Here is a 57,671-nt window from a genome sequence, read left to right as displayed (position 1 = left end):
CGGTGTGGGGTCCGTCCCGAGCTGGCCGGCCCGTTCGCCCGCGAGGAGCGGCTCGCCGCAGGCGCACTGCGTCGGCCGTGCGACGTGGATCATCTCCACGGGTTCGTCGGTCCCCACTGCCCCTGCCCCCACATCCCTGCCGAACTCGTCGCCAGATCGTAGGTCGACGAAGGTGGGCCGCGCCGGGAATCGGGACAAGTCGAACCGGTGGTTCACAGTGCCCCCTACGAGGACCGCCGGGATCACCATGAAACCCCACCTTTCGGTTGAACTTGAACCGAAGGACGCACACCGAGCTCGACGAGGCGGCACCATCGCGGCCGTGGGAAGTCCAGGGGGCAGTGCCGACGAGCACGCGAAGCAGCTGATCGACGAAGCCGGCAAGTGGGCGGCCGGCGCCGAAGGTGAGCGGAGAGTCGCCGCTGCCCTGGAGTCCTTGCCGTCCGGCTGGACGGTCGTTCACGACCGGCTGCTGCGGCCGGGCCGCTCGGAGGCCAACCTCGACCACATCGCAGTGGGGCCGACCGGGATCTTCCTCATCGATGCCAAGAACCGCGCGGGGCGCGTGACGGAGCACGAGGGCGGTCTGTTCCAGCATCGGGTGCGTGAGGGACGCACCGAGACGGTGAGCCTCGCGGCAGAGCTGAAGAAGGTCCACGGCATGGCGGCCTACATGGCTGCCGAGGCGGACCGGCCGGTGACGCCCGTCCTCTGCCTGGCAGGATCACGTGCCGCGGAGTTCGGCGAACCTCGCATGGTGCGTGGTGTCTGGGTGGTGCCCGTCACGGCGTTGGCCGGGTGGCTGAGGGCTCGCCCCGCGGTCATGACGTCGGAGGATGTGCCCTCGGTGGCGACCCGGGTCATCACCGACTTCCCTTCGACCACGACTGATCCCACCCTTCTTGCCGCGATGGCTGCCGCAGCCACGAGTGGAAAGGCCCAGGCCCGTCACTCGACCCGCACACCGCGGCCTGTGCGTCCTGGACCAGCACGGTCGCTGCCGACACGACAGCCCCGCCGGGTCCCGAGGTTCGTGCGAAAGCTGGTCCGGTTGACCCTCGGCCTGCTGGTGCTTGCTGCGTCCGTCCTCTTCCTGGCCAAGCTTCCCGCCATCCTCACTGCGGGAGTGGAACGTCTGGCAGGCTCCGGCAACCCGCCTGCAGCAACAGCCGGGCCCGCAGGGACTGCCCCTGACGCATCCGTCGCCACTGCGAAGTCGAGTCAGCCCAAGGCCACCAAGCCAGGTGCAGCCACGCCCAAGCCCGCGAAGCCCAGCTCCTCCAAGCCCAAGGCCGCACCGAAGCCGCTCGGGCCTCCGGACTGCGCCAACGCGTCGGCCGCCGAGGTCAAGGCCGTCATCCACCGGACGGTTCATCCAGTGGTGACGAGCCAGGGATGTGCATGGGGAACGCGGCTTGACGACCCCTCGACGGTGCTGGTCACCATCAATGTCTTCTCGTCGCATGAGGCCTGGGACACCAACCTGGCAACATCAGCAAAGCAGAAGAGGGTCGTGTTCTCTGGTGGCTACGACGCGGCCTACCGGCCCGCCACGACCGTTACGGTCGCTGCTGGGCAACCCATCCTCCAAGGATCGAAACCTGTCCGTGCGCGCTCTGACATCGTCGTGAAAGTGGCGACCGACAAGCTGGGTATCTCGGACGATCGGGCCCGAGCGATGGCCGTGGCCATCGCCGCCAGGGCGAACGGCTGACCTTGCCCGAGTGGCACCCGAGGGTGTGGCGCGGAGGTGGCTCCGCGGCATACCCGTGGATCGGGGACGGTCAGCGGGCGGAACGGATGATGGCGGCGACGTCGCCGACCGGACCGAGGTGGGCGAGCTTGTCCGGGTTGACGATCGAGCGGATCCCGACGATCTGACCGCCGCTGAACTCGAGGGACCAGACGCCCAGGACCCGCTGCTGGTCGTCGACGTAGATCGCGCCGGGTTCTCCGTTGACCTCGACCGGACGCATCGACACCTGCGGGAAACGGGCGAGCGCGTGCAGCCAGTTCGTCAGGGTGTGGGCGACGCGGCTGCGACCGCGCTGCGACCTGGCCAGGGCGGGGACCTTCCCACCACCGTCACCGGTGAGCTCGACGTCGTGGGCGAGCAGGGCCTCCAGGCCGGCGAGGTCACCGCTCCCGGCCGCGGCGAAGAACCGGCGAGCCAGGTCGTCGTGCTGCCTGCGGGTCGTCCGGAAGCGAGGCCGAGCGTCCCGGACGTGTCGACGGGCCCGACTGGTGAGCTGGCGCACGTTGACCTCGGTCGTGCCCACGATGTCGGCGACCTCCGGGTACCCGTAGCCGAAGACGTCGTGCAGCAGCAGGGCTGCTCGTTGCTCGGGGGAGAGCGTCTCGAGCAGCACGAGCATCGCCAGCGACAGGGCGTCGGCGGTCTCCGCCACGACCGCCGGGTCGTCACGACCGCCCGTGACGAGCGGCTCGGGGAGCCACTCGCCGACGTACCGTTCGCGGCGCACCCGAGCCGACCGCAGCTCGTTGATCGCGAGCCTCGTGGTGACCGTGGCGACGAAGGCGCGCGGTGACGTGATCTCCTCGCCGGCCTCCAGCGACTGGTGCACCTTGAGCAGCGACTCCTGCACGACGTCCTCGGCCTCGGAGACGCTGCCGAGCATCCGGTAGGCGATGCCGAACGAGGTCGGCCGCAGCTCGTCGAGCAGAGCCTCCCGGGCGGCGGCATCGTCGGCGGACGTCATGCGCGCGTCCTCTCGAGACCCGCCACCTCGGCGAACCCCTCACGCCAGCTCGAGTGTGCCGGCTGCCAGCCGAGCTCGTTCCTGGCCTTGGCGTTCGAGGCTCCCCGCAGCTCGGTCATCATCGCCACCCCGAGCTCGCCGGTGACGAGCCGCCCGACGAAGCGCGGGACGCGCATCGGCGGTCGCGCCCCCAGGGTCCGCGCCAGCGCGGGCAACCACTCGCGCACCGGAGCCGGCTCGTCGTCGACGATGTTGTACACGCCGGCTCGACCGCGGACGATGGCGGCCACGGTCGCCTCCGCCGCGTCCGCGACGTGGATGAACGACCAGACCCCGCCTCCGTCACCGACCACCGGGAACTTGCGTCCGCGCACGGCCTGGGTCTGCTCGCCGCCGGGTCCGAGCGAGGTCCCGGGGCCGTAGAAACCGCCGTACCGCAACACGATCCCGGTCGTCCACGACGCCGCGAGCACGGCCTCCTCGACGTGTCTGATCGCCGCAACCGTCTCGCGCATCTCCGTGGCCGCGCCCACGCCGAACGAGTCCTCCTCGGTCTTGACCGGGCCACCGACGCGTTCGTAGGCCGCGAAGAAGCTCTGCGCGACGAACCGCTCCACGCCCACGGCCCGGCCTGCCGCCAGCAGGTGGTCGGTGCCCTCGGTACGCAGCCGGTTGGTCATCGAGAAGGCCCGGTCGAAGTGCCGCAGGTCCATCGCGCCGATCGAGGTCAGCTGGTGCACGATCACGTCGGGCTGGATCCGTCCGACGGCATCGGCGACCTGTTCGGCGTCGAGCGCGTCGGCAACCACCGGTTCGGCGCCCAGCCGACGGACCAGCTCCTGCTTCGACGTGCTGTGGGTCATGCCGTGGACCTCGTGGCCTGCTCCGACCAGCAGCGGCACCAGCTGCCGCCCGATCGCGCCGGTGGCCCCTGCGACGAACACCTTCATCCTGCTCACTCCCTCGTGGATCGCTTCCTGTACCCACTCAGACAGGACAGCAGGTGCCGTTGTGACAAGGCGGCCCGTCCCCGCCTCACTTGTGGGGGAGGGTCCGCGCGAACTCCACGGTCCGGTCGACCCACTCGCCCAGCTGCTCGTCGGTGGCGTACCCCGCCTCGGCCACCCGCAACCAGCCCCGCATCGGCGTGCCGCGCATCTCGAACGGGGTCACCACCACGCCGTCGAGGAGGGCGTCCGAGTCGTCGGGATCCAGCCGGGCCATGAGCCCACCGCTGCCACTCACGGCGACCGACATGTTGCCGTTCACCAGGAACGCCAACCCCCCGAACATCTTCTTCTCCGTCACGTCCAGCTCGCCCACCACCAGGTCGCGGATGCGCTGGGCGACGCCTTCGTCGTATGCCATGCCGACCATGGTGTCACCCGGGCCACGGTGGCAGCAGCACAGTTCCGACGTCCACGGGGGCCGAATGGTGCTGTTCTCCACCGTTCGACGGAGGCGGACCCCACGCCACGGGTCCACGATCGGTGCATGGCCCAGGTGAACCAGATCGCAGCGACACAGACGTGGGTGGTGGACGACGGTCCGTCCTGCGTCGATCCCCTCGAGGGGCACCCCGGCTCGTTCGTGCAGGCCTGTGCCGCGCTGACCGACGCCGAGCTCACCGAGCTCTGCCGGTACTGGGAGTCGCGGGCCGACCTTGCCGAGGAGGACATCGACCGCTGGTGGTGCTGGACGGTCGTGCGGTTCGGACGGCGGCTGCTCGCCAGCCGCGAGGAGGTGCGGCAGCGCCCGCGCCAGTGGTTCTGACCTGACCGTGCGGTCCCGGACCGGTGGGTGTCCTAGAGCTGCATCGCGGCCGCCACGACCCGGTCGACGGCGGACGACTCGCCGCCGAGCACCAACGGGGTGAGTCGGGCGACCACGTCCGCGGCCTCACGGTGGATGGCCCGGACCAGCTCGTTCGTGCCGGCGACCGCGGAGACCAGCACGACGCGTGAGTCGGGGACGCCGACGAGCGGGACGAACCGGTAGCCACCCTGCCCGTAGAGGCGGGCCACGGACGCAGGCGCCACGGCCAGGCCGAACCCGGACTCCACGCGGTCACGCGTCTGCAGCGGCCCGTCGGCTCCCGGGCCGCGACGCTCCACCTCGAGGTCGTTCGTCATGGACGTGAGGCTCCAGTGCCGCACGATCTGCGGGTGGACGGTCTCGGTCATCCGGACGTGGGCGCACGAGACGACGTCGTCGAGCGTGAGCTCAGGAGCCCGACTCTCCTCGAAGGTCGAGGGCACCCCCACCCCCATGGGCTCGGACAGCAGCTCGGTGACGACGGCCTCCGCGACGGGGAACGGCTCCCGGGTGATGAGCAGGTCGACTTCGGCGAGGATGCCGGGATGCCACTCCTGCATGCTCAGCGGCCGCAGGTGGAAGTCGACGCCGGGAAAGCGCCGACCGAGCTCGACGAGCAGGGGGCGGGTCAGCTCCAGCGCCCCTCCCGGCATGATCGCCAGCTCGACCTCACCGGAGAACGCGGCGAGCTGGGCAGAACGTCGCGCTGCGCGGGCCGCGTCGAGCATCCGCTGGGCCGGGCCGAGGAGTGCCTGGCCCGCGGGCGTGAGCTCGATCGACCGTTGCCCACGGGCGAAGACGGGGACACCGAGCGTCAGCTCGAGCTCGTGGATCCGGGCGGACACGGCGGGTTGGCTCAGGTACAGGTGGTCCGCCGCGCGCCGGAACCCCTTGTGCTCGACCACGGCGAGAAAGGCCTCGAGGTGCCTGAGCTCCATGACGTGACCCCCGCCCGTGACCGAGCCCGTGACCGAGCCCGTGACCGCGCCCGTGCTCGCGCCCACCCATGGTCACGCCGCCACCCGACCCTCGGCAAGGGAAATCGCGAAATGCGCCTTCGGCCCGCGGGTCGGCGCGAGGGACGAGGTCCGGACCACGCGGCCTTGCCGCCCGCCCCCCACCTTCGGGCCGCGACCCCTGGATCTCCGCACTGGTCCACCGTGACCGCGTCCCTCGACGCCGACAGCGACCAAGATACGACCGGTTCGGGCCGTCGTCCCGCCCCGACGGTGCCCGGGTGATCAGCGTTCCTGATCACCCGGGCACCCGGGTGGGGAACCTCCTCAGCGGCTGGTGACGACCAGGACGTGGCTCCCGGGCTTGGTGGGGACGGTGACCTCGAGGCCCCGGTGGGTGGCCCGGGTGGTCCACCTGTCCAGGCGGTGCCCGTCGAGCGTGACGGTCGCGACCCGGGCACCCTGCGGCAGGGTGTGGCCGACCCAGACCTTCGTCGCGCCGACCGAGCGCGGGACGTCGAGGGTGGTCGTGTAGCGGGAGCCGGTCACCGACGTCGCCACGTCGGCGAACCCACCACCGAGCCGCAGGTGCTTCACCGACGCCGAGGGCTGCCCGGTGGGCACCTGTGGCACGACGACGAGCCGGCCGCTGCCGAGGTCCGGCTGGACGCCCAGCCACTGGTGGACGACTGCCCACGCAGTGCCGTAGTTGCCCCAGGCCTGCATGAACATCGAGCGGCAGGTCCAGCAGCGGTCGATGTTGGCGCCCTGGTCCGGCGAGGGGAAGATCTCCGGCATGGCGCCGGGTTGCTCGTCCGGGGTGCCGCCCGTCGCTGGTTCGGCGAACATCGGGTCGGCCAACGCGTGCGTGTAGCGCTGCTGCTGACCCGCGCCGAGCCGACCGTAGTTGCCCTCACCGATCGACTGGATCGAGGTCGTGAGCCCGAAGACGATCTTCTCGCCGAGACCGTTCGCGCCACCACCGCACGCGGTGTGGAACAGGCCCGTCGAGAGGGGAGCGGTGCCGCTGTAGCAGTCGTTCTCCCGCCCGGCGAGGGCCGCGGTGCCGTGGGCGTATGGCGCCAGCCCGGCCACCGTGCGCCCGTTCACCGTGAGCTCGGCCTCCATCGGCGTCTGGCCGATCCAGTGCTTCTGGAAGGACTGCTGGTCGCCGGGGTCCACGAGGGAGTCGGCGTACTGGGACGCCGCGGCATACCACCACGTCGTGTCGAACCGGTCGTGGATCCGTCGGGCGAGCTTGCTGGCCCACGCGTAGGTCGTGCCGTCGTGCCTGGACTTCGCGAGGTCCGCGAGGTCGTAGAGCCCGCGGATGTAGTAGACGGTGTTGTCGAGCTTCTCCGGCCCCATGCCGCCGCGCTCGACGTTGCCGAGCCCCTCGGGCCAGCCGTCGTGGTCGGCGTCGAGCTGGTTGGTGACGTACTTGAGGTTGCGGACCGAGAAGTCGTACATCTCGTCGCGGAAGGCGTTGTCGCCGGTCCAGCGCCACAGCAGCGCGACGGTGCTGGGGAACTTCACGGTCTCGTCCGTGTTGAAGTTGTAGGCCGTGGTGCCGTCCGGGTTGGTCGAGCGTGAGTCCTGCCCGAACCAGATCGACCCGTCCGAGACGACCTCGTGGGTCACGACGCCGGACCTCTTGTTGAGCAGGTCGGAGATGTCGCGCAGGGCCCTCAGGTGGCCCTTGATGGCCTCGAACTGGCCCACCGAGACCGAGGCGAAGGCGGTGTACTCCGCGTCGGTGCCGAAGATCCACGGGTAGTCCGGGAAGCCGGCTCCGATCCAGGTCGCCTTGGGGACGGTGCCTGCCGGGGCGGGGAACTGCTTGCCCTGGTTGGTCCACCGCACCTGCAGGTTGGTCGCGTTCTGGGTGAGGTCGGCGATGTTCTGCTTGCCCCACTCGACGGCGTCCTGGACGAGCGGGTCGCCGGGGAGCGAGAGCTGGGTCATCTGCGACAGGGCTGCCCTGCTCGCCTGCTTCTTCGCCAGAGCTGCTGCCGGGTCGGTGAGGGCCTTGGCGAGCTCGCCGCGCGCGGTGGCCAACCCCTGGTCGGAGCCGGCGACGGCGAGCCAGACGGTCGTCGAGCCGCCCGCCGGGAGCTTCAGCGAGTAGGTGAGACGACCACCGGTGCCGCGGCCGAAGGGACCGTCGTCGCAGGCCGAGGGCTTGGGGTCGGCCGGGGCGCCGGGCTCGGTGCCGGTGCAGCGGTGCCCGGCCTGGGCGCCGTGGAACTGGTCACCCACCTGTCCTGTGGTGGGCGTGACGGCGGTCCCGACGAGGGCGGCGTAGTGGTGGGTGGGCGCGCCGGGGAGGGCGCCGTCGTCGGTGAAGACGAGGTTCTTGCCGTCGTAGGACCCCTTGTCGGGGAGGTTGTCGCTGGCGTTCGGCGTCACCCCGTCGAAGCCCCACGGGTACTGGCCCATCAGCTCGGAGTGGGCGTCGACCGACAGGGTGGTCGAGCGGGCCGCGCCGGGGTTGGTGACGGTGAGGCCGAAGAGCGCTCCGCGGACTCCGTCCGGGACGAAGTCGGTGCGCCGGACCTGGAGCCCCGCGGTGTCGGGGAGGTCGTAGCGGGTGTAGCCGCGGCCGCTGGTGAACTTCGTGGCCTGGCCGACCCACTGGCCGTCCAGCCCGAACCACACGCCGTCGACGAGCTTGAGCGGTGGCGTCCAGACGCCGCCCATCTCGCCGGTGATGTGCCAGCCGTTGGCATAGAACCGGCCGTCCTCGAAACCGATCGAGTAGGCGCGGGTGCCGGCCGAGACCTCCCGCCGGTCGGCCAGCCTGGTGCTGACCGACAGCTCGGTGGGGGAGCCCGTTGCCGGGCCGGCCGTGCCGGTGGTGGAGCCGGCTCCCGCCGCGGTGGCGGCGGCCGTGCGTCCGGGTGCTGCGACCGCGGGCAGCGACGCCGCCACGACGGTCGTTCCGAGGGCCACCGTGCACGCGGCGGCCATGAGTGATCGAGACATCGTCGTCCTCCGACCCAGTGGGGGAGCGGCGCCGGTCGGCGTCCTCTGGGTGGTCTGGACCGAGTCGTCCACGGGTCTTTCGGACGGCTTTGTCCGGACCGTCGGAACGTACACCCGGGTCACACCGGCGGCAACGCGGACGACAGGCGCCAAGGCGCCCGGGCGTCCGCTCAGCCGCGCGGGGTGACGCTGACCCGGGGGAGACGCACCGAGATCGTGGACAGGCTGACCCGCAGCGACCCGAGGTGGGCCAGGTGACGGCACACGATGATCGTCACGAGGGCGGGCACCACGCCGGACACGAGCAGGGCCACGCGGGCGCCATACGTCTCGGCCATCCAGCCCACGACGGGACCACCCACGGCACCGGAACCGATGAAGACGAGCATGTAGAGGCCGACGACGCGCCCCCGCAGGTGGGGAACGGTCGCGAGCTGGACCAGGGACTGGGCCTTCGTGAGGAACCCGAGGTTCGCGGCGCCCACCAGCACGAGCAGCAGGGTGAAGAGCAGCTGCTGGGGGGCGGCCGCGGCGAGGAGCATGGCGCAGGCGAGGGCCCACGCGGCATACCCGACGGTGCGCAGCCGGAGCGGTCGCTGCCGCCGGGCCGTCGTGAGGGCGCCACCCATGGCACCGAGCGCCACCATGGCGTTGAGCAGGCCGAGTCCGCTTGCGCCGGTGTGGAACTCGTTCTTGGCGAAGGCGGCGAGGGTGACGGGCAGGCTGATCGTGAAGAAGCCGAACGCGCCGGCCATGACGATCGGCCACAGCACCGTCGACGTCTGCAGGGCGTAGGTGAGGCCGGCACGCGCCTGCGGAGCCGGCGCGACGGGGCCGTCGGTGTTCGTCGCGGGGGAGAAGGACCTGCGGGCGGGCGTCCCGCGCATCAGGGAGAGCGCGACGACGGGCGCGACGAAGGTCAGGGCGTTCACGGCGAACGCGTAGCCCGCCCCCAGGGTGCTCATCAGGACCCCGCCGATCACCGGGCCGGTCATCGCGCCGATCTGGAACGTGCACGACACGAGGCTGATCGCGTTGGGCAGCTGCGGTCCCTGGACGACCTCGCTCACGAACGACTGCCGGGTCGGGTTGTCCACGGCCGCGATGACGCCGAGCACGAACGCCAGGGCGAAGACGTGCCACACCTGCACGACGCCCGTCAGCGTGAGCACCGCGAGGACCGCAGCCGTCAGCGACATCGACACCTGGGTGGCGAGCAGGAGGGTGCGCTTGGGCAGCCGGTCGGCGAGGAGCCCGCCGTGCAGGCCGAGCAGGATCGTCGGCGCGAACTGGAACGCGGTCACGATGCCGACGGCGGTCGGGCTGTCCGTGATGGTCAGGACCAGCCAGTCCTGGGCGATGCGCTGGATCCAGCCACCCGTGCCGGAGACGAGGAGTCCGGAGAGCAGGAGGCGGAAGTTGCGGTTCTCCAACGATGGGAAGGTTCGCGAAAAGCCCTGCGGGAGAGTGAGTTTGGGGAAGTGGACTGGGGCGGAGGCGGCGGAGCTCATGTCGTCCTGGCGGGAGTTGCGTTCGGGTGGCGTCGTGGGTGGGCGAAGTGGCTGTTCAAGTGTGCTCCCTGCGACGGGGCCCCCGCGATATTCTGGGACAGAATCAGTCGTATAAGTGCCATTGCGAATCGCAATGACAGATCGATTGCCCCGAGGAGTGCTGACCCGTGTACGACCCAGAACAGCTGCGCACCTTCCTCGCCGTGGCCCAGCACCTCAGCTTCACCCGCGCCGCCGAGTCCCTGGGGATCCGGCAGCCGACCGTCAGCCAGCACGTCCGTCGCCTCGAGGAGGCGGTGGGTCGACCGTTGTTCCTGCGTGACACCCGCAGCGTCACCCTGACCTCCGACGGCGAGGCGATGGCCGGTTTCGCGCGCGAGATCCTGGCCGCCCAGCAGCGCGCCGTCGGCTACTTCACGGGGTCCCACCTCGCCGGTCGCCTGCGGTTCGGCGTGACCGACGACCTCGCGCTGACGCCGTTGCCGAGGATCCTGCGCGACTTCCGCCAGCTCTACCCGCGCATCGACCTCGAGCTCGCCGTCCTGCAGAACGACAGCCTGATCCGGCGCATCGAGTCCGGCCACCTCGACGTCGCGTTCGTCAAGCGCAGCCCGGGTACCCCGACCCCCACGCGCGGCCAGGTGGTGCGCCGCGACCACCTGGTGTGGGTCGGCACCGACGGCACCCGCCTGGACCCGGAGCAGCCGGTGCCGCTCGTCGTCTACCAGGCCCCGAGCCTGTCCCGTGCGGTCAGCGTCCAGGCGCTCGAGAAGGCCGGGCGCCGGAGCCGGATCACCTGCACGGTCCGCGGGGTCAACGGGGTCCTCGCCGCGGTCCGTGCCGGCCTCGGCATCGCCGTGATGGCCCGCACGCTCACGCCCGCCGACCTCGTCGAGCTGCCGCCGAGCCTGGGGCTGCCCAAGCTTCCCCACCTCGACCTCGTCCTGCTCACCACCAGGACGGCCCCGGCCGAGCCGGCCAAGGCGCTGACCTCCGCGATCCTCGCCAGCGGCGCTCCGCTGGGGCCGGTCACCGGCCCCTGACGGTCACCGTCGCTGCGACGCCCACGCCAACCGGATGGCCTCGCGTATGGCGCCGGCGTCGCCGTCCAGCTGTGCCTGCACCTTGCGGTGCGCCTCCCACCTCGGCGGGACGCCGAACGTGGTCGGGTGCGCCTCGAGGAGCTGTTCACGGTCCCCCGGGTCCACGCGGACGAGCAGGGTCCCGGGCTCGTCCTGGCGCACGACGAGGCGGTCGTCGACGTACCAGGCGACCCTGCCGGGGTGACCTTTGCGCTTGCACCCGGCCAGCGAGGTCGCGTAGTCGTCCACCTCGTCCAGGGTCATCGCCATCGATCCCTCCTCACGCGGCCGACGCTAGCCCGACGCCTCGCCCGTGTCATAGGGGCATCCACCCGACCCGAGCCTGGCGAGCCCGGCGCGGTCGCCGGCGGCGAACTCGTAGACGCCGTGGTGGGCGCTCGGGGCCATCACCTGGGAGGTGTTGTCCACGTGGTTCAGGCCGACGAGGTGTCCCACCTCGTGCATGACGATCGCCCGAGCCAGCGCGTGGCCGTCAGGACCGCGCAGCACCTGGGCCATGGCGGGGGAGTCGAACGTGACGACACCGCCGATGTACTTCGCCCGGTCCATCGAGTCGCCGTACCAGTAGATGGGGCCGCCCAGGCCGATGGTCGAACCCTTGAGTTTCGGCATCACGTCCGGTGTCGTCCACGCCACGAGCACGGGTGCGCGTGAGCCCCCGGGGCGACCGAGGGCCAGCTCTCGCTGGGTCTGTTGCGGGTCCGGCTCCTCAGTGGTGGGACCGACGACCTCGAGGGTCAGTCCCGAGGCAGCGTTGACGCGCTCGACGGCCTCGGCGAGGAGGACGTCGGCTCCCTGTGGGGCGAAGCGGCTGTTGACCACCAACCGGATGTGCAGGCACGGGTCCCACGTGACCGGGACACCGCCGGCGGTCTCGCGCATGAACGCATAGGCCCGGGGGTCGTCCGCGGCTGGCCGCGGGCCCTGGCCGATCAGCCTGGCAAGGGGCGACCCGCCGCCGGTCACCGAGGCGATCCCGACGATGATCGACAGGGCGAAGCCGCAGGCCACCGCCACGGCCTTGAGAGGGCTGGCATCGCTGCGCCGGGCAGGTCGACGTGGCCCGTGGGGGTCGAGGTAGATGACGCTCACGCCGGACAGTGTCGGTGACCAGATGGTGCGGTGTGGGCGGATTCGGGGTGATCCGACCGACCGGACCGGTCAGCGCACCCCGAACAGCCGGGTGGTCGCGGCCCAGGTCGTGGCCAGCGTGCGACCCGGGAGCAGGCCGCCGCGGCCGTTGCCCGCGTAGACCAGCGTGCCGTTGGTGCCTGTGCGGGCCAGCAGGTCGGGGACGCCGTCGCCCGTGAGGTCGCCGGTCGACAGGATCGCCGCGTGCCCGCCCCAGCCACGGCTGACGACCTGCCCGGGACGGTAACCCGTGCCGGTCGTGCCGGCCCCGGTCCCGAGGTACAGGTAGAGCAGCCCGGTGTTGGAGCGGCCGATGAGGTCGGGCTTCCCGTCCTTGTTCACGTCACCCGGGGTGGCGATGTCGGTGAAGATCTGCCAGCCGGTGCCGATCTTCCGGGCCGTGCTCGCGAAGCCTCCGACGCCGTTGCCCGTGAGCAGCCAGAGCTCGCCGTTGGTCTTGCGGGCCAACAGGTCCGGCCTGCCGTCGCCGGTCCAGTCGCCGGGGGCGACGAGGAGGGTGCTCGGCTTGAACCCGCTGCCGACGAGGACCCTTCCGGCCAACATGCCGCCGCGACCGTTGCCGCGGTAGAGCCACAGGTCGCCGGTCCCGGTCAACGCCAGGACGTCGGAGAACCGGTCGCCGTTCCAGTCGCCGGGGGACAGCACCTGGGCGAAACCGCCCCACCCCGCGCCGATCTTCACGGCCTTGCCGACGGTGCTGCCGAGGACGGGGTAGAGCATGAGGTCGCCGGCCCTGGTCCGGCCGAGGACGTCGCCCCGGCCGTCGGCGTTGAAGCCGCCGCGCGCGGGGACCGAGAGCGCCAGCGCCTTGGTGTAGCTCAGGCCCGACAGGGCCCGCCAGTCGTTGGCCGACACCACGCCGGTCACCTTGACCTGGGCGGCCTTCTGGAACGAGGACACCCCGGTGGTGGTCTTGGCGCCGAAGGCGCCGTCCGCCGTCCCCACCGCGTAGCCCCGACGGTTGAGCTCGAGCTGCAGGTCGCGGACCGGCCAGCCGGTGGCGCCGGCGGCGAGCGTGAGCTTGCCGTACGCGTCATACAGCTTGCTCGTCTGGACCGGGGCCGGGGTGGGGTTGGAGACGGGCGCCGAGGCCGAGGCGTAGCTCGTGGCCTTGCTGCGGATCGTGTCCATCTTGGGGTAGAGGTACTTGCCGGGGCACAGCGTGTAGGACGTGTTCTGGTGGGCGTGGACCGTCGGCAGGGTGACGGTGACACCGGCGGCGTACTTCGCCCCGGTGCCACCCTGGGAGGTCAGCTGCGTGGTGGCGCTGGGGCTCACGCCGTACTGGGAGAGTTTCCACCCGGCGACCTTGGCGAGCGAGTCGACCATCGCCGAGGGTGCGCTCGTGGTCTCGTAGTTGCCGATCGCCGCGATGCCCATGGTGTTGGTGTTGAAGCCCATCGAGTGGGCGCCGCGGACCGGTTCGGTGATCGACCCGGCGCGCCCCTCGTAGACCCGACCCCACTTGTCGACGAGGAAGTTGTAGGCGATGTCGGCCCACCCCAGGCCCTGCGTGTCGTACGCGTAGATGCCACGCACCTGCGCGGCGGCCGTCTCGGGCGTGTAGTCGTTGGTGCCCGCCGTGTGGTGGATGGTGATCGCCTTGATGGTGCTGCTCAACGTCTTGCTGCCGCGCAGTCGCTCGTCGGCCCCCCACTGGGCGCGGGTGATGATCGTCGGCTGGGCCGCGGCGGCGGACGCCGAGGCGGCAGGGGCCTTCGGCGTGAGGTCGTCGTCCGCGGGGGAGGAGCCCGGGTCGATGGTCGTGACCTCGAGGTCGGGCAGCGACCGGCCCCGCGGGGTGTCGACGCGGACCTGGATGCCGTTGCCGCCCTCGCTGACGATGGGGGTGGTGCCCAGCCTGGCCCCGACCGCCTCGGCGGTGCCGGGCTCCGGGCCGTCGTCGGGGACGGGGAGGACGTCCCAGGCCGTCCAGCCCGAGGCCTCCCTGACGCGCACCTGGACGGTGACGTCGTCAGCGGTCAGGTCGGTGCCGGCCGCCCACGAGATCCCGGCCACCGTGAAGTGCGGCCGGGCCTGCTCGGCGGTGAGGACGGTGGTGACCCGTGCGGCCTGGCTGGTGGCGACCGACCGGGCCGCGTCCGAGGTGACGGTCCGTGCGGACGCCTGGCCGGTGGCCAGGGCACGGCCCGCCTTCGCCTCGCGGCGGGCGGCCCCGGCGTCGATGCCGGAGATGGGGGTGCTCACGACCTTGGGGGCCACGGGGTGGGGGGTGTCGGCGGCGGCGAACGAGACGGTCGGGAGAGCGACGAAGGCGGGGGTGAGGGCAACGGCGAGGGCAGCAGAGATCAGTCGCATCAGGGAAGTCCGGGGGGTCAGCAGGGGCGGGTGTGACGACAGTGAAGAGTGGCACCGCGGCTCCGTGCGACAGGGACTAGAACAAAAAGATGAGCCATTCGGACGACCCGTGACCGGCGTGTCCGGTGCCTCGCCCGGCGTGGCGCGTATGCCGCGGGTCAGGTTCCGCTGGGTCCGCTGCTCCGGGTGCGACCCCCCGGGGTCCGACCTAGGGTCGAGTGGTGAGTGGCAGCGCGGTTCCCTCGACGCACCCGGCACGAGCGGTCCGCGAGGCCCTCGACGCGGTGCGCTCTGCACCGACCATCCTGGAAGGCCTGCGGCTGGCGGCCGACGTGGCCACGGCGTCCGCCGACGACCACGCGGGTTCGTCCCGGCAGGAGCTCCGGAGGGCGGCCGACGACGCCGGCGACGCCGTCGTCGCGCTCGCTGCCGTGCACGCGCTCGCTGCCCTCCCGGTGGCCGACGGGGCACACCTGGTGCGGATGCTGGGGTCGGGCGACCCGTTCCGCGTCGAGCACGCCGCCTGGGCGCTGCGCCGTGCTGCCCCGGTGCCGGCCGCCGTGCCCTCGCTGGTCGACCTCGTGTCCGCGGGTGGCGTCACCGGCATGCTGGCCCAGCGGACCCTGGAGGTGTGGGCCGCAGCGTCGCCCGGGCTCGTCCTGGCCTCCCTCGTGTCCGCCCTCGACCGCGCCCCGCTGGAGCCCGACCCGACCGTCCCGCCGCTCGACGACCGGGCTCGCACCTGGCTCGTCGAGACCATCGACCTGGTCCCCGGTGAGGCTGCGCGGTCGGTGCTGCTCCGTGTGGTGGACGACGAGAGCGAGTCCGCGTCGACGCGGGCAGCGGCGACCGCCGCGCTGGCCGACCGGTTCACGGCCCGCCCGAGGCGGGGGCCCGGGCCGCGTACCCATGGCTCCGCTCACGCGCTCCGCACCGGATCGCACCCGTCCGTGCCCTCGACCGTGACCGGGTTGACGGTGGCCCAGCTGTTCCTGCACGCCGACATCGACGGGGAGCTCAGCAGCGCCGGCAAGGGCGACACCGGAGGCATCGCCACCCTGCTCGTCCACCTCGGCAACGCCCTGCTCGAGTCCGACAGCGTCGAACGCGTCCTGACCATCTCGCGGGGGCGCCCGGACGGCGACCTCGTGCCGTCCGACCTCGCCGCACCGGGGCACCACTACGCCCAGGTGCCGTTGTGGGGCCCGCCGGTGGGGATGGGGCAGGCCTGGATGCACCGGGTCGCCGTGCGTCGCGGGGTCCGTCAGCTGCTGCTCGCGGCGGGTCGGGTCGACGTGATCCACCTGCGGATGGCCGACGTCGGGTCCCTGGCAGCGGCCGAGGCGGCGAACGAGCTCGGCGTACCGGTGGTCTTCACCGTGGCTCCCGACCCGCATGCCCTGCTGGCATCCCGGGAGGCCTCCGGTGAGCTGACGCGGGCGTCGTTCGGCGTCGCTGACGCCACCGAGCACCTCGCCTTCCGCGACCACCTCGTCCGTGGCCTCGCGCGGGCGGCTGCGCAGCTCGTGCTGTTCCCCCGACCCGAGCTCCGCCGCGACAGCCGTGCCCTGCTCGGACTCGACCTGGACGTCGAGGCGCACCGGGCCACGGTCGTGCCCGAAGGCATCGACTTCAGGGCCGTGGAGCATGCCGGTGCGGCACTCAAGCGGGGTGCCACGCCCACCCGCCCCGGCCCCACGGCCGGCTCCACCGGCCCCACGGGCGGCTCCATCGTCACCGCGGGAGGTGACGCCGGCGGTGGCCCCACCGGGGCGGCGCTCGCGGAGCTGGATGCGTTGCTCGTGCAGCTCCCTGCCGCCCGACGCGGGCTGCCCCTGCTCGTCACAGTCGGCCGGCTCAACCGCGTCAAGGGCATGGCCACGCTCGTCGAGACGTGGCACGCCGACCCTGCCCTCAGGGCCCGCAGCAACCTGCTGGTCGTGGGAGGAGACCTCGACGACCCCTCCGCGGAGGAGGCCGCGGAGCTGGCCCGGATCGAGGCCGTCGTCCCGCGTGCCGCAGCTGTGCGGCACGGCCTGCTCCTGCCTGGCCACCGCCCCCATGCCACCGTGGCTGCATGGCTCGCGGCGACCCGGCACGGACGGGGCTCGCTGGCGGCCCCCGCAGGGGTGTACGTGTCGGCGAGCCTCAAGGAGGAGTTCGGTCTGGCCATCCTCGAGGCGATGGCGGCCTCCCTCGTCGTGGTCGCCCCCGACGGGGGCGGCCCCGCGACCTACGTCGAGGACGGCGTCACAGGGTTCCTGACCGACACCGGGTCACCCGCCGCGCTCGCCGCGGCGATCGGCCGCGCCCTGGAGCTGGCCGCGTCCCCGGAGGCTGCCCTGCAGCAGCGCCGGGCCCTGACGACCCTGCGCGACCGGTTCAGCATCACCACCATGGCGGACGCCCTGGCCTGCGTGTACACCGGTGCGAGCGGCGTGGCCGAGCTCGCGCCGGACGACGCCCACCAGGTGCCCCCTACGGGGGAGGCATCGTGACCCTGCTGGTCATCAGCCCCGACTATGCCTCGCACCTCTACCCGCTCGCGACCCTCGCCACAGCCTGGGCGGAAGAGGGGGAGCGGGTGGTGGTCGCCACCGGACCCGCGACGGAGGCGATCGTCCGCGGGTTCGGCTTCGAGCGCGCCCACCTCCAGCTCGGACGCGGTTCGAACCCCGGCGTCATCCGTGCCGAGGAGCAGCCGTCCGGTGAGGACGACGCCCTGCGCGGGTTCTTCGACGCCACCCGTCGCGGGGCGTTGGAGACCCTGGAGTTCCAGGCCCGGGCCCGGGGCGACGACCTCCTCTGGTCGCCGGTCCCGGTCGGCCGCGCGGTGGTCGACGTCGTGGACCACGTGCGCCCGGACACCGTCCTCGTCGACCACCTCGCCTTCTCGGCCCGGCTGGCGCTCACGGCGGCCGGGGTGCCGCACGGCGACGTGGTGCTGGGGCATCCGACCGCCCTGCCCGTGGGCGACGAGGTGTACGGCTGCCCGACGGTGTTCCCGCAGGCCTTCGACGTCGACCCGGGCCGGCTCGGACTCCTGCGCACTCTCTGCGAGGACGTCCGCGACGCCTTCACCCGTGAGTGGAACACCGCCGTCCGTGCTCTCTCCGCCGACGGGTCGCCACCCGAGGTGGTGGATGCGTTCGCCGTCACCGGGGACGTTCTCCTCCTCAACTACCCGGCGGAGCTCCACGACCCCGCCCGCACCTCGCTCCTGCCTGCGCACGAGTTCCTGGGGTCGGCGGTCCGGGCCGAGCCCGAGGACGAGCAGGTGCGCGAGTGGCTCGCCTCCAGCCGACAGCCGGTGGTCTACGTCAGCCTCGGCAGCTTCCTGTCGGTGCGTGGCGACGTCCTCGCCCGGGTCGTCGAGGCCCTGCGTGGCCTCGACGTGCGGGTGGCCCTGGCCCACGGGTCGACCCCGGCGCAGGCGCTCGGGGAGCTCCCGGCGTCGTGGCTGGTCCGTGAGGTCCTGCCGCAGGTCACGCTCCTCGCCGAGGCGGCGCTCGCGGTCACCCACGGGGGCAACAACAGCGTCACCGAGTCACTGTCGGCGGGGGTGCCCATGCTCGTGCTGCCGTTGTCGACCGACCAGTTCTCTGGAGCAGCGGCGCTCGAATCGGCAGGCATGGCAACGGTGCTCGCACCGAACACCGCTACTCCGGCCGAGCTGCGGACTGCCGTGGAGCAGCTGCTCGGCTCGACGGAGACCACGCTGCGCGTCCGCTCGCTGGCGAGCAGGCTGCATACCTCCTCGGGGGCGCACCGCGCCCGCCAGGCGCTCACCGGGGTGGCCGGTGCGACCCGGTGACCCCCGTGGCAGGGTGGACACGACCCCGCCCCAGTCGGCCCGGACGCACGTGCCGGGCTGGCGCCGACCGTAGGAGGACCCTTGATCTTCATCACCGCGAAGTTCCCCGTGAAGCCCGAGCACGCCGACCAGTGGCCGGAGCTGAGCCGGGCGTTCACGCAGGCCTGCCGCGCCGAGGAGGGCTGCCTCTGGTTCGACTGGTCGCGCAGCCTCGACGACCCGAACGAGTACGTCCTCGTCGAGGCGTTCCGCGACGACGAGGCGGGCGCGGCGCACGTGCAGTCCGACCACTTCAAGGCTGCGACGAGCGAGCTCCCGGCCTACCTGTCGGCCACGCCGCGCATCGTCAACACGACGATCGAGGGGACCGGCTGGTCCGAGCTCGGTGAGATGGCCGTCACGGACTGACGACCCGGCGCCCGTCATGGGGTGCGCCCGCTGGACTCAGCTGGTGAGCCAGGACTCCTCGGTGCCCAGGCCCTGGAGCTCGGCGTCGAGCTGGCCGATGGCGCGGACGGCGAGCAGGCGGTTGACCAGCAGGTCGGCCGAGGCGGCCACGCGAGCGGTGTGCTCGGGGGTGCCGACGGCTGCACGGTGTGCCCGGGGCTGGAAGGTTGCGCTGTCGTTGTCCACGAGCGGGACGTTATTGATGCGTGACCTGTGCACGGACACCAACGCCCCGGGACTGGGCCGAACGGACGACCAACCTCCCCGGAAGGGACGAGTCGGACCGCCTTCCCGACCCCCGACCCTGTGGACAACTCGCCGGCCCCCTGTCCGTGGCGCGGCACCATCTCGTCATGAGCTACCACGACCTGCCCGACGACATCCGCACCCGGCCGCTGCATGAAGCCGGCCTCCAGGGCGACGTGATCGACCTCGTCCTCGGCATCGAGGAGCGCCGCAGCGGTGCGGTCGCCCTGATGGTGTGCGACGAGGACGACCGCGGCCTGCAGCCCCTCGTGCTCAGCGACCTCCCCGAGGACGCCTCGGTGGCGGACCTGGTCCGCCTGCTCGACCTCCTCCTGCCCCTGGTGGGGGAGGCGGGCGGGGCGATCCTCGTCGGGCGGGGGCGCCGGCGCGGGCTGCTGCCCAGCGACCTCGACCGCGCGTGGCACCAGGCCACGATCGACGCCTGCGCCCGGTATGGCGTCCGCCTCCTCGGCTTCCACCTCGCGTCCCCGTACGGCGTGGCCGCCCTCCCGCCGCCGCTGCGCGAGGCGTCCTGACCGGTCCTCTCCGGCCGAATCCACCCGGCCGGAGAAACCCCACCGCGGGGCGGGCGGTCCGAACTAGTCTGGCGCCATGTACGAGTACAAGGTGGTCCAGGTCCGCGAAGGCCTCATCGGCGGGAAGATGTCGGCCGACAAGCTGGAGAAGGTGCTCAACGAGTGGGCCGCCAAGGGGTGGCAGATGAAGTCGGTGACCGCCGTCGAGGTGAAGGGCCGGATCGGGCCGGGGGCTACCGAGGGCGTGCTCGTGACGTTCGAGCGCCAGACCGCCTGAGCGATGGCAGCCACGCAGGGGACGCAGCCGTCGGCCCACGCCGCCGACACCCACGACGTCACCCACGCCGCCGGCACCCATCCCGCCGACACCCACGACGTCATCAGGGTCCAGGGGGCGCGGGAGAACAACCTCAAGGACGTCACGGTCGACCTCCCCAAGCGGCGGCTCACGGTGTTCACCGGGGTCTCCGGCTCGGGGAAGAGCTCGCTGGTCTTCGGCACCATCGCCGCGGAGTCGCAGCGGATGATCAACGAGACGTACAGCACCTTCGTGCAGGGGTTCATGCCCAACCTCGCCAGGCCCGAGGTCGACCTGCTCGACGGCCTGACGACCGCGATCATCGTCGACCAGGAGCGGATGGGCGCGAACCCGCGCTCGACCGTGGGGACCGCGACCGATGCCAACACGATGCTGCGGATCCTGTTCAGCCGCATCGGTTCTCCGCACATCGGGCCGCCGACGGCGTTCGCGTTCAACGTGCCCACGCGGGTGGCGAGCGGTGTGATGCGCACCGACAAGGGCGGCCGCGAGGAGAAGTCGATCGTCCGCGACGCCGTCTACCAGGGCGGCATGTGCTCACGGTGCGAAGGCATGGGGGCGGTCAACGACTTCGACCTGACCGCGATCTACGACGAGACGAAGTCGCTGGCCGACGGCGCCCTGCTCGTGCCGGGCTACAGCATGGACGGCTGGTACGGCCGGATCTTCAGCGGCGCGGGCCTGCCCATGGACAAGCCGGTGGCCAAGTTCACGCCCAAGCAGCTCGACAAGCTGCTGTACGGCGAGCCGGAGAAGATCAGGGTCGACGGGGTCAACCTCACCTACGAGGGCGTCCTGACCAAGGTGCAGAAGTCGATGCTGTCCAAGGACCTCGACGCCATGCAGCCGCACGTCCGGCGGTTCGTCGAACGCGCCGTCACCTTCACGACGTGCCCCGACTGCAAGGGGACCCGCCTGTCGAAGGAGGCGCTGTCCTCGAAGATCCACGGCAAGAACATCGCCGAGCTCTGCGCCATGCAGATCAGCGACCTGGCCGTCTGGCTGCGCGACGTCTCGGAGCCCTCGGTCGCACCGCTGCTGGCGAACCTCCAGCACCTGCTCGACTCGTTCGCCGAGATCGGCCTCGGCTACCTGTCGCTGGACCGTCCTGCCGGGACGCTGTCCGGCGGGGAGGCCCAGCGCACCAAGATGATCCGGCACCTCGGGTCGTCGCTCACCGACGTCACGTACGTCTTCGACGAACCCACGATCGGCCTGCACCCGCACGACATCGCCCGGATGAACCAGCTGCTGCTCCAGCTCCGCGACAAGGGCAACACGGTCCTCGTGGTGGAGCACAAGCCGGAGACGATCGCGATCGCCGACCACGTGGTCGACCTCGGACCGGGGGCCGGCACCGCAGGTGGGAGTGTCTGCTTCGAGGGCACCGTCGAGGAGCTCCGCGCCAGCGACACGACGACCGGCCACCACCTCGACGACCGGGTGCGGCTCAAGGAGACGGTCCGCCGGTCGACCGGGGTGCTGGAGGTGCGGGGGGCGTCGGCGCACAACCTCAAGGACGTCGACGTCGACCTCCCGCTGGGCGTGCTCTGCGTCGTCACCGGTGTCGCCGGGTCCGGCAAGAGCTCGATGATCCACGGCTCGGTCGCCGGTCGCGACGGCGTGGTCGTCGTCGACCAGGGCGCGATCCGCGGTTCACGGCGCAGCAACCCGGCGACCTACACGGGGCTCCTGGAGCCCATCCGCAAGGCGTTCGCCAAGGCCAACGGCGTCAAGCCGGCCCTGTTCAGCTCGAACTCCGAGGGAGCCTGCCCTGCCTGCAACGGCGCCGGGGTCATCTACACCGAGCTCGGGGTGATGGCCACCGTGGAGTCGACCTGCGAGGAGTGCGAGGGACGACGCTTCCAGGCGGCCGTCCTCGAGTACCGGCTCGGCGGCCGCAACATCGCCGAGGTGCTCGCGATGCCGGTGGCAGAGGCGCTCGGCTTCTTCGGCGGGGACGACAGCGAGGCCCGGACCCCGGCGGCGCACAAGGTGCTCGAGCGGCTCGCCGACGTCGGCCTCGGGTACCTCACCCTCGGCCAGCCCCTGACGACGCTCTCGGGGGGTGAGCGCCAGCGCCTGAAGCTGGCCACGCAGATGGCCGAGAAGGGGGACGTCTACATCCTCGACGAGCCCACGACCGGCCTGCACCTCGCCGACGTCGAGCAGCTGCTCGGGCTGCTCGACCGGCTCGTGGAGTCGGGCAAGTCCGTCATCGTGATCGAGCACCACCAGGCCGTCATGGCCCACGGCGACTGGATCATCGACCTCGGCCCCGGCGCCGGCCACGACGGTGGCCGGGTCGTCTTCGAGGGCACCCCGGCCGACCTCGTCGCGGGCCGGTCCACGCTCACCGGGGAGCACCTCGCCGCCTACGTCGGCGGCTGAGGGGCTCGGCGGCTACGAGTCGCGGACCACGTCCTGCAGGCGGTCCCACTCGTGGTCGATGTGCAGCTCGCGGGCGATGTCCAGCATCGCCGCCCGGAACAACGCACCCGAGCTGATGAAGGCCGGGTGGACGTGCCCGAACACCTCGAGGGTGACGGTGCCGTAGAGGCGGGCCCACGAGCGTTCGAACATCCACATCATCCCCGGCGTCGGGGCACCGAGGGGCCCGACGCCCGGGCCGCCGTGCGCCAGCTTCCCCTGGGTGGGCTGGCCGGCGGCGATCTCGCCCCGCAGGACCGAGACCACGTCGGGGTCGAGGTCGTCGTCGGTGGGGATCGGGAACCGGTAGCGCACCCACAGCCGGCCGAAGATCTCGCTGAAGAACCCGGCGAACAGGTGGGCGCCGCTCTCCTCGGCGGCGCAGTCGTCGAGCGAGGTGATGGGCTGCGGCGACCCCGTCGCGGGGTTCTTCAGCCCGGCGGACGTGGGTGAGGCGAAGGCGAGCTGGAACTCCTCGTGGTTGCCGAGCGCCCAGCGCCGGAACGCCCCTGCCGACGCGACGATCTGGGCGGCCGGGTCGTCATCCGGCTGCTCGTCCCGGGCCGCGACCATGGCTGCCACGACGTCTCCGAAGATCGACCGGGCGACGAGCTGCATCAGCTCGGCGTGGCTGTCGACGTACCGGTACAGGGCCGGGGGAGTCAGCCCCATCTCCTGGGCGACCGCGCGGATGGACACGTCCTCCCCGGCGCGCAGGAGCCGCCGCGAGACCTCGACGATCTCGTCGTAGGTCGCCTGCCGCTGGCGTTCCCGGCGGGTCGGTGCCGTCGTCATCTGGTCGCTGCTCCTCGCTGTCGTCGCCACTCGCCGGTCGTCGCCTTCGTCGTCGCCGACCAGTGCCCCGTCGCCCTTGTCGTCGCCGACCCGTGCCCGTCGTGGCTGTTCACCACAGAGTCAACCATGAACCCTTGACAAGTTAGTTTACGCCCATCACTGTTACTGCCGTAAACATTCGTGATGCAACATCGCAAGGAGTGGTCGGCATGGAGTCCTGGGGAGCATTCGTCGCCCGACGGTCGTGGGCCGTCCTCGTGGCGGGGATCGTCGTCGTGCTGGCCGCGGCGGCATACGGCATCGGGGTGTTCGGCCACCTCGCGAACGGGGGGTTCGACGACCCGGCGACCGACTCCGCGAAGGAGCTGGTCCTCGAGCAGGCCGCCTTCCCGGGGCGGGACACCGACCTGGTCGTCGTCTACGCGAGCCCGACCCTCACGGTGCAGGACCCGGCGTTCGAGCAGGCCGTGACCCGCACGCTCGGCGCCCTCCCGCGGCCCGACGTGGCCGCGACCACGACGTGGTGGTCGACCAGGGCCCCCGACCTGGTCAGCGGTGACCGGCACGCCACCCGGGTGGTCGTCACCCTTGCCGGGGCGACCCAGGACGCCAAGAGCGACAACTGGGAGGCGGTCAAGGACGACCTCCGGGCCCCCGGCCTGGCAACCAGCGTCGGCGGGAAGTGGGCCGTCTTCGGTGACGTCAACGAGCAGGTCTCGCACGACATCGCGCGCGCCGAGTCGATCTCCATGCCGATCGTCTTCGTCCTCAGCCTGCTGATCTTCGGAAGCCTCGCCTCGGCCCTGATGCCCACCCTGGTCGGCGGCATCGCCGTGATGGGGGCGTTCGCCGTCGTGCGCCTGGTCACCGGCATCACCGATGTCTCGGTCTTCTCCATCAACGTCATCACCCTGCTCGGGATGGGCCTGGCGATCGACTACGCGCTGTTCGTCGTCAGCCGGTTCCGCGAGGAGCTCGCCACCCAGCCCGACGAGAGCCGTGCCAGCGTGGCGGCGGCGATCAGCCGCACCATGGCGACGGCCGGGCGGACGGTGCTGTTCTCCGGCCTCATCGTCGCCGCGTCCCTCGCCTCGCTGCTCATCTTCCCGCAGAACTTCCTGCGCTCCATGGGCTACGGCGGGGTCGCCGCGGTGCTCGTCGCGATGGCAGCTGCCCTGACCATCCTGCCGGCGCTGCTCGGAGTCCTCGGCCCGCGCATCGAGCTGGGCCGGATGCCGTGGCGCCGCGGCACCCGGGCGCACCGGGCCGACGCGCAGGCGCTGCAGGAGGTCCACGGCACCGACCGCGAGGTCGTCCACGGCGCCTGGGCGCGGGTCGCCCACAGCGTCATGCGTCGCCCCGTCGTCTTCCTCGTCGTCATCGTGGTGGGGCTGCTGGCCCTGGGGAGTCCGTTCACCCAGGCGCGCTGGGGCAGTGTCGACGAGCGGGTGCTGCCGGCCAGCTCGCCCAGCCGCCAGGCGGCCGAGCTGCAGGCCGACCTCTTCGGCGGCGAGACCTCGTCGGCGTCCCTCGTCGTCACCGGTGGTGACCCCACCGCCGTCTCCGCGTATGCCGCACAGCTGGGTCGCGTCGACGGCGTCACCGCCGTGCAGCCGACGGGGCGGACGACCTACGAGGGGCAGGCCAGGACCTTGCTGCGGGTGACCTGGCCGGGCAACGGCCAGTCGGCGGCCAGCCAGGACCTGGTCCGAGAGCTGCGCGCCGTCGCGGCACCGGCGGGCAGCACGGTGCGCGTCGGAGGAGCCACCGCCGACGCGGTCGACCTCGTCGACTCCATCGGGGCCCGGCTCCCGTGGATGGCCCTCACGGTGGCGGTGGTCATGCTCGTGCTGCTGTTCGTGGCCTTCGGGTCGGTCGTGCTGCCCCTCAAGGCGATCGTCATGAACGCGGTGTCGATCGGCGCCAGCTTCGGTGTGGTGACCTGGATCTTCCAGGAGGGGCACCTCGCCGGGCTGCTCGGCTTCACCTCCCCGGGGTACCTCGACGTCACCCAGCCCATCCTCATGCTGGCGATCCTGTTCGGGTTGTCGATGGACTACGAGGTGTTCCTGCTCAGCCGGATCCGGGAGGAGTGGGACCGCACCGGCGACAACACGCGGGCCGTCGCAGCCGGGGTGCAGCGCTCGGGGCGCATCATCACCAGTGCGGCGCTGCTGCTCGCGGTCGTCATCGGGGGGTTCGCCACCAGCGGGATCGTGTTCCTCAAGATGATCGGGGTCGGCATGCTCGTGGCGGTGCTCATCGACGCCACGGTCGTGCGCGCCCTGCTCGTCCCGGCCACCATGCGGCTGCTCGGCCGCGCCAACTGGTGGGCCCCCGCCCCGCTGGCGCGGTGGTGGGAGCGCCACGGGCACCGCGAGGAGACCCGCGCGGCGGCGACCGACGCGACCGGGACCTCCGGGACCTCAGGGACCTCCGGGCCCTCGGAGCCGGCTGAACCGCCGGTCCTGCAGCCGGCCGGTTGAGCCGCGGCCCGGTGCTCCCCTCGCGGAGCACCGGGCCGTCGGTCACCCACCAGGTCGCACACCCGGTCGGCCCCCAGCGGCCGCCGGTGGTCCGCCGGTCGCCCGTCCGTTCGCCGCCATCCACCGCGGGCAAACGGCGGCGAACGACGGCGTCCGGCCGCGGGCTGGCTGTAGCACGTCACCCGAGGGGGTACTCGGATTTGTCCTGAACACGGCCAAACGGATGACCCCGGGACCGGCTGACGGGACCGATACTGGGGGAGTGCTGGGGAGCGCGTTCACGGGAACGTTGAGAGAAGCCCAAGCCGGGGATGAGCAAGCCTTCACCCGGCTCTGGCGCGACGCCAACCCCTTGGTCATCCGCTACCTGCGCGTCGTGGGTGCCGACGACCCGTACGACGCGGCCTGCGAAGGCTGGATCACCGCGATCCGTGGCCTCATCGGCTTCACCGGCGACGAGTCCGCCTGGCGGGTCTGGATCCTCGCGTGCGCGCGCCTGCGCGCCCAGCAGGGGACGGGGCAGGGGAGCTGGGCCACGGTCACCCCCATCGACCGGCGGGCGTTCTCGCAGGCCACCACCGCCTCCTCCGCCGCCACCGCTGCCACGGCGGCGACAGCGGCTGCGGCCGCGACGATGGCCCGGCGCCGGAGCGACGCCGACGAGTTCGACATCGACGCCCTGCTCGCTGCGTCCCCTGACACCGACCCTGCCCACCGCGGTCTCGGCGACACCATCACCGCCCTGCGCGCCCTGCCCCTGGGCCAGGGCGAGATCCTCGTCCTGCGCCTCGGTGGGGCGCTGCCCGTCCGGGCGGTCTCCGACGTGGTGGGCTCGGACGCCGAGAGCGTGCGCCGCTCCGAGGCTCGCGCGCTCGAGCGCCTGGGTGCCGACGCCGAGCTGCTCACGTGGTCGCTGGACGCGCCGGCCACTCCCGCGGAGCTCGCCGACGAACGCGTCGCGCTGGGGGCGTTCCGCAGCATCCCGCGGCCTCCGGCCTGGTCCGTCCCGCGCACCCGGGTCGTCACGGTCGGCAACGCGCCGGCCCGTCGGGGGGCCAAACGGCCGCACGGCATCGCCAACGCCGCCGGCCGCTCGCGCACCGCCCTGCTCGGCATCGCGACCATCTCGGCCTCGGTCATGTCGCTCGGTGGACTGAGCGCCGCTGCCTACGTCGGTGCCCTTCCCACGGGGGTCCAGCGGCTCATGCACGAAACCATCGGGGCGCCGGCCCCTGGAGCCTCGCGGTCCGGGGCACCGAAGCCGAAGGCGCCCGGTTCGCCGGCTTCGTCCCGTCCGTCCAACGGCATCGGCCGCATCCTCCCCGGCGGCGGGGTCGCCCCGGTCCAGCCGACCGCCGAGGTGACCGCTCCGGGCAAGGGGAAGGGCAAGGGCGGCACGAAGACCGGTTCGCCCAGCCCGACGTCGACCTCCTCCGTCACCGGCTCGGTGCCCCACGGCACGGGGTCGCCCACCCGGGCGCCGTCCACCGGCTCGACCGCGACGTCGGGGGTCCCGAGCTCCCACACGCCGAACTCCCACTCGACCAAGACCAAGGCACCGACGACCAAGGCGCCGAGGACGAAGACCCCGGGCTCGCATCCCACCAAGGGGCCGGCCACCGGGTCGGGCGACTCCACGGTGTCGTCGACCACCGGCCCCAGCGCCACGTCGACGACGGACGTCACGAATCCCTGACGGTCCTGCAGGGCGAGCGCCCGGCCGGACGAACCCCCGGCCGGACGAACCCCCGGCCGGACGAACCCCCAGGAACCACCCATGCCGGGCGTCGCACCCCGCGCGGACCGGGTGGTTTGCTCGTTGCGTCGGTGGCGATCTCGGTGAGATGACCGATGCCGGGGTCGGTCCTCGGGCGCTGCACTGGAACGTGGCCGGCAGCGGGTCGGCCGCACCCGGGGGTGGGGACGATGGTCAGTGTGGAGCTCGTGCCGATGATCAAGGCACCGCAGGGGTGGCCGGTGGCGCTCGTCGCCACCACGGCGATGGTGGCGCTCGCCGCCCTCGACCTCGCCGGTGCGGTGGCCGCCAAGGAGTGGGCCGAGCACCGGTCGTGGTGGCCGATGCTGCTGGGGCTCCTCGCGTTCGGGGTGCTGTTCTGGGTCTACGCCTCGTCGCTGCAGTACGCCGAGCTCGCCCTCGTCACCATGGGCTGGATCGTCATGCTCCAGGTGGGCCTCGTGGTCGTCGACCGGGTGCGGTACGGCGTCGAGCTGCCCGCAGGGAAGTGGGTGGCGGTCGTCGTCCTGCTCGCGGCGCAGGCCTACCTCGTGCTCGCCCCGGCCGCGTCCCGGACGAGCGCGTCCTGACCGCGACCGCCCTCGGCAGGGCGGTGGTCCTGCTCGCGTAGGCTTCCCGCGTGCTCTTCCCCCTGACCGTGGTCGTCCTCGCCGGTGCGGTGGCCCTGCTCGCGATCGCCGGCTGGTATGCCGCCCGCACCCGCCTCGTCGACGACCGCCTTCTCCTCGTGGCGGCGGTGGTGGAGCTGGGGGTGCTCGTCCAGGCCGCCGTCGCGCTCGCGCACCTCGGCAGCGTCCCCGGGGACGACGCGGAGACGGCGACGTTCGCGGCATACGCGATCACGCTGCCGTTCCTTCCCCCGGTGGCGGTGTTCCTGGCGCTCAAGGAGAAGACCCGCTGGTCGATGGGGGTCGTCGCCGTCGCGGCGTTCGCCGTCGCGGTGATGACCGCCCGCCTCCAACAGATCTGGAACCTCCATGGCTGACGCGCCGCGCTCCACCCGCTCCGGGCCGGGCATCGTGCTCGTCGCCGTGTACGGCCTGCTGGCCCTCGCCGCGACCGGCCGCTCGGTCCTGCAGATCACCGAGTACTTCTCCCGCGCCCCCCTGGCCTACGTGCTGTCGGCGCTGGCTGCGGTCATCTACGTCGTGGCCACGATCGCGCTGGCGCGTGGCGACCGGACCTCACGGCGGGTCGCCACGACGGCCATCACCATCGAGCTCGCCGGGGTGCTGGTGGTGGGCTTGGCGTCGTACCTGGCCACCGACGCGTTCCCCGACAAGACCGTGTGGTCCCACTTCGGCTCCGGGTACGGCTACGTCCCGCTCGTGCTGCCGGTGCTGGGGCTGCTGTGGCTGCGCCGGACCGCGAGCCGGCCCGCCTCGACGGCGCAGGCCGCGGGCGACCCGACGGGCTGATCCTCGACCGACCGGTTCCTGACCGATTCCCGAGCGGCTAGCCCTGGTCGGGCTGGTCCTCGACGGGCTCGAGCAGCAGCACCGGGATCAGCCGGTCGGTCCTGACCTGGTACTCCGCGTAGGGCGGGAAGGCGGCGACGCAGCGCTCCCACCACTGCTCGCGCTCCTCGCCGTCGATCTCGCGGGCCCGGACCGTCCACGTGCGGTCGTCGTCCTGGAGGTCCAGGACCGGGTTCTTGCGGACGTTGGCGTACCACGCCGGGTGCTCCGGAGCGCCGCCCTTGCTGGCCACCGCGGCATACACGCCGTCGTGCTCGACCCGCATGAGCGGCACCTTGCGCACCTTGCCGGAGACGCCGAGCATCGTCAGCATGACCACCTCGCGGTCCTGGACGCTGACCGACCGGGTGGTGCCGGTCTCCTCGATCTTCTCGACCTGCTCACGGACCCACGCGGTGGGACTGGGGACGTACTCACCCTGAATCGTCATGACGCCATGCAAGCACGCGCGCGGGACGACCGCACGACCGGGACCTGTGGACAACGTGCCGGGCACCCGCTCCGGTCCTCCTACCCTCGGGGCCATGACGACGGCAGCGTCGACAGGCGCCACCCCGCAGCCCAGCTCGCGCCTGACCTCGCACCCTGCCCCGGTCTCCACGAGGATCGAGGTGAGCGGTTCCGAGGTCGCCGCGCTGGGCGTGGCGCTGTCGCACGTCGCCACCGACCTGCAGTGGCATGCGGCAGAGGTCGCGGACCGGGCGTGGGCCCTGGGGGTCGGGCACAGCACTGCGGCGCTCGGCGACGTCCTCGGTGACTTCGAGCACCGGCGCCTCGTGCTCGGTCGGGCGCTCGACGACCTCGCGGTCGCGGCCCGCCGGGCCGGCGGTCTCTACGTCGAGGTCGAGGCGGCCGTCGGTGGGATGGTCGACGCCGGACGTACGACGTGAGCAGCTCTGCGGCAGCGGTGCTCGGCCCCGTCGCCGGCGACCCCGCCGGGGTGCGCGGGATCGCAGCGACCCTGTCCGCCGAGGGTGAGCAGCTGGCCGCCCTGGCCCGCACCGCCCGGGGACTCGCCGATCCGGGCGTCGCCGTGTGGTCCTCCCCGGCCGGTGCGGCCTTCGGCCGCAGGTTCGGTGCGGTCCCCGAGGTGCTGGAGCGGGTGGCCCGTCGGTATGCCGTGGCCGCGTCGGCGCTGCGTCGCCTCGCGGACGAGCTCGAGCGTGTGCAGGTCGAGGTGGCGGGGGCGCAGCGGGTCCACCGGGTGGAGTGGGACGCCTTCCTGCGGGCGGGGGAGCTCATGGGGGTCGCGGAGGGCAGCGCGGACCCGGCCCAGCGGGCGCAGGCGGGGAGGTACCGCGCCGAGATGGTGACGCACGGCGAACGCGTGCAGGTCGCGGTGCGGCGCCACGCGGAGGCGCACGACGCCTGGACCGCCGCGGACCGTCGGTGCGCTGCGGTGCTGCGCGGGCTCCTCGACGACGGGCTGGCCGACAGCGGCCTGTACGACGCGCTGACGGGCACCAGCCGCGTGGCAGGAGAGGTGGCGGGTGCCGCAGGGACCCTCGCCCTCGTGCCCCCGCTGCGTCCGCTGGCGGCGGTGGCAGCAGGGTCCGCCGGACTGCAGGTGGCGGCCGATGCGGTGGTGCTCGTCGGGTACGGCGACGGCGACCCGACCCACCTCGCCCTGGCGACGGCGGCCGCGGTGCTGGGGAGCACCGGATCGGTCCTCAAGACCGGTGCCCGGGCGACGAACGCTGCCGTCGTCGGTGCGACCGGCTCGCGGTCGGGGCGCAGCGCGCTGCGGCTCACCGCCCGGGACCGCCTGGCTGCGGGGCTCGCGGAGAACGTCCCCTCGGCCCGGCTCGGTGTGTCCGGCGCGCGCGGGGCCGGGTTCGCGGGGGAACGGCTGGCGCGCAAGGGCGTGCGGCTGGTCGAGGCACCCGCACCACGCGCGCCCCTGCCGTGGACCCGGCCGCCGCGGTCGGCAGCGGCCCTGCGCCCGTGGCTGCACGAGCAGGCCGCAGTACGAGCGGCCACCTGGGCCAAGGTCCGCTGGGTCGACGACCTCACCGCGGTGGCGAGGGCAGAGGGCGCCTCGACGAGCTGGCACGTGGCCGGGGTGGCGGCGGACGGAGTGGCGCGTGGCGTGCACCAGGGCGATGCGGTGAGGGAGCGGCTCCTCGACGCGCGGGAGCAGGCTGACCTGCGCGACAGTGGTACCCGACACCGTTGACCTGTCCTGTATGCCGCAAATAGGGTCCATGGTGCAGAAGCCAGTTTCCGCCATGTGGAATCGTGAGGCATCCCCCCATGGACACCGACGTCCTCGCCCGACGCTTGCGCACCCTCGTGGGTGACCACGCCGTCATCACCGACCGGCAGCAGCTGCGCACCTACGAGTGTGACGGGCTGACGCACTACAAGGTCGTCCCGGCCCTCGTCGTGCTGGCGGAGTGCACCGCTCACGTCGCCGCGGCGGTCACCGAGTGCGCCCGGGCGGGCATCCCGTTCGTGGCCCGCGGCTCGGGGACCGGGCTGTCCGGGGGCGCCCTGCCGCACGCCGACGGTGTCCTCATCGTGCTGAGCAGGATGCGACAGATCCTCGAGGTCGACCGGGCCAACCAGCGCGCGGTCGTCGAGCCCGGGGTCATCAACCTCCAGCTCAGCGACACCACCCGCCCGGAGGGCTACTACTACGCCCCCGACCCCTCGAGCCAGCAGGTCTGCTCCATCGGCGGCAACGTCGCGGAGAACTCCGGGGGAGCGCACTGCCTCAAGTACGGCTTCACCACGAACCACGTCACGGGCCTGGAGTTCGTCACCCCTCAGGGCGAGGTGGTGGAGCTCGGTGGCAAGGCCCCCGACCCGACGGGCTACGACCTGCTCGGTGCGGTCGTCGGCTCGGAGGGCACCCTCGGGGTCGCGACCCGCGTGACCGTCCGCCTGACCCGGACGCCGGAGGACGTGAGCACCCTGCTGGCGGCGTTCGCCTCGACCGACCAGGCCGGGGCCGCCGTGTCGGCGATCATCGGCGCCGGGGTCATCCCGGCGGCCATCGAGATGATGGACGCGCTGGCGATCGAGGCGGCGGAGGCGGCGGTGCACTGCGACTACCCCGCGGGTGCGGGTGCGGTGCTCATCGTGGAGATCGACGGCCCGGCGGTCGACGTGCGGCACGTGTTCGCCGAGGTGGAGCGGCACTGCCGGGAGGCCGACGCCTTCGAGATCCGCATCGCGCAGGACGACGCCGAGCGCGCGCTGTTCTGGAAGGGGCGCAAGTCGGCCTTCGCCGCGGTGGGCCGGATCAGTCCGGACTACATCGTGCAGGACGGGGTCATCCCGCGGACCGCGCTGCCGGAGGTGCTGCGCCGGATCGCTGAGCTGTCGACGGAGTCCGGCGTCCGTGTCGCCAACGTCTTCCACGCCGGCGACGGCAACCTGCACCCCCTCGTGCTGTTCGACGAGTCGAAGCCGGGGGAGGGCGAGCGGGCGGAGGAGGTCTCCGGCGCCATCCTCGACCTCTGCATCGAGCACGGGGGCTCGATCACGGGCGAGCACGGGGTCGGCAGCGACAAGGCGAAGTTCATGCCGCGCATGTTCACCGACGACGACCTCGACACCATGCAGCTCGTGCGGTGCGCGTTCGACCCCGAGTCGATCTCCAACCCCGGCAAGATCTTCCCGACGCCTCGCCTCTGCGGTGAACGCCCCGGTCGGCACCAGGGCGTCCACCCGCTGGCCGAGTCCGGCGTGGCGGAGGTCTTCTGATGGGCGTCGTGCCGGACGCACTCCTGCGCGCGTGCGACGGACACGTCACCGAGGCCTCCGACGACGACACGGTCCTCGGTATGGCGCCGCGCTGGGTGGCGTCGCCCGCCACGACGGCGGAGGTCTCGGCCGTCATGTCCGCGGCCTCGACGTCGGGGCTCGCGGTCGTGCCGCGGGGGAGCGGGACCAAGCTGCGCTGGGGCAACCCGCCCCGGAGGCTGGACGTCGTCCTCGACACCACCCGCCTCGACCGCCTCGTCGAGCACGCGGCCGGGGACCTCATCCTGGTCACCGGTGCGGGGCGGCCCCTGGCCACGCTGCAGGAGGACGTTGCCGCCTCCGCGCAGCGGCTCGGGATCGACCCGACGCGCAGTGGCACCATCGGCGGGACCGTCGCGACGGGGACGAGTGGCCCGATGCGGTTGCGGCACGGGGCAGTTCGCGACCTCGTCATCGGCATGACCCTCGTGCGCGCGGACGGGGTGGTCGCCAAGAGCGGCGGCAAGGTGGTCAAGAACGTGGCGGGGTACGACCTCGCCAAGCTGCTCACCGGGTCGTTCGGCACGCTCGGTGTCATCACCGAGGTCGCGTTCCGGCTGCACCCCGTCCCGGGGGAGCGGCGCTGGGTGACCGTGTCCGTGGACGGGCCCGACGCGGCGCAGGACGCCGTCCAGTCGCTCGTGCACAGCCAGCAGGTGCCGGTCGCGGTGGAGGTCGACTGGGACGGTGCCACCGGGACGGTCGCGGCGCTGCTCGAGGGCCACGCCGAGGCCACGGAGGAGTGTGCAGCCACCGTGGCCCGGGAGCTGGGCGACGACTCCCACGTCTCGGGCAGCGCGCCGCCGTGGTGGGGTGAGGACCTGGAACGCGAGGGGCCCCGGGACCGAGGAAGCAGCCGCACCCTGGTCCGGGTCACCCACGAGATCGCCGGAGCGGGGCGACTGTTGCGCGCCACCGGCGACCTCCGGGAGCGTTGCGGCGTCCTCGCGTCCTACCGGGGTTCGCCCGCGGTCGGCGTCGGCTGCGCCGTCCTCGACGGTGAGGCCACGACCGTGGTCGCAGCGGTCGACCACCTGCGGGCCACCGCGGCGGCCCTCGGGGGCGCCGTCGTCGTCCTCGAGGCCCCCGACGCCGTCCGCGACCGCCTCGACGTCTGGGGGCCCGCGACGGCCCTCGACCTGATGCGCTCGGTCAAGCAGCGCTTCGACCCCGGCGGCGTCCTGGCGCCGGGCCGCTTCGTGGGAGGCATCTGATGACGAGCACGACGAACCCTGCCCCCGGGTCCGGTGGACCCATCGACCCCCACCACGCAGGGTCGTTCGACGCGCACCGCCCGCCGTCGGCGGAGCTGCTCGCCGACTGCGTGCACTGCGGCTTCTGCCTGCCGAGCTGCCCGACCTACGTGCTGTGGGGCGAGGAGATGGACTCGCCGCGCGGACGCATCCACCTCATGTCGCAGGTGCGCGAGGGCGAACCCCTGACGCCCGAGGTGGCCGGCCACTTCGACGCCTGCCTCGGCTGCATGGGCTGCGTGACCGCCTGCCCCTCCGGCGTGAAGTACGACGAGCTCATCACCGCGACGCGGGCGCAGGTGGAGCGCAACACCACAAGGCCGCCGGCCCAGCGGCTCCTGCGATCGGCCATCTTCGCCTTGTTCCCCTACCCGCGTCGGCTCCGTGCCCTGCGTGGCCCGCTGCGCCTGCACCAGCGTTCCGGGCTCTCCCGTCTGTTGCGCAGGTCCGGTGTGCTGCAACGGATCTCGCCGCAGCTGGCGGCGATGGAGGCGCTCGCCCCACCCCTCGGCCGCCCGGTGCCGGTCGCCGAGGTCACCCGGGCGCGTGGGGCCAGGCGGGGCACGGTCGGCATGCTCCTCGGCTGCGTGCAGCGCGAGTTCTTCCCCGGCGTCAACGCCGCCACGGCGCGGGTGCTGGCGGCCGAGGGCTTCGACGTCCTCGCCCCGGCGGGGCAGGGGTGCTGTGGCGCCCTCTCGGCGCACAACGGCCGCGAGCCCGAGGCAGCAGCCTTCGCCCGCAGCCTCGTCGACACGTTCGAGGCGGCCGGCGTGGAGCACGTCGTCGTCAACTCCGCGGGGTGCGGCTCCGCGATGAAGGAGTATGCCGCGCTGCTCGCCGACGACCCCGCCTACGCCGCCCGGGCCGAGGCCTTCGAGGCGAAGGTGCGTGACGTCAGCGAGTTCCTCGCCGAGGTCGGACCGGTGGCCACCCGGCACCCGCTCGAGGTGAGCGTCGCCTACCACGACGCCTGCCACCTCGGGCATGCGCAGGGGATCCGCAGCCAGCCGCGGCAGCTGCTCGGCGCCATACCGGGGCTGGAGCTGCGGGAGGTCCCGGACGGGTCGCTGTGCTGTGGCAGCGCGGGGATCTACAACCTGCTCAACCCCGGCACCGCCCAGGAGCTCGGCGACCTCAAGGCGGCCAACGTCCGTCGCACCGGTGCGGACCTGCTCGTCACGGCGAACCCCGGGTGCCTCATGCAGATCCACTCCGCGCTCGAGCGGTCGGGCACCCCCATGCCCCTCGCCCACACCATCGAGGTGCTCGACGCCTCGATCCGCGGACGACGACCCTCCGACCTCGGCGCCCCGGCGGCCGGACGCACCCCCGGGAGGCCGACCACGACCTGACGCGACCCGCCCCACTCCCGTGTCCGCGAGGACACGTCTCACAACGAGGTGACCCATGTACAGACCGGAACTCGACTCCGTCGCCGGCTCGCTGACCATCACCGCCCTCGTGGCGATGCTGCCCCTGCTGACCCTGTTCGTCCTGCTCGGCGTGCTGCGCCTGGCCGCGTGGAAGGCCGCCCTGATCTCGCTGGCGGTCTCGATCGTCGTGGCGCTGACCGCGTACTCGATGCCCGTCGGCGCGACCCTGTCGGCCGGGCTGGAGGGCGCCGCCTTCGGCTTCTTCCCGATCCTGTGGATCGTCATCAACGCCATCTGGGTCTACAACATGACCGTCGAGACGGGGCACTTCGACGTGCTGCGGCGGTCGTTCGCCAAGGTCAGCGACGACCAGCGGATCCAGGCCGTCATCATCGCGTTCTGCTTCGGGGCGCTGCTCGAGGCGCTGGCCGGGTTCGGGACGCCGGTGGCGATCACCAGCGTCATGCTCATCGCCCTGGGGTTCCGGCCGATGAAGGCCGCGGTCGTCGCGCTGGTGGCCAACACGGCCCCCGTCGCGTTCGGGGCGCTGGCCGTGCCGATCACGACGCTCGCCACCGTGAGCGGCGAGTCCGAGCACCACCTCGCCCAGATCGTGGGCCGGCAGACCCCGCTGCTCGGCGTCTTCGTGCCGATGGCGCTGGTCTACATCGTCGACAAGGGCAAGGGCGTCCGGGCGACCCTGCCGGCCACCCTCACGTGCGGGATCGCCTTCGCCGTGGCGCAGTTCGCCACGAGCAACTTCCTGTCGACCCAGCTGACCGACATCGTCGCGGCCCTCGTGGGGGCCCTGTCCGTCGTCGTCCTCCTGCGCGTCTGGCAGCCCTCGGACACCTACGTCGAGACCGAGACCGACGACGACGAGCTCGTCGGGGCCCGCAGCAGCAGCACCGGCGGCGCCGCCCGCTCCACGGGTGCGACCGCCGCCTCGGGCACGCGTCGGGGCGAGGTACGTCGGCACGACGAACCCGTGCCCTCCACCTCGGCCCACGACCTGGCCGCCCGCGACGAGGGCAAGGTCGACAGCACCGGCGAGGTGGTCAAGGCCTACGCGCCGTACCTCATCATCATCGCGTTGTTCATCCTCGCCCAGCTGCCCGGCATCAAGGGTGCGCTGGACGCCCCGACGCGGTCGTTCGGGTGGCCGGGCCTCGACGGGCTGCAGACGGCCTCAGGCAAGGCGTCCACCCTGCCGACGTTCAAGCTCAACTGGCTCAGCGCCGCCGGCACCCTCATGCTCCTCTCCGGCCTGCTGACGATCCCGGCCATCGGCATCTCCCCGTCGAAGGCGCTGCGGGCCTACGGCGCGACCTACCGGCAGCTGGCGTCCGCGATCCTCACCGTGATGGCGGTGCTCGGCCTGGCCTACGTCATGAACGCCTCGGGCCAGACGGCGAGCCTCGGTTCGTGGATGGCGGGTGCGGGCTCGGCGTTCGCCATCCTGTCGCCGATCCTCGGGTGGCTCGGTGTCGCCGTCACCGGCTCCGACACCTCCTCGAACTCGCTCTTCGGCGCGCTGCAGGTCTCGGCGGCCAAGGACGTCGGGCTCAGCCCCGCGCTGATGGCCGCAGCGAACTCGTCCGGCGGGGTCCTCGGCAAGATGATCTCGCCGCAGAACCTCGCCATCGCCGCTGCCGCGGTGGGTCTGTCGGGGCGCGAGGGCGACCTGTTCCGCAAGGTCGTCGGCTGGAGCCTGGGGTTCCTGGCCTTCATGTGCGTGATCGTGTTCCTGCAGTCGACCGCGGTGCTCGGCTGGATGCTCCCCTGACGGGCGGCATGACGCGTTCGTGAGGTTCGGTGGCGGGCGGACCGACCGGTCCGCGATGAGAGACGGGTATGCCGCGTCGGTGACGACGCGGCATACCCTCTCCACAGGTCATGAGTGCCAGCGGAAAGCCCCGGCTCGCTGGCCGGCAACCCTCCTCCGCGGTGGGGTGCCCCGGGTGAGGACCAGGCGCACGGCACCTGCCGTGCGCAAGCGCGGGAGACCCCAACCACGTGTCCCGCACCGTTTCTGACGGTGGCGACCTGCAGCACTCCACCCTCGGTGACGGACCACGCCGACGCCGCCCACGCGGCACGAGAGTGAAGGTCAGTGACATGAGCAACGCCAACTGGTCGTTCGAGACCCGCCAGATCCACGTGGGCCAGGAGCCCGACTCGGCCACGGGGGCTCGCGCCCTGCCGATCTACCAGACGACGTCCTACGTCTTCAAGGACACCGAGCACGCGGCGAACCTGTTCGCGCTCAAGGAGTTCGGCAACATCTACACCCGCATCATGAACCCCACGCAGGACGCGGTGGAGCAGCGCGTCGCCTCGTTGGAGGGTGGGGTCGCGGCCCTCCTCGTCGCTTCGGGGCAGGCGGCCGAGACGCTGGCGATCCTCAACATCGCCGAGGCCGGCGACCACGTCGTGGCCAGCCCGTCGCTCTACGGCGGCACCTACAACCTGCTCAAGCACACGCTGCCCAAGTTCGGCATCCAGGTGAGCTTCGTGGCCGACCCCAACGACCTCGAGTCGTGGAAGGCCGCGGTGCAGCCCAACACCAAGCTGTTCTTCGGCGAGACGATCGCGAACCCCAAGTCCGAGGTGCTCGACATCGAAGGTGTCGCGGCCGTCGCCCACGAGGCCGGGGTCCCGCTGATCGTGGACAACACGATCGCCACCCCCTACCTCCTGCGCCCGTTGGAGTGGGGCGCCGACATCGTGGTGCACTCGGCGACCAAGTACCTCGGCGGCCACGGCACCTCGATCGCCGGTGTCATCGTCGACGGCGGCACCTTCGACTACGCCGCCGACCCGGGGAAGTTCCCCAACTTCAACACCCCGGAGGAGAGCTACCACGGGCTGGTCTTCGCCCGGGACCTCGGCGTCGGCAGCCCTCTCGGGGCCAACCTCGCGTTCATCCTCAAGGCCCGGGTCCAGCTGTTGCGCGACCTCGGGCCGTCGGCGTCGCCGTTCAACGCGTTCCTCATCGCCCAGGGGATCGAGACGCTCAGCCTGCGGATCGAGCGCCACCTCGAGAACACCCACAAGGTCGCCGAGTTCCTCCAGGGCCACGACCAGGTCGAGAAGGTCGTCTGGGCGTCGCTGCCCGACCACGAGTCCTACGAGAAGGCGAAGAAGTACACGCCTCGCGGGGCCGGGGCGGTGCTGGCCTTCGAGATCGTCGGCGGGGTCGACGCGGGTCGGCGGTTCGTCGAGGCGCTCCAGCTGCACAGCCACGTCGCCAACATCGGTGACGTGCGGTCGCTGGCCATCCACCCGGCGTCCACGACGCACTCGCAGGGCCCCGACAGCGACCGTCTGGCCGCCGGGGTGACGCCGGGTCTGGTGCGGCTCGCAGTGGGTATCGAGCACATCGACGACATCCTCGCCGACCTCGAGCAGGGCTTCATCTCGGCCAAGGGCGCCTGACCGGCGCGCCGCAGCCGCAGCACGAACCCCCTCGCCCGACCCCTCGCCACGACCCCTCGCCCGACCCCGTGTGCAGCAACCTCTGCTAGCAGAGGTTGCTGCACACGGGACAGGTAGCACCGTGGCCCAAGGGCAGCACCCTCTGCTGAGTGGTGCCCGCGCCAGCCCACCGACGTCTCGAGGGACGGGGGTGGGGACGGCGTCGTGGATGGCGGGGACGGCGTCGTGGATGGCGGGGGCGGCACGGGGTGACGGCCCAGCGGCCTCCGTATGCTGGCCTGCATGCCTTCCGTCGACGCCACCGAGCCCGGGGCCGTCCGGTCGGAGGACGCAGGTGGTGACGGTGCGGCCCGGGGCGCCCGCAGGCCTCGGGGACGCCGTCCCCGTCGCGGGGACCGGGAAGGCCGGGGTTCCCGACCGGTGCGGGTGCCGCCCCCGGTCCCGGAGCTGAGGTACCCCGAGAACCTGCCGGTCGTCGCGCGCAAGGACGACATCGCCGCCGCCATCCGCGACCACCAGGTCGTCATCGTGGCGGGGGAGACCGGGTCGGGGAAGACCACCCAGCTGCCGAAGATCTGCCTCGAGGTCGGTCGTGGGCAGGCAGGCCTGATCGGCCACACCCAGCCGCGGCGGATCGCCGCCAGGTCCGTGGCGGAGCGCATCGCCGAGGAGCTCGAGGTCGAGCTCGGCACGGCCATCGGCTACCAGGTGCGGTTCACCGACCAGAGCAGCGACAGCACGCTGGTCAAGGTGATGACCGACGGCATCCTGCTCAACGAGATGCAGCGCGACCGGATGCTGCGCAAGTACGACACGATCATCATCGACGAGGCGCACGAGCGGTCCCTCAACATCGACTTCATCCTCGGCTACCTCAAGCAGCTGCTGCCGCGCCGGCCCGACCTCAAGGTCGTCATCACCTCGGCGACCATCGACCCGCAGCGCTTCGCCGAGCACTTCGCTGATGCGCGGACGGGGGAGCCCGCGCCGATCATCGAGGTGTCGGGGCGCACCTACCCCGTCGAGCACCGCTACCGCCCCCTCGTCGACCCCGACCGCCCCGACGACCCCGAGCGCGACCAGGTGACCGGGGTGTGCGAGGCCGTCGAGGAGCTGTGGACCGAGAACCGCGAGGGCGACATCCTCGTGTTCCTCTCGGGGGAGCGCGAGATCCGCGACACCGCTGACGCGCTGACGTCGATGAAGCTCCCGCAGACCGAGGTCCTCCCGCTCTACGCCCGTCTCTCCGCCGCGGAGCAGCACAAGGTCTTCGGTCGGGCCAGCGGACGACGGATCGTGCTGGCCACGAACGTCGCCGAGACGTCCCTGACGGTGCCCGGCATCCGGTATGTCGTGGACGCGGGAACCGCGCGCATCTCCCGGTACAGCCAGCGCACCAAGGTGCAGCGGCTGCCGATCGAGCCGATCTCGCAGGCCAGCGCCAACCAGCGCTCGGGCCGGTGCGGGCGCGTGGCCGACGGCATCTGCATCAGGCTCTACTCGGAGGAGGACTACGACAGCCGCCCCGAGTTCACCGAGCCCGAGATCCAGCGCACCAGCCTGGCGTCCGTCATCCTCCAGATGACCTCGCTCGGCCTCGGGGACGTCGGCCGGTTCCCGTTCGTCGACGCGCCCGACCCGCGCCAGGTCGCCGACGGCGTGCGGCTGCTCGAGGAGCTGCAGGCGTTCGACTCCGAGGACGAGGGGCGCCGCGGGCGGCAGCTCACGCCGTACGGACGCTCCCTCGCCCGGCTCCCCGTGGACCCGCGCCTCGGCCGGATGCTCATCGAGGCGGGGAAGCTCGGGTGCACCCGCGAGGTGCTCGTCATCGTCGCGGCCCTGTCGATGCAGGACCCGCGCGAACGCCCGGCCGACAAGCAGACCCAGGCCGACCAGTCGCACGCGAGGTTCAAGGACGAGCACTCCGACTTCATGTCGCTCCTCCTGCTGTGGGCCTACCTCAAGGAGCAGCAGAAGGCGTTGAGCCACAGCGCTTTACGGCGCATGTGCCGCAACGAGTTCCTGCACTACCTCCGGGTCCGCGAGTGGCAGGACCTGCACAGCCAGCTCCGCAAGGCCTGCCAGGACGTGGGCATCGACCCGAGGCAGGCCACCTCGGCCGAGGGCGAGGACGCCAACCCGGACGTCATCCACCAGGCCGTCCTCGCCGGGCTGCTGTCGCACGTCGGGCTCCGGGACGAGGCCAAGCGCGACTACCTCGGCGCCCGCGGTGCACGGTTCGGCATCTCGCCGGGGTCGACGCTGTTCCGGCGGCAGCCGACGTTCGTCATGTCCGCCGAGCTCGTCGAGACGACCCGCCTCTGGGCGCGCACCAACGCGCGCATCGACCCCGTGTGGGCCGAGCGGCTGGCGCCGCACCTGGTCAAGCGCAGCTACTCGGAGCCGCGCTGGTCCCGCAAGCAGGGAGCGGCGCAGGCCACCGAGCGCGTCACCCTGTACGGCGTGCCGCTCGTCGCCGCCCGCACGGTCAGCTACGCGCGGATCAACCCCGAGGAGTCGCGCGAGCTGTTCATCCGGCACGCGCTCGTGGAGGGCGACTGGGAGACCCACCACACGTTCTTCCGTGCGAACGAGGCTCTCCTGAAACGACTCTCGGAACTCGAGGAGCGGGCGCGCCGTCGGGACATCGTCGTCGACGACGAGGACCTCGTCACCTTCTACGAGCAGCGCGTGCCGGCCGAGGTCGTCTCGCAGCGGCACTTCGACCGCTGGTGGAAGGACGCCCGCAAGGAGACGCCCGACCTGCTGACCTTCACCGAGGAGTTCCTCACCCGCGACTCGGCGGACGGGGTGTCCGCCGAGGACTACCCCAGGACGTGGAGCCAGGGTGCGCTCGAGCTCGGCGTGACCTACCAGTTCGAGCCGGGCACCGCGGCCGACGGCGTCACGGTCCACATCCCCGTCCAGGTGCTCAACCAGGTGCAGGACGAGGGGTTCGACTGGCAGGTGCCGGGGTTGCGCACCGACCTCGCGACCGCCCTGATCCGCGCGCTGCCCAAGGCCACCCGGCGCCACTTCGTCCCGGCCCCGGACCACGCGTCGGCCGCCCTGACCGCTGTGCACCCCGGAGGTGGGCGCCGGTTCGACGAGGAGCTGGCCCGGGTCCTGCACGCCCAGACCGGCACCCGGATCCCGCCGGAGGACTGGGGCGTCGAGCGGGTCGCCGACCACCTGCGCATCACGTTCAGCGTCGAGGACGACCGCGGCCGGGTGCTCGGCAGCGGCAAGGACCTCGCCGCCCTCCAGGACGAGCTGGCCGGCCAGGTCCAGCGCAGGATGTCACGCGCCGGTGCCTCGGTGGAGCGGAAGGGGCTGCGGCAGTGGGACTTCGGCGAGCTGCCGACGACTTTCGAGACCCGGTCCGGCGGGCAGGTCGTCCAGGGGTACCCCGCCCTCGTCGACCGCGGTGAGGGCGTCGACCTCCAGGTGCTCGCGGGGGAGCGCGAGGCGCAGGCCGCCACCGCCCTCGGGGTGCGCCGGCTGCTGCTGCTCAACACCACCGCTCCGTGGAAGCGCGTCCTCGCCCGCCTGAGCAACTCCCAGAAGCTCACCCTCGGCGACAACCCGCACGGCTCGGTCCCGGCGTTGCTCGAGGACTGCCTCNCGACGCCCTCGTGGCGGAGCGCGCCGGCACGGCTGCCGGCGTGCGGAGCCCCGAGGCGTTCGAGGACGTGCTGGCGACCGTGCGCACCCACGTCGCGACGCGCGTGCTGCTCGTCGTCGACGAGGTGGAGCCGGTGCTGGGGGCCGCGCGTGAGGTGCGTGCCGCGCTGGAGCGGCTCACCGCCCCGGCGACGGCGGCCCTGATGGCCGACGTCCGCGCGCAGCTCGACAGCCTCGTCTACAAGGGGTTCGTCGCCGACACGGGACTGGCGCACCTGCCGCACCTGCGCCGCTACCTGCGCGCCATGGCCCAGCGGCTCGAGAAGGCCCCCTCGTCACCCGCCGCACTGGCCCGCGACGCCGCCAGCCAGGAGGTCGTGGACCGCATGGAGATCGCGTATGCCGACCTGCTCGACTCCCTGCCGCCCGTGGACCGCCGCTCGACGCCCGTCCGGGACGTGGGGTGGATGGTCGAGGAGCTCCGGGTGAGCCTGTTCGCGAACGGGATCGGGACGGCATACCCCGTGTCGGAGAAGCGGATCCGCGCCGCCATCGCGACGCTCGACACCTGACCCCCACAACCACGTCCGGGTGCCCGGGAGTGCGGGGATCCGCACTCCCGGGCACCCGGAGCAGGGTGGTCAGGCCGGGTCAGGCGAGGTGCACGTTCTCGTGGCCCTCGGTCGACAGCTTCTCGTGCTTGACGTTGAGGAACCCGAACGTGATCGCGGCGGCGACGAGGATCATCGTCGCGCCCACGAGGTAGGCCTTGCCCGAGCCGTAGGTCTGCGCCTGCAGGCCGATGAACGCCTTCGCCTGCGCGATCTGGTCCGGGGACATGCCACCCGCGGCCGCCTTGGTCTGCAGCTCGGCGCCGAGCACACCGGCGCGGTCGGTGAGCGCGCTGGCGAAGACGGTGCTCAGGGTCGCCAGGCCCAGGGAGCCACCGACCTGCTGCATCGTGTTGAGGACGGCGGACGCGACGCCCGAGTCCTCCTGCGCCACCCCGGCCACGGCCGTGAGGGTCATCGGGACGAAGACCAGGCCCATGCCGAACGCCATGAGGATGATGAACGGCAGCAGGTGACCCGCGTAGGAGCTGTCGACCTCGAGCCGGGAGAACCCGAACATCGCGCCAGAGGCGAGCAGCGCACCGGTGCCCGAGATGAAGCGCGGGTCGACGCGGGTCATCAGGGCCGAAGCGACCTGCGCCGCGATGACGATGCCGAACGAGAACGGCAGGAACGCGAAGCCGGCCTTGAGCGGGGAGTACCCGAGCACCTGCTGGATGTAGAGGCCCAGGAAGTAGAACATCGAGAACATCGCGGCACCGACCACGAGCATGACGATGAAGGAGACGCCGCGCGTGCGGTCCTGGAGGATGCGCATCGGCAGCAGCGGGTGCTCCGAGCGGACCTCGATGACCATGAACAGGGCCAGCAGCAGGACACCGGCGACGAGCGTGCCGATCGTGACCCCGTCGGTCCACGAGGTGGAGGCGGCGTGGGTCAGGCCGTAGACGAGCGAGACCAGTCCGGCGGTGCCGGTGATGCCGCCGGGGACGTCGAGGCTGCCGCGGCCGCGCTCGGACTCACGCAGGACGCGCGGGGCGAGGAAGACGACGAGCAGGCCGATCGGCACGTTGATGAAGAAGGTCCAGCGCCACGACGCCTCGGTGAGCGCGCCACCGAGGATGAGGCCGATGGCCGCGCCGGCACCGGACATGGCGGCATACACGCCCATGGCGCGGTTGCGCGCCTGGCCGGCGGGGAAGGTCGTGGTGATGAGGGCCAGCGCCGTGGGGGAGGCGAGCGCCGCACCGACACCCTGGAGGGCGCGCGCGCCGAGCAGGATGGCCTCGGTCTGGGCGATGCCTCCGATGAGGGAGGCGACGGCGAAGACGATGACGCCGGTCATGAAGACCTTGCGCCGGCCGAACAGGTCACCGAGGCGACCACCGAGCAGGAGCAGGCCACCGAAGGCCAGCGTGTAGGCGTTGACCACCCAGGACAGGTTGCCCGGCGTGAAGCCGAGGTCGGTCTGAAGGTGGGGCAGGGCGATGTTCACGATGGTGCCGTCGAGGACGACCATGAGCTGGGCGGCGCTGATGACCGTCAGGGCGAGTCCGAGCCGCTTCGGAGCCTTCGACGGCTCCGTGCTCTCGGGCGTCGAGGCGTGCTCGATCGCAGAGGTGGATGACATGGGTGTGTCCTTGGGTGGTGAGGAGGTGCCGCCCGCCGAGTGCGGGGGAGCCGTGTGGGTGAGCTGGTACGGGTGAGGTGGTGAGTGGTGCTGGGTGCGGTCAGTCGCGCGGCAGCGTCGCTGCGCAGGCCGGGAGGACGACGCTGTCCACCAGGGTGACGAGCCGGTCCTGCGAGGGGTGGGACCCCGTCAGCATCGCCTCGTGGATGGAGATCGCCGGCAGCAGGCGCGCCAACGTGTCGAGGTCGGCGTCGTCGCCGATCTCCCCGCGCTGCTGGGCAGCGCGGAAGGGTCGGACCGCGGCAGCCATCTTCGGCCCGATGAGGCGCGTGATGATGGCGTCGTGGAGCTCGGGCTCGCGCTGCATGGCGTTCATCAGCGACCCGAAGACCTTGATCGGGCGGTCGTCGGACAGGCCGCCCTTGGCGCACGCCTGCGCGATGAGGTCACCGCGGAGGCTGCCGGTGTCGGGGTGGCGGTCCGCCTCGACGCCCAGCATGAGCTGCATGGCGTCGACGACGAGGTCGACCTTGGTCGGCCAGCGCCGGTAGAGCGTCGCCTTCGACGCCTTGGCCGTCGCGGCCACCGCGTCGAAGCTCAGCCGGTCGTAGCCGTGCTCCACCAGCGCCTCGAGCGTCGCCTCGAGGATCTCGCGCTCGCGCTCGCCCTCGACCCGGGGGCGGCTGCGGGCCGGTTCCTCGGTGGTGGGGGTCGTGCTGGTGGTGGTCACGTCTGCCGTCCTTGGATGATACGAAACTGTTTCGTTTCATCCGAACAGTAGAACGCCGGGATCCATTCCCGCAACCTGCTCATGGTTTCTCCGCCGAACACCGGGGCCGCTGCCCGGAATCCCCTGTCATGCTGAGGCGTTGGCACTGTCGTACGACGAGGAACGCCGTACGCCAGATCGCGAACCACCCGAGATCCCACCGCTGGAGTCATCGTGCTGAACCCATCCGAGCTCTACCACTTCGAGACCGACACCGACCCGGAGGAGCTGCGCGCCTCCGTCATGGTCGTCGCCCTCGGCGGCTTCATGGACGCCGGACACACCCAGCGGCTGCTGACCGACCACCTGCTCGCGACCGCCGAGTCCACCGTCGTCGCGGCGTTCGACACCGACCAGCTGATCGACTACCGCAGTCGACGTCCTCCCATGGTGTTCGACACCAACCGGTGGCTGAGCTACGAGGACCCCTGCCTGGCCCTGCACCGGCTCACCGACCGCGACGGCACCCCCTACCTGCTGCTCACCGGTCCCGAGCCGGACTTCCAGTGGGAGCGGGTCACCGAGGCCGTGCGCCAGCTCGTGGTCCTGCTCGGGGTCAACCTGGTCGTCACCGCCCACGGCATCCCGATGGCCGTGCCGCACACCCGCCCGATCGGGCTGACGTCGCACGCCACCGACCCGCGGCTCGTGCCCGCCCAGGACAACCCCTTCGGGCGGATCGAGGTCCCGGGCAGCCTGTCCTCCCTGCTCGAGCTGCGCCTCGGGGAGTCCGGCCACGACGCGATCGGCTTCGCCGTCCACGTGCCGCACTACCTCGCCCAGGCGGAGTTCGCCGATGGTGCCGTGACCGCGCTCAATGCCATCACCGGGGCGACGGGCCTCAGCCTGCCGACCGACGACCTCATCGCCCAAGCCGGCCTCAACCGGGCGGAGATCGCCCGTGAGGTCGAGGGTTCGGAGGAGGTCTCGCAGGTCATCGCGGCGCTGGAGCGCCAGTACGACACCTTCAGCGAGGGACGCCAGAAGCCGAGCCTGCTCGCCACCGACGTGAGCGAGCTCCCGTCGGCCGACGAGATCGGTGCGGAGTTCGAGCAGTTCCTGCGCGACGTCTCCGACGAGGGTCCGTCCGCGAGCTGACCCGCGGCACAGGACGCACGAGGCCCCCGGCACCTGCCGGGGGCCTCGCTCTGTGCGGGGGGTTCCTGACCCGCGGTGCCCGGCAGCAGTCGGAGACCGCGGAGGTATGGCGCGTCAGACCTTGGCGTGCTTGGCGCGGGCGAAGCTGTAGACACCGAAGGCGGCGAACCCGATCGCCATGATGACCAGCAGGGTGGTCCCGAAGGCCTCGTCCCGCAGCGACTTCAGGGCCCCGTCGAGACCGCTGGCCTCCTTGGCCTTCTTGTGGAACCCGGCGGCCGCGAAGAGGAACCCGACGATGACCAGGGCCGCACCCTTGGCGATGTAGCCGACCTGTCCGGCACGGGTCACCCAGGTACCGGGGTGGTCGACGAGGTCCTCGAGGAACTTCTTCTTCGCGCCCTTGTAGACGTGGTAGGCGCCGACGGCGATGACGGCGATGCCGATGATGATGACGAGGACCCGGCCCCCGGGCTTGTCGAGGAGGCTGGCGGTGAAGTCGACGCTCTGCTTGCGGCTGCTGCTCTCCTTGCCACGGGCGAACCCGAACGCCGACCACGCGAGGGCGAGGTAGACGACGGCCTTGCCGCCGGCCTTGGCCCGACCACCCCAGGCGTCGGTGTCGTCACCGGGGTGGCCGACGATGGCGTCGGCGACCTGCCAGAGGGCCAGCCCGAAGAACCCGACCACACCGATCCACAGGGCGGCCCTCCCGGCGCCGTTGCCGGCGAGGGAGGACAGGGCGCCGCTCTGGTCGGCGTTCTTGCCCCCGCCGCCGAACGCGATCTGCAGGGTGATCCAGCCGATGAGCAGGTGCAGCATCCCACTCGTCGCGTAGCCCACCCGCGCAGCGGCCTCGAGGGCCGGGTGGTCGGAGGCCTGGGAGGCCGCCCGCTTGACGTCGTGTCCATCCATGGAGGACACCTAACCACCAACCGGGGCCGCAGAGGGCCCGGCGGAGGGATTGCCTCGACCGGCCGGACGCTTCAGTCCTTGGCCTCGGACCAGCGGTGGATCACCGAGGCGTCGGCGACGAACCGCACCTGGGTCGACCCGGTCCAGCGGCGGGCGCTGTCGTCGAGGGCGGTCACCACCCGCGCCCTGGCCTCCTCGGCGTGCTCCTGCGGCACGTGGACGAGCAGCTCGTCGTGCAGGCAGAGCACGATCTGCGCACCGAGGTCGCGGGTGGTCGCACGGACCGTGGCCGCCCACGCCTTGAACAGCTCGGCCGCACTGCCCTGGATGACCGCGTTGCGGGCGAACCGGCCGCGCGCCGCGTCGTGGGCCGCAGCGCCCTCGACCGGCACGTCGGCCAGGACCGTGTCCAGGCGGATCAGCCTGCCCCCGAAGGTGCGCAGGGGTTCGCGACGCACCCCGGCGGCATACGCGTCGTCGAGGTAGCCCATGGCGACGGGGTAGGCGCGCTCGAGCCCCTTGAGGGCCTCGCCGGCTGCGCCGCTGCGCTGCCCGTACATCGCGGCGAGGACGGCGATCTTGGCGACCGGGCGCTCGACCCCCAGGGTGGCGGCGACCGGGGCGTAGAGGTCGTCCGCGCGGGTCGCGGCGGCGAACGCCGCGTCACCGGCGACCACGGCCAGCACCCGGGGCTCGATCTGCCCGAGGTCGGCCCGGACGAAGACGTGTCCGGGGCGCGCCGCCACGGCGGGGCGCAGGGCTGCGGGGAGGTTGTGCAGGCCGTTCTGGGCGGTCATCCGCCCGGCCGCGCCGTCGCACGCGGTCCATCCTCCGCGGAGCCTGTCGTCGGGCCCGACGTGGGTGTCGAGCCAGGTGTGGCCGTACGTCGTGGCGATGCGTTCGGCCTTGCGCCACTCCAGCAGCGCGCCCACGACCGGGTGGGTGTCGCGGAACGGCTCGAGCACCCACTTGCGGGTGTTGGGCACGACGACCCCCACCGAGGCGAGCAGCTCGCGCACCTGGACGGGGTTGCGCAGGTCGGTGGACTCCCGCCCGGGGGTGTGCACGAGCACCGCTGCGTCGCGCTCGGCCCGGATCCGCCGTGCGTCGCCTTCGTCGGTGGGACGGGGGCCGGCGCTCGCAGCGATCAGCGCCTCGGCGGCACCGCGGTCGATGGGGAGGCCGTCGCGGGCCAGCTCCACGCAGAGGTATGCCGCGGCCGACTCCGAGTGGGCCGCAGCGACGCTGCGCGGCCCGACGGACTCGAGGGCGGTGGCCTGGGCGGTGGCGCAGTCGATCGCGGCCCGGCCCCAGGCGAGCAGCACGGGGTCCGGCGGCCGCCACGTCGGCGTCCCTGCGTCGGGGGTGAGGTAGCCATCGGGGCGCACGACCCCGTCGGTGGGCGACTCGTCGGCGGTGTGGAAGTCGAACAGGTCGCCCCGCGAGGCCTCGGGGAGGGCGCCGCGATCCAGGCCGTGCACGGCGGCCCACGCGGTCTGCGGTGAGGCGTCCCACCCGCCGAACAGCAGGCGGTGCGCCTCGGCGACGTCCCAGCCGCGGGCGAGGGGCACGCGGGCCGCCACCAGGGGCGCGGCGTCCACGGCGGCGGCCCACCAGACGAACCGCGTGCTGCCCTGCGCCACGAGCTCCTGCGCGCGGGCGGCGGCGTCGGCCGCGGTCAGCACGCTCGAGGCCTCGGGGCCGACGAGCGCCACCCGACCGTCGGGTGCGGTCACGAACGCGACGAGGGGAGAGGCCATGGCATCGCCATCCTGTCAGGTCGCCCGGACACCTCGGCCGGGCGGACCGGTGAACGATTGAAGAGCGGGCAAACCCCCATACGCCGGGCCAATCGGGCACAGTGCCGGGAGGCCCGATCTGCAGGGCCGGTGCACCACCCCCCACACCAGGAGGCATCCCCATGTCCCACAGGACCCACCGACCTCGCAGCGCCCGCTCGTTCGCGCTGGTCGCCAGCGGCGCCCTCGTCGCCGCCACCTTCCTCACCGGCGGCAGTGCCGCGGCAGGCACGACCGGAGGCCACGGCGGCGACCACGGTCCGCGCTCCACTCCTGTCCCCGTCCTGACCCCCGACGGCTTCCTCATGAGCTACGTCGTCAACGCCAGGCACGCCAACCCGGGGCAGACCAGGCTCGTCGAGCGGGCCGTGCGCGCTGCCGGCGGTGTCGTCGTGCAGTCGTGGCCGCAGATCGGGGTCGTCGTCGCGCACTCCGACCGTGCGGCCTTCCGGGCCGACGTGGTCCGCAAGGGCGGGCAGGCCGTCGAGTCGGTGGGCGCGTCCCGCACCGCCGAGGTGTCCGAGGGGACCCCGTCCGCGGAGAGCACCCGCTCGGCCTCCGCGACCCGTTCGGCGGCCAGGACGGCCGCGACGATGTCCGCGGGCTCCGCGACCCTCGAGTCCGTCACCCCGGATCCCCGCGAGGGCGAGCAGTGGGACAACGCGCAGAGCAAGGCCGACCAGGCCCACCAGGTCACCGACGGGTCCCGCAAGGTCGTCGTCGGTGTGCTGGACAGCGGGATCGAGGGCACCCACCCCGACCTCGCGGCCAACATCGACACCAAGGACTCGGTCAACTGCACGACGGCCGGTCGGCCCGACCTCACCCCCGGCGCGTGGAACCCCACCACCTCCGGGCACGGCACCCACGTCGCCGGCACCATCGCGGCAGCCCGCAACGGGGTCGGCATCGTCGGTGTCGCGCCGAACGTGCGCCTCGCCTCCGTCAAGGTCGTCAACGACGACGGGTTCATCTACCCCGAGTACGCCATCTGTGGCTTCGTCTGGGCCGGGATGCACAAGATGGACGTGACGAACAACAGCTACTACATCGACCCGATGGAGTTCTGGTGCGACGACCAGCCCGACCAGGCTGCCGTGCGCACCGCCGTCCAGCGGGCCGTGTCGTGGTCGACGAAGCAGGGCGTCGTGCACGCTGCCGCCGCCGGCAACTCCGGCAAGGACCTGGCGAACAAGACGACCGACACCGCCAGCCCGAACGACACGACGCCGATCCCGCGCACGATCAACGACGGCTGCAAGGACATCCCCACCGAGCTCCCCGGCGTGGTGACGGTGTCGGCGACGACCCAGGCCACGACCCTGGCGTCCTTCTCCAACCGCGGCCTCGGCGTCATCGACGTCGCGGCGCCGGGCCGCTCCATCCTGTCGACCTACCCCGGTGGCACCTACGCCAAGCTCGGCGGCACCTCGATGGCCTCGCCGCACGTGGCGGGCGTCCTCGCGCTGATGAAGTCCGCGCACCCGTCGTGGAGCCCGGAGACGATGATCGAGGAGCTGCGCAAGCAGGCCGACGACCACGCCTGCGCGGCCGCCGAGAACAACGCCGGCCCCGCCTGCGTCGGCCCGGCCGGTGACAACAGCTACTACGGCGAGGGCATCGTCGACGCCCTCGACGCTGTCCGGAAGTCCCGCCACTGAGGCCCGTCCCGTGACGGGACGCCCGTGACGGACGTCCCGTCACGGGCGCACGTGCCGTGACACGAACGAGGCCGCGGTCCCCCGGGAGGGGGCCGCGGCTTCGTCGTGACCGGGCGCCCAACGAGGTCGTCCTCGTCCGCTGGGCGCGGATGTCGTTGCTACGACTGGGACTTCAGCGCCACCTGCCGCTTGATGCGGCTCAGCATCCCCACCATGCCACGCAGGCGCAGCGGGGACACCGCCTCGCCGAGCGAGAACTGGTACGGCGCCGCCTCGGGGACGGCGAGCACCTCGGCGACGGTCAGCCCGTCGAGGCCCTCATGGAGGATCCCCGCGAACCCGCGGGTCGTGGGCGCCTCCGGCGGGGCGGAGAAGAACAGGTGCACCGCCCGGTCGCCCGGGCGGTCCGCCGGCTCGTCGTCGACCTCGACGGCGAGGAAGATCGGCGACTGGCACTCGTGCACCTGCTCCATCGAGTCGAGCGACCCGGCATACCGCTCGGGCAGCTCGGGCAGGCCCTCGCTGAACTCCAGCAGCAGCTGGAGCCGTTCGTTCGCGGTGAGCTCGGCGAAGTCGTCGGCGACCTCACGCATCGCCGGCGGGAGGTCGACGGTGTCGGTCACTTCGGCGCGCCCTGCTCGACCGGGACGCGGACCGAGTTGCCCCACTCGGTCCACGAGCCGTCGTAGTTGCGGACCTGCCCGAAGCCGAGGAGGTGGGTGAGGACGAACCACGTGTGCGAGGAGCGTTCCCCGATGCGGCAGTAGGCGATCGTGGCATCGGCGGGGGACAGGCCCTGCTCGGTGAGGTAGATGGCCTCGAGGTCCTCGCGGGACTTGAAGGTCCCGTCCTCGTTGGCCGCCCGCGCCCACGGCACCGAGCGCGCACCCGGGATGTGACCGCCGCGCATGGCCCCCTCCTGCGGGTAGTCGGGCATGTGCAGCAGCTCGCCGCTGAACTCGCCGGGGGAGCGGACGTCGACCAGCGCACCACCGAGGTGGGCGAGGACGTCCTCCTTGAACGCGCGGATCGGAGTGTCGTCGCGCTCGACGACCGGGTATGCCGCGTCGCCGGTCAGCGGCGCGACCTGCGGCACGTCCTTGGTGAGCTCGCGGCCCTCGGCGACCCACTTGGCGCGGCCGCCGTCGAGCAGGCGCACGTCCTCGTGGCCGAACAGGCTCATCACCCACAGGGCGTAGGCCGCCCACCAGTTGTTCTTGTCGCCGTAGACGACGACCGTGGTGTCGCGGGAGATGCCGCGCGCCGACATGACGGCGGCGAACTGCTCGGCGTCGACGTAGTCGCGCACCACGGCGTCGTTGAGGTCCTGGTGCCAGTCGAGCTTCAGCGACCCGGGGATGTGGCCCGTGTCGTAGAGCAGCACGTCCTCGTCGGACTCGAGGACGACGATGCCGTCGGGCCCGCCGACCTTCCCGGCCTCGACCTGCTCGGCCAGCCACTGCGTGCTGACCAGCCGCTCGGGGTGCGCGTACGCGGCGAAGGCGGACTCGGTGGTGGACGTGGTGGGGGTGGACTCGGTGTGGTCGGCCATGCTCCCAAGGCTAAACCTGCTGGTCCCGGGACTGCGTGGCAGGATGGTCGGGACGCCCGCGCCAGCGGTCGCAGGGCACGGGTTCGCAGACCCGGACGGACGACGACAGGGAGTACAGCGTGGCTTTCCTCGGGTTGGGCAAGGACGGGTCGGGGGCGAAGGTCCCTGCACTCGAGCAGGCCAGGGCCGGCAAGGAGGACACGGGGATGTTCACCGGCGCCGTCACCGGGCTCGTCGAGAACCTCCTGGACGTCGGGATCGACGGCAAGGGGCCGTTCGACTCCGCGCAGAAGATCGCCGACGTCAAGCGTGCGGAGCGTCCCGACGCCGAGGACGCCGTCGACGCGGTGGTGCGCGGACACCTCAAGCTCGCTGCGGCGGGCGGGTTCGTGACCGGGCTCGGCGGGTTCATCACCCTACCGGTCGCCCTGCCGGCCAACGTCGTCGAGTTCTACCTCGTCGCCACCCGCATGGTCGCCTCCATCGCGTCGCTGCGCGGGTACGACATCAAGCAGCCGGAGATCCGCTCCGCCGTCCTGCTGACCCTCGTCGGCGCTGACGCCGACGACCTGCTCAAGAAGGCCGGCGTGATGTCGACCGGGCGGCTGTCGAACCTTGCGGCGCAACGACTTCCCGGCCCGGCCCTGATGGTCGTCAACAAGGCGGTCGGCTTCCGGTTGCTGTCGACGGCCGGCAAGAAGACGCTGACGCGGTTCGGCAAGGGGGTCCCGGTGCTCGGCGGCGTCGTCGGCGCCGGCCTGGACACCTACCTCCTCAAGCGGATCGCCGACCACGCGCGCCACGAGTTCCCGAAGCGCGCGACCGGGCTCTGACGGCCGGGAATGTCTGGCCCGCACGACTCGTTGGACCCGTGTTCGGGCGCGGTCGGCGCCCGTGCCGTCCGTCCCACCGACCAGCACCGCTGACACACCTGGAGACGACATGGCCGTGAACCGCCTCGGAGCCTTCCGCACCATCGGCACCGCACTGCGCACCGCCCTGCGCCCCGGTTCGCCCGGGTTGGGGGAGCGGTTCGCCAGCCTCCCGCGCCTGCTGCGCGCGACCTTCCGGGGGGAGTACCGGGGCAGCACCCGTGGACGCCTGCTCATGATCGCTGCAGCGGTCGCCTACGTCGTGTCGCCGATCGACCTCGTGCCCGAGGCGTTCCTTTCCGTCCTGGGCCTGGCCGACGACGCCGTCGTGGTGTCGTGGCTCGCCGCGGCCTTCATCAACGAGACCGAGGGCTACCTGCGGTGGGAGCGCACCGTCCGCGGGACCGCCCACCCCGCCGACGGGTATGCCGCGGCCCAGGAGGAGCCGAACGGCTCGAGCCGGCAGCAGGGTCGCACGGTGCCGGGGCACGTCGTCCGGTGACCGCGGTGGGCGGCTGACGGCAGTCGTTCGGCGACTGGGGTGACTGGTCGACCGAGGTGGCTCGTCGATCGCGGGGGCTCGCCGCCCCCCCGGGTCGTCCGTCCACAGGTGGTGGTCACCCGACGGGGTGTCCACAGGCCGCCCCGGACGCCCTGGGTCCTCGGCGTCCGGCCCACCACCGTGGTGGCCATGGAACCGATCCGTCTCGCCGGACCCGCCGACGTCCTTGCCGTCCTGCCCTACCAGCTCGGGTACCACCCCAGCGAGTCCCTCGTCGCGATCGCCCTGCATGAGCGCCAGATCGGTCTCGTGGAGCGGATCGACCTGCCACCTCAGGACGCCGTGGAGGACGCCTGCACGGCCTTGGTGCCACCGCTGCTGAGGGAGGAGCCCGACGCGGTGCTGCTCGTCGGGTACGAGTCACGACCGGGCGACGCGCTCCCGCTCGCCGACGCGGTCCGGGACGCCCTCGTCGCGGCCGAAGTCCCGGTCCTCGACCGCCTCGTCGTCCGGGACGGCCGGTGGTATGCCCCCGACTGCGACCACGGCTGCTGCCCGAGCGTCGGCCACGAGCAGGACGTCCCGCGAGACGTCCCGGCCGTGGCGCAGTTCGTCGCCCTGGAGGTCGCCCCCCTGCCCGGTAGGGAGTCGCTGGCGCAGCTCGTCGCCGCCGACCCGTCCCGGACGCCGGCGGTGGCCGCCGCGCTCGAGGACATCGGGGCACGCGCCGACGGCCGTTCCTTCGGCGGGCGTGCGGTCGCCGTCCACCGGCTCAGGCACCTCGCCACCTGGGCCAAGGTCCTCGATGTCGCCGGCGCGGACCAGTTCCGCGGTGCGTTCGAGCTGGGCCCCGAAGAGGTGGCCCTCCTCGTCGCAGGTCTGCGTGACGTGGAGCTGCGCGACGCCGTCATCGCCTGGGTCTGTCCGGGCACGCTGCCGTTCGACGCGTTGTCGGTCGACCTCGTCGACGCCCTGCACAGCTGCCTCCCTGAGCCGGCCTGGCTGCAGGGTGGGGGCGAGCGTGCTGCCGTGGGAGGACGCCGGGTCCTGTCCCGGCTGCAGGCCGTCGCCCGCGCGGTGCCGGACGACGACTGCGCCGCCGTCCTCACGGTGCTCGCCAACCTCGCCTGGTGGTTGGGGGACGGGGCGCTGACCCGCGTCGCGCTCGACCGCGCCCTCCAGCACCACCCGGGGTACCGGCTCGCCCGCCTGCTGGAACGCATGGTCGACCTCGGGGTGCGCTCCCGGCCGGCGGCCGAACCCCCGCCGCGACACGGGTTCGGCTCCGTGCCCGGAGGCCTGTCGGCCTGACGAGACGAGGTCGTCCTCCTCCCTCCGGTCCAGTGTCCGGACGGGCCGGACACCTCGACCCGGGGCTCGTATGATGGTCGGCAGGTCATGAGTCCCAGCACCAAGCCCCGGCTTGCTGGGCGGCAACCCTCCTCGCGGTGGGGTGCCCCGGGTGAGGACCCGGCCGGCCCTGTCCTGGGCGGCAAGCGCGATGGCCACAGGAGCACCCTCATGACGACCACCTCCCGACCCCCGACGACGACCGGGGCCTGGCGTCCCGGGGACCCGGTGGGTGACCGGCGGTTCGTCGCCCTCGGCGCGGTCGAGCTCGAACGCGGCGGGGTGCTGCCCGACGTCACCCTCGCCTACGAGTCGTGGGGGGAGCTCAACGCCGACCGTGACAACGCGATCCTGGTCGAGCACGCCCTCACCGGGGACAGCCACGTGACCGGGGTGGCCGGGCCGGGCCACCCGACCCCTGGTTGGTGGGACGGCCTCATCGGCCCGGGCCGCCCGCTGGACACGGACCGCTTCTTCGTCGTGGCCGTCAACGTGCTCGGCGGCTGCCAGGGGAGCACCGGCCCCGCCTCACCTGCCCCCGACGGGCGCCCCTGGGGGAGCCGCTTCCCGTTCGTGACCGTGCGGGACCAGGTGCGGGTCGAGGCCCTGCTCGCCGACCGCGTCGGCGTCGAGAGGTGGCACCTGGTGCTCGGCGGGTCGATGGGAGGGATGCGCGCCCTCGAGTGGGCGGTGACCCATCCCGACCGCGTGGCCTCCGCGCTGGTGTTGGCCAGCACGGCCTACGCGTCGGCCGAGCAGATCGCCTGGTGTCAGGCCCAGCTGCTCGCGATCCGCAGCGACCCGCACTTCCACGGCGGCGACTACTACGACCAGGAGACCGGGCCCGACACCGGACTCGGCATCGCCCGGCGCATCGCCCACGTCACCTACCGCAGCGAGATCGAGCTCCACGAGCGCTTCGGCCGCTCGGCGCAGGGTGAGGAGGACCCGCTCGGGGGGAGGGGGCGCTACGCGGTGGAGTCCTACCTCGACCACCACGCCGGCAAGCTCGCGGGCCGGTTCGACGCCAACTCCTACGTCGTCCTGACCGAGGCCATGAACTCCCACGACGTCGGCCGGGGGCGGGGCGGTGTCGAGGCCGCGCTGGCCCGCATCACGGCGGACGTCGTCGTGGTGGCGGTCGACTCCGACCGGCTCTACCCGCCGCGCCTGTCCCACGAGATCGCGGACGCCGTCCCGGGTGCGGTCGTCCACACCGTCCACTCCGACTACGGCCACGACGGTTTCCTCATCGAGCTGGAGCAGGTCGGTGCCATCGTGGTGCGGGTTCTCGGGGACCCTGCCTGACCGGGTGATTTCCGGTAGCGTCGGCCGCGCGGCCACTGCCGCAGGTGTCGACGAACGAGGAGGTTCCCGTGGCCATCGTTGTGGGGTATGTCCCGACGAAGGAAGGGCGAGCGGCGCTACGACGCGCGGCGGACGAGGCGCTGCTGCGCAAGTCCAAGCTCATCGTCATCAACTCCAACCGTGGAGGCCGGGACTACGACAGCGACGAGGCCCAGCGGTTCGAGGCCGAGCTCTCGCGGATCCAGGGCCAGCTCGACGACCAGGGGCTGGTGCACGAGGTGCGCCAGCTGGTCCGGGGCAACGAACCCGCCGAGGACCTGATCGCCGTCGCGGAGGAGGAGCACGCCGAGTTCATCGTCATCGGGCTGCGTCGACGCACCCCGGTCGGGAAGCTCATCCTCGGGTCGAACGCGCAGCGCATCCTGCTCGACGCGTCCTGCCCGGTCCTGGCGGTCAAGGCCGACGCGTAGGCGCCACGAACGACGCGATCGGGCCGCGAACGGCCCGAATTCGTGCACGAATGCGGGAATGAGCGCCTTCTCGTTTTACAATGTCTGGAACGAGGTCGCGCAGGGCACTCCCGCCCGGTCTCGGCAATACTTCCGCCCCCGCAGTTGTTGTCGTAGGCATGCCCCGCCATGCCCGTGATGGCGTGCGCCGTGCCGCGATCCCGCGACGAAAGGTAGTCCGTGTCGCCTGTGTCCAAGAAGGCTGCGAGCCCCGCACCGTCTCTCCCCACCGAGTTCACCCATCCAGCCCTGCAGCAGCTGCTCATGCAGGGCCGCACCAACGGCTCGGTCGACAGCGGCGCGCTGCGTGAGGCGCTCGAGGGCGCCGAGGTCCCGCCGAAGCGGATGAAGGTGGTGCTGCGTTCGCTGGACGAGCAGGGCATCACCGTGACCCTGGACGCCGCCACCGCCTCGCGTGCCGTTGCTGCGACGACGACCCGTCGCACCGCGACCGCGCCCGCCAAGAAGGCGGCCGCGAAGACGACCAAGGCGGCAGCCAAGCCTGCCGCGGCCGACGACACCGCGAAAACGGCGACCAAGACCGCTGCCAAGCCCGCCGCCAAGGCTGCGGCCAAGGCGACGACCACGAAGAAGGCGGCTGCGGCCGCTGCCGAGCCGGTCAAGCCCGCGGCCAAGAAGGCTGCGGCGAAGACCGCGAAGACGGCCAAGGCCGCTGCCGGCAAGGACGACGCGCCGGTCGTCGACGGCGAGGAGCCCGCGGACGCCGAGCCGACCGATGTCGTCGAGGCCGAGCTCGAGGACGTCGTCATCGAGGACGAGACCGACGACAAGAAGAAGGACAGCGACGAGGAGGAGTCCTCCTCGGGC

The 57,671-nt window shown here is 72.3% G+C and carries 47 protein-coding genes, 2 pseudogenes and 2 riboswitches; of the genes and pseudogenes, 31 read left to right on the top strand and 18 right to left on the bottom strand.

Features of this window, described 5'->3' with window-relative positions:
* Positions 1-247: 247 nt before the first annotated feature.
* Positions 248-1,714 (top strand): nuclease-related domain-containing protein, encoded by a 1,467-nt coding sequence (locus ASD62_RS04940; RefSeq protein ID WP_082580578.1) that lies wholly within the window; start codon positions 248-250, stop codon positions 1,712-1,714.
* A 70-nt stretch (positions 1,715-1,784) separates the two neighbouring features.
* Here ASD62_RS04940 and sigJ read toward each other — a convergent pair whose 3' ends face one another.
* The 3 genes from sigJ to ASD62_RS04925 all read right to left on the bottom strand — a co-directional run bounded on the left by sigJ (position 1,785) and on the right by ASD62_RS04925 (position 4,088).
* Positions 1,785-2,720, bottom strand: coding sequence for an RNA polymerase sigma factor SigJ (gene sigJ, locus ASD62_RS04935; RefSeq protein ID WP_056915005.1), 936 nt, complete (start codon positions 2,718-2,720; stop codon positions 1,785-1,787).
* The gene (locus ASD62_RS04930; protein ID WP_056915004.1) at positions 2,717-3,670 is read right to left on the bottom strand and encodes an NAD(P)-dependent oxidoreductase; all 954 of its coding nucleotides are present in this window, start codon (positions 3,668-3,670) and stop codon (positions 2,717-2,719) included. Before ASD62_RS04930 ends, sigJ begins: the two co-directional genes overlap by 4 nt.
* Positions 3,671-3,755: 85 nt before the next feature.
* The gene (locus tag ASD62_RS04925) at positions 3,756-4,088 is read right to left on the bottom strand and encodes a TfoX/Sxy family protein (protein WP_056917170.1); all 333 of its coding nucleotides are present in this window, start codon (positions 4,086-4,088) and stop codon (positions 3,756-3,758) included.
* Between the two features lie 126 nt (positions 4,089-4,214).
* On the opposite strand from ASD62_RS04925, the gene ASD62_RS04920 reads away from it, so the two are divergent.
* On the top strand, positions 4,215-4,493 hold the full coding sequence (locus ASD62_RS04920) for a hypothetical protein (RefSeq protein ID WP_056915003.1): 279 nt from the start codon (positions 4,215-4,217) through the stop codon (positions 4,491-4,493).
* Positions 4,494-4,525: 32 nt separating this feature from the next.
* Here ASD62_RS04920 and ASD62_RS04915 read toward each other — a convergent pair whose 3' ends face one another.
* The 3 genes from ASD62_RS04915 to ASD62_RS04905 form a co-directional block, all read right to left on the bottom strand.
* On the bottom strand, positions 4,526-5,473 hold the full coding sequence (locus tag ASD62_RS04915; RefSeq protein ID WP_157581342.1) for a LysR family transcriptional regulator: 948 nt from the start codon (positions 5,471-5,473) through the stop codon (positions 4,526-4,528).
* 345 nt (positions 5,474-5,818) lie between these two features.
* Positions 5,819-8,476 carry a glycogen debranching protein gene (locus ASD62_RS04910; RefSeq protein ID WP_157581340.1) on the bottom strand — a complete coding sequence of 886 codons (2,658 nt, stop codon included), beginning with the start codon at positions 8,474-8,476 and terminating at the stop codon, positions 5,819-5,821.
* A gap of 170 nt (positions 8,477-8,646) precedes the next feature.
* Entirely contained in the window at positions 8,647-9,909 is a 1,263-nt protein-coding gene (locus tag ASD62_RS04905; RefSeq protein ID WP_162246803.1) for an MFS transporter, read from the bottom strand.
* Between the two features lie 245 nt (positions 9,910-10,154).
* Here ASD62_RS04905 and ASD62_RS04900 point away from each other — a divergent pair, with 245 nt between their 5' ends.
* The gene (locus ASD62_RS04900; protein ID WP_056915000.1) at positions 10,155-11,030 is read left to right on the top strand and encodes a LysR family transcriptional regulator; all 876 of its coding nucleotides are present in this window, start codon (positions 10,155-10,157) and stop codon (positions 11,028-11,030) included.
* 3 nt (positions 11,031-11,033) lie between these two features.
* Here the strand turns inward: ASD62_RS04900 and ASD62_RS04895 are convergent, their stop codons facing one another.
* From ASD62_RS04895 to ASD62_RS04885, 3 genes are all read right to left on the bottom strand, one after another.
* Positions 11,034-11,339 carry a hypothetical protein gene (locus tag ASD62_RS04895; protein WP_235529039.1) on the bottom strand — a complete coding sequence of 102 codons (306 nt, stop codon included), beginning with the start codon at positions 11,337-11,339 and terminating at the stop codon, positions 11,034-11,036.
* Positions 11,340-11,363: 24 nt separating this feature from the next.
* Positions 11,364-12,182, bottom strand: a complete 819-nt coding sequence (locus tag ASD62_RS04890) for a matrixin family metalloprotease (RefSeq protein ID WP_056914999.1) — start codon at positions 12,180-12,182, stop codon at positions 11,364-11,366.
* A 69-nt stretch (positions 12,183-12,251) separates the two neighbouring features.
* Positions 12,252-14,561: an FG-GAP-like repeat-containing protein gene (locus ASD62_RS04885; protein WP_056914998.1), complete on the bottom strand. Its 2,310-nt coding sequence runs from the start codon at positions 14,559-14,561 to the stop codon at positions 12,252-12,254.
* A gap of 221 nt (positions 14,562-14,782) precedes the next feature.
* Here ASD62_RS04885 and ASD62_RS04880 point away from each other — a divergent pair, with 221 nt between their 5' ends.
* The 3 genes from ASD62_RS04880 (at position 14,783) to ASD62_RS04870 (ending at position 18,783) form a co-directional block, all read left to right on the top strand.
* Positions 14,783-17,059, top strand: coding sequence for a glycosyltransferase (locus tag ASD62_RS04880; RefSeq protein ID WP_056914997.1), 2,277 nt, complete (start codon positions 14,783-14,785; stop codon positions 17,057-17,059).
* Positions 17,056-18,375, top strand: coding sequence for a glycosyltransferase (locus tag ASD62_RS04875; RefSeq protein WP_056914996.1), 1,320 nt, complete (start codon positions 17,056-17,058; stop codon positions 18,373-18,375). The genes ASD62_RS04880 and ASD62_RS04875 overlap by 4 nt, the downstream gene beginning before the upstream one ends.
* Positions 18,376-18,456: 81 nt before the next feature.
* Complete coding sequence (locus tag ASD62_RS04870; protein WP_056914995.1) at positions 18,457-18,783, top strand: putative quinol monooxygenase; 327 nt, start codon at positions 18,457-18,459, stop codon at positions 18,781-18,783.
* A 36-nt stretch (positions 18,784-18,819) separates the two neighbouring features.
* On the opposite strand, the gene ASD62_RS04865 is transcribed toward ASD62_RS04870, so the two are convergent.
* Positions 18,820-19,008 carry a hypothetical protein gene (locus tag ASD62_RS04865; RefSeq protein WP_056914994.1) on the bottom strand — a complete coding sequence of 63 codons (189 nt, stop codon included), beginning with the start codon at positions 19,006-19,008 and terminating at the stop codon, positions 18,820-18,822.
* Between the two features lie 167 nt (positions 19,009-19,175).
* Here ASD62_RS04865 and ASD62_RS04860 point away from each other — a divergent pair, with 167 nt between their 5' ends.
* The 3 genes from ASD62_RS04860 to ASD62_RS04850 all read left to right on the top strand — a co-directional run bounded on the left by ASD62_RS04860 (position 19,176) and on the right by ASD62_RS04850 (position 22,314).
* The gene (locus ASD62_RS04860) at positions 19,176-19,604 is read left to right on the top strand and encodes a hypothetical protein (protein WP_157581338.1); all 429 of its coding nucleotides are present in this window, start codon (positions 19,176-19,178) and stop codon (positions 19,602-19,604) included.
* A gap of 76 nt (positions 19,605-19,680) precedes the next feature.
* The gene (locus tag ASD62_RS04855) at positions 19,681-19,881 is read left to right on the top strand and encodes a DUF4177 domain-containing protein (protein WP_056914992.1); all 201 of its coding nucleotides are present in this window, start codon (positions 19,681-19,683) and stop codon (positions 19,879-19,881) included.
* 3 nt (positions 19,882-19,884) lie between these two features.
* Positions 19,885-22,314 (top strand): excinuclease ABC subunit UvrA, encoded by a 2,430-nt coding sequence (locus tag ASD62_RS04850; protein ID WP_056914991.1) that lies wholly within the window; start codon positions 19,885-19,887, stop codon positions 22,312-22,314.
* Between the two features lie 12 nt (positions 22,315-22,326).
* Here ASD62_RS04850 and ASD62_RS04845 read toward each other — a convergent pair whose 3' ends face one another.
* Complete coding sequence (locus tag ASD62_RS04845) at positions 22,327-23,148, bottom strand: TetR/AcrR family transcriptional regulator (RefSeq protein ID WP_056914990.1); 822 nt, start codon at positions 23,146-23,148, stop codon at positions 22,327-22,329.
* 209 nt (positions 23,149-23,357) lie between these two features.
* On the opposite strand from ASD62_RS04845, the gene ASD62_RS04840 reads away from it, so the two are divergent.
* The 5 genes from ASD62_RS04840 (at position 23,358) to ASD62_RS04820 (ending at position 28,808) form a co-directional block, all read left to right on the top strand.
* The gene (locus ASD62_RS04840; protein WP_082580577.1) at positions 23,358-25,634 is read left to right on the top strand and encodes an efflux RND transporter permease subunit; all 2,277 of its coding nucleotides are present in this window, start codon (positions 23,358-23,360) and stop codon (positions 25,632-25,634) included.
* Between the two features lie 289 nt (positions 25,635-25,923).
* Positions 25,924-27,330, top strand: a complete 1,407-nt coding sequence (locus ASD62_RS04835) for an RNA polymerase sigma factor (RefSeq protein WP_157581336.1) — start codon at positions 25,924-25,926, stop codon at positions 27,328-27,330.
* Between the two features lie 230 nt (positions 27,331-27,560).
* Positions 27,561-27,959 carry a hypothetical protein gene (locus ASD62_RS04830; protein WP_056914988.1) on the top strand — a complete coding sequence of 133 codons (399 nt, stop codon included), beginning with the start codon at positions 27,561-27,563 and terminating at the stop codon, positions 27,957-27,959.
* Positions 27,960-28,009: 50 nt separating this feature from the next.
* Positions 28,010-28,375, top strand: a complete 366-nt coding sequence (locus tag ASD62_RS04825; protein ID WP_056914987.1) for a hypothetical protein — start codon at positions 28,010-28,012, stop codon at positions 28,373-28,375.
* Positions 28,368-28,808, top strand: a complete 441-nt coding sequence (locus tag ASD62_RS04820; RefSeq protein WP_056914986.1) for a hypothetical protein — start codon at positions 28,368-28,370, stop codon at positions 28,806-28,808. The genes ASD62_RS04825 and ASD62_RS04820 overlap by 8 nt, the downstream gene beginning before the upstream one ends.
* Before the next feature lie 37 nt (positions 28,809-28,845).
* Here the strand turns inward: ASD62_RS04820 and ASD62_RS04815 are convergent, their stop codons facing one another.
* On the bottom strand, positions 28,846-29,298 hold the full coding sequence (locus ASD62_RS04815) for a nitroreductase family deazaflavin-dependent oxidoreductase (RefSeq protein WP_056914985.1): 453 nt from the start codon (positions 29,296-29,298) through the stop codon (positions 28,846-28,848).
* 94 nt (positions 29,299-29,392) lie between these two features.
* Here ASD62_RS04815 and ASD62_RS04810 point away from each other — a divergent pair, with 94 nt between their 5' ends.
* From ASD62_RS04810 to ASD62_RS20575, 9 genes and pseudogenes are all read left to right on the top strand, one after another.
* A complete protein-coding gene (locus tag ASD62_RS04810) occupies positions 29,393-29,758 on the top strand; it encodes a hypothetical protein (protein WP_157581334.1) in 366 nt (121 codons plus the stop codon).
* Positions 29,755-31,044, top strand: coding sequence for a hypothetical protein (locus tag ASD62_RS04805; RefSeq protein ID WP_056914983.1), 1,290 nt, complete (start codon positions 29,755-29,757; stop codon positions 31,042-31,044). Before ASD62_RS04810 ends, ASD62_RS04805 begins: the two co-directional genes overlap by 4 nt.
* A 77-nt stretch (positions 31,045-31,121) precedes the next feature.
* A complete protein-coding gene (locus ASD62_RS04800; protein WP_056914982.1) occupies positions 31,122-32,579 on the top strand; it encodes an FAD-linked oxidase C-terminal domain-containing protein in 1,458 nt (485 codons plus the stop codon).
* A gap of 8 nt (positions 32,580-32,587) precedes the next feature.
* Positions 32,588-33,832 carry an FAD-binding oxidoreductase gene (locus ASD62_RS04795; RefSeq protein WP_235530629.1) on the top strand — a complete coding sequence of 415 codons (1,245 nt, stop codon included), beginning with the start codon at positions 32,588-32,590 and terminating at the stop codon, positions 33,830-33,832.
* Entirely contained in the window at positions 33,832-35,223 is a 1,392-nt protein-coding gene (locus ASD62_RS04790) for a (Fe-S)-binding protein (RefSeq protein WP_082580576.1), read from the top strand. Before ASD62_RS04795 ends, ASD62_RS04790 begins: the two co-directional genes overlap by 1 nt.
* A gap of 55 nt (positions 35,224-35,278) precedes the next feature.
* Positions 35,279-37,030, top strand: a complete 1,752-nt coding sequence (locus ASD62_RS04785) for an L-lactate permease (protein ID WP_056914980.1) — start codon at positions 35,279-35,281, stop codon at positions 37,028-37,030.
* 106 nt (positions 37,031-37,136) lie between these two features.
* Positions 37,137-37,249, top strand: a riboswitch (SAM riboswitch).
* A 113-nt stretch (positions 37,250-37,362) separates the two neighbouring features.
* Positions 37,363-38,682, top strand: coding sequence for a bifunctional o-acetylhomoserine/o-acetylserine sulfhydrylase (locus tag ASD62_RS04780; protein ID WP_056914979.1), 1,320 nt, complete (start codon positions 37,363-37,365; stop codon positions 38,680-38,682).
* 282 nt (positions 38,683-38,964) lie between these two features.
* A pseudogene (gene hrpA, locus ASD62_RS04775) lies at positions 38,965-42,306 on the top strand (ATP-dependent RNA helicase HrpA); the annotation flags it as partial.
* Between the two features lie 11 nt (positions 42,307-42,317).
* Positions 42,318-42,878 (top strand): DUF3418 domain-containing protein, encoded by a 561-nt coding sequence (locus ASD62_RS20575; protein WP_369818811.1) that lies wholly within the window; start codon positions 42,318-42,320, stop codon positions 42,876-42,878.
* Between the two features lie 79 nt (positions 42,879-42,957).
* On the opposite strand, the gene ASD62_RS04770 is transcribed toward ASD62_RS20575, so the two are convergent.
* Positions 42,958-44,508, bottom strand: coding sequence for an MFS transporter (locus ASD62_RS04770; RefSeq protein WP_056914978.1), 1,551 nt, complete (start codon positions 44,506-44,508; stop codon positions 42,958-42,960).
* Positions 44,509-44,608: 100 nt separating this feature from the next.
* Positions 44,609-45,238: a TetR-like C-terminal domain-containing protein gene (locus ASD62_RS04765; RefSeq protein WP_056914977.1), complete on the bottom strand. Its 630-nt coding sequence runs from the start codon at positions 45,236-45,238 to the stop codon at positions 44,609-44,611.
* Between the two features lie 213 nt (positions 45,239-45,451).
* Between ASD62_RS04765 and ASD62_RS04760 the strand changes: the two genes are divergently transcribed.
* Positions 45,452-46,375 (top strand): PAC2 family protein, encoded by a 924-nt coding sequence (locus ASD62_RS04760; RefSeq protein ID WP_056914976.1) that lies wholly within the window; start codon positions 45,452-45,454, stop codon positions 46,373-46,375.
* Between the two features lie 114 nt (positions 46,376-46,489).
* Here ASD62_RS04760 and ASD62_RS04755 read toward each other — a convergent pair whose 3' ends face one another.
* On the bottom strand, positions 46,490-47,290 hold the full coding sequence (locus ASD62_RS04755; RefSeq protein WP_056914975.1) for a DUF1206 domain-containing protein: 801 nt from the start codon (positions 47,288-47,290) through the stop codon (positions 46,490-46,492).
* Positions 47,291-47,361: 71 nt separating this feature from the next.
* The gene (locus tag ASD62_RS04750) at positions 47,362-49,050 is read right to left on the bottom strand and encodes a DNA polymerase (RefSeq protein WP_056914974.1); all 1,689 of its coding nucleotides are present in this window, start codon (positions 49,048-49,050) and stop codon (positions 47,362-47,364) included.
* A 161-nt stretch (positions 49,051-49,211) separates the two neighbouring features.
* Between ASD62_RS04750 and ASD62_RS04745 the strand changes: the two genes are divergently transcribed.
* Positions 49,212-50,750, top strand: coding sequence for a S8 family serine peptidase (locus ASD62_RS04745; RefSeq protein ID WP_056914973.1), 1,539 nt, complete (start codon positions 49,212-49,214; stop codon positions 50,748-50,750).
* A 158-nt stretch (positions 50,751-50,908) separates the two neighbouring features.
* Here the strand turns inward: ASD62_RS04745 and ASD62_RS04740 are convergent, their stop codons facing one another.
* Both ASD62_RS04740 and ASD62_RS04735 read right to left on the bottom strand, forming a co-directional pair.
* Positions 50,909-51,373: a SufE family protein gene (locus tag ASD62_RS04740; protein WP_369796177.1), complete on the bottom strand. Its 465-nt coding sequence runs from the start codon at positions 51,371-51,373 to the stop codon at positions 50,909-50,911.
* Positions 51,370-52,302: a sulfurtransferase gene (locus ASD62_RS04735; RefSeq protein ID WP_056914972.1), complete on the bottom strand. Its 933-nt coding sequence runs from the start codon at positions 52,300-52,302 to the stop codon at positions 51,370-51,372. Before ASD62_RS04735 ends, ASD62_RS04740 begins: the two co-directional genes overlap by 4 nt.
* Before the next feature lie 119 nt (positions 52,303-52,421).
* Here ASD62_RS04735 and ASD62_RS04730 point away from each other — a divergent pair, with 119 nt between their 5' ends.
* The 6 genes and pseudogenes from ASD62_RS04730 to ASD62_RS20570 form a co-directional block, all read left to right on the top strand.
* Positions 52,422-53,135 (top strand): EcsC family protein, encoded by a 714-nt coding sequence (locus ASD62_RS04730; RefSeq protein ID WP_369796176.1) that lies wholly within the window; start codon positions 52,422-52,424, stop codon positions 53,133-53,135.
* Between the two features lie 109 nt (positions 53,136-53,244).
* Positions 53,245-53,676, top strand: coding sequence for a YkvA family protein (locus ASD62_RS04725; RefSeq protein ID WP_082552818.1), 432 nt, complete (start codon positions 53,245-53,247; stop codon positions 53,674-53,676).
* 189 nt (positions 53,677-53,865) lie between these two features.
* Positions 53,866-54,987 carry a DUF4192 domain-containing protein gene (locus ASD62_RS04720; RefSeq protein WP_157581332.1) on the top strand — a complete coding sequence of 374 codons (1,122 nt, stop codon included), beginning with the start codon at positions 53,866-53,868 and terminating at the stop codon, positions 54,985-54,987.
* 83 nt (positions 54,988-55,070) lie between these two features.
* A riboswitch (SAM riboswitch) is annotated at positions 55,071-55,181 on the top strand.
* A gap of 16 nt (positions 55,182-55,197) precedes the next feature.
* Positions 55,198-56,334 carry a homoserine O-acetyltransferase gene (locus ASD62_RS04715; RefSeq protein ID WP_056914970.1) on the top strand — a complete coding sequence of 379 codons (1,137 nt, stop codon included), beginning with the start codon at positions 55,198-55,200 and terminating at the stop codon, positions 56,332-56,334.
* A gap of 68 nt (positions 56,335-56,402) precedes the next feature.
* Positions 56,403-56,804, top strand: coding sequence for a universal stress protein (locus ASD62_RS04710; RefSeq protein WP_056914969.1), 402 nt, complete (start codon positions 56,403-56,405; stop codon positions 56,802-56,804).
* Positions 56,805-57,023: 219 nt separating this feature from the next.
* Positions 57,024-57,671, top strand: a pseudogene (locus ASD62_RS20570) (RNA polymerase sigma factor region1.1 domain-containing protein); the annotation flags it as partial.

It is taken from the genome of Phycicoccus sp. Root563, from assembly GCF_001427915.1.
Lineage (GTDB): Bacteria > Actinomycetota > Actinomycetes > Actinomycetales > Dermatophilaceae > Pedococcus.
The sequence above is the reverse complement of the archived record's forward strand: the minus strand, read 5'-3'. Positions and strand labels throughout refer to the sequence as shown.

What these genes read in the sequence shown, in the direction of transcription:
- sigJ (WP_056915005.1), bottom strand. Translation starts at nt 2,720, where the DNA reads ATGACGTCCGCCGACGATGCCGCCGCCCGGGAGGCTCTGCTCGACGAG.
- ASD62_RS04745 (WP_056914973.1), top strand. Translation starts at nt 49,212, where the DNA reads ATGTCCCACAGGACCCACCGACCTCGCAGCGCCCGCTCGTTCGCGCTG.
- ASD62_RS04845 (WP_056914990.1), bottom strand. Translation starts at nt 23,148, where the DNA reads ATGACGACGGCACCGACCCGCCGGGAACGCCAGCGGCAGGCGACCTAC.
- ASD62_RS04735 (WP_056914972.1), bottom strand. Translation starts at nt 52,302, where the DNA reads ATGGCCGACCACACCGAGTCCACCCCCACCACGTCCACCACCGAGTCC.
- ASD62_RS04785 (WP_056914980.1), top strand. Translation starts at nt 35,279, where the DNA reads ATGTACAGACCGGAACTCGACTCCGTCGCCGGCTCGCTGACCATCACC.
- ASD62_RS04815 (WP_056914985.1), bottom strand. Translation starts at nt 29,298, where the DNA reads ATGACGATTCAGGGTGAGTACGTCCCCAGTCCCACCGCGTGGGTCCGT.
- ASD62_RS04800 (WP_056914982.1), top strand. Translation starts at nt 31,122, where the DNA reads ATGGACACCGACGTCCTCGCCCGACGCTTGCGCACCCTCGTGGGTGAC.
- ASD62_RS04755 (WP_056914975.1), bottom strand. Translation starts at nt 47,290, where the DNA reads ATGGATGGACACGACGTCAAGCGGGCGGCCTCCCAGGCCTCCGACCAC.
- ASD62_RS04840 (WP_082580577.1), top strand. Translation starts at nt 23,358, where the DNA reads ATGGAGTCCTGGGGAGCATTCGTCGCCCGACGGTCGTGGGCCGTCCTC.
- ASD62_RS04720 (WP_157581332.1), top strand. Translation starts at nt 53,866, where the DNA reads ATGGAACCGATCCGTCTCGCCGGACCCGCCGACGTCCTTGCCGTCCTG.
- ASD62_RS04860 (WP_157581338.1), top strand. Translation starts at nt 19,176, where the DNA reads ATGAGCTACCACGACCTGCCCGACGACATCCGCACCCGGCCGCTGCAT.
- ASD62_RS04855 (WP_056914992.1), top strand. Translation starts at nt 19,681, where the DNA reads ATGTACGAGTACAAGGTGGTCCAGGTCCGCGAAGGCCTCATCGGCGGG.
- ASD62_RS04820 (WP_056914986.1), top strand. Translation starts at nt 28,368, where the DNA reads ATGGCTGACGCGCCGCGCTCCACCCGCTCCGGGCCGGGCATCGTGCTC.
- ASD62_RS04850 (WP_056914991.1), top strand. Translation starts at nt 19,885, where the DNA reads ATGGCAGCCACGCAGGGGACGCAGCCGTCGGCCCACGCCGCCGACACC.
- ASD62_RS04770 (WP_056914978.1), bottom strand. Translation starts at nt 44,508, where the DNA reads ATGTCATCCACCTCTGCGATCGAGCACGCCTCGACGCCCGAGAGCACG.
- ASD62_RS04895 (WP_235529039.1), bottom strand. Translation starts at nt 11,339, where the DNA reads ATGGCGATGACCCTGGACGAGGTGGACGACTACGCGACCTCGCTGGCC.
- ASD62_RS04830 (WP_056914988.1), top strand. Translation starts at nt 27,561, where the DNA reads ATGGTCAGTGTGGAGCTCGTGCCGATGATCAAGGCACCGCAGGGGTGG.
- ASD62_RS04940 (WP_082580578.1), top strand. Translation starts at nt 248, where the DNA reads ATGAAACCCCACCTTTCGGTTGAACTTGAACCGAAGGACGCACACCGA.
- ASD62_RS04885 (WP_056914998.1), bottom strand. Translation starts at nt 14,561, where the DNA reads ATGCGACTGATCTCTGCTGCCCTCGCCGTTGCCCTCACCCCCGCCTTC.
- ASD62_RS04920 (WP_056915003.1), top strand. Translation starts at nt 4,215, where the DNA reads ATGGCCCAGGTGAACCAGATCGCAGCGACACAGACGTGGGTGGTGGAC.
- ASD62_RS04915 (WP_157581342.1), bottom strand. Translation starts at nt 5,473, where the DNA reads ATGGAGCTCAGGCACCTCGAGGCCTTTCTCGCCGTGGTCGAGCACAAG.
- ASD62_RS04750 (WP_056914974.1), bottom strand. Translation starts at nt 49,050, where the DNA reads ATGGCCTCTCCCCTCGTCGCGTTCGTGACCGCACCCGACGGTCGGGTG.
- ASD62_RS04725 (WP_082552818.1), top strand. Translation starts at nt 53,245, where the DNA reads ATGGCCGTGAACCGCCTCGGAGCCTTCCGCACCATCGGCACCGCACTG.
- ASD62_RS04925 (WP_056917170.1), bottom strand. Translation starts at nt 4,088, where the DNA reads ATGGCATACGACGAAGGCGTCGCCCAGCGCATCCGCGACCTGGTGGTG.
- ASD62_RS04790 (WP_082580576.1), top strand. Translation starts at nt 33,832, where the DNA reads ATGACGAGCACGACGAACCCTGCCCCCGGGTCCGGTGGACCCATCGAC.
- ASD62_RS04810 (WP_157581334.1), top strand. Translation starts at nt 29,393, where the DNA reads ATGACGACGGCAGCGTCGACAGGCGCCACCCCGCAGCCCAGCTCGCGC.
- ASD62_RS04715 (WP_056914970.1), top strand. Translation starts at nt 55,198, where the DNA reads ATGACGACCACCTCCCGACCCCCGACGACGACCGGGGCCTGGCGTCCC.
- ASD62_RS04910 (WP_157581340.1), bottom strand. Translation starts at nt 8,476, where the DNA reads ATGTCTCGATCACTCATGGCCGCCGCGTGCACGGTGGCCCTCGGAACG.
- ASD62_RS04930 (WP_056915004.1), bottom strand. Translation starts at nt 3,670, where the DNA reads ATGAAGGTGTTCGTCGCAGGGGCCACCGGCGCGATCGGGCGGCAGCTG.
- ASD62_RS04780 (WP_056914979.1), top strand. Translation starts at nt 37,363, where the DNA reads ATGAGCAACGCCAACTGGTCGTTCGAGACCCGCCAGATCCACGTGGGC.